Origin of the sequence: Prevotella bivia DSM 20514 (assembly GCF_000262545.1) — a bacterium.
Taxonomy (GTDB): Bacteria; Bacteroidota; Bacteroidia; order Bacteroidales; family Bacteroidaceae; genus Prevotella; species Prevotella bivia.
In genome coordinates, this window is record NZ_JH660658.1 from 1 (window position 1) to 57,671 (window position 57,671).

Sequence of the window (57,671 nt, forward strand, 5' to 3'; positions counted from 1 at the left end):
ATGGTAACAAAAACACCTCTGTAATCACGCTGCAAAGTTCAACATATTTGTTTGAATAGCAATAATTTACGCATACTCCTTATGTACTCTGTATGTACTCTTGGCTACATTTTTATTTTGCCTTGAAAATGTGTAGCCTGATTGTAGCCTTTTTAGAGCATTTTGGGAGTTTCTGCCCCCTCCGTGCATACTCTGAAAATTAGGATGGGTATAAAAGAAAAGTATCATAACTACTTGTAGCTATGATACTTACGTTTTTCTTAGGTTTCTCTCTGATATTCATTTCAGAGTACCTAAAGCGGAGAGAGAGGGATTCGAACCCCCGGCACCTCTCAGTGCGGCAGTTTTCAAGACTGCTGTAATCGACCACTCTACCATCTCTCCAGAAAGCAACTTTGTTAGTCGAATGCTTTGTTCTTTAAAGCGAGTGCAAAGTTAAGATTTTTTTTTGTACTACCAAAACAAAAATACGTTTTTTTTCTTTTAAAGCGTTTTTGGGCGCATACGTAGAGTCAACCAGCAGGTGCAAAATTACAACATATGCTTGAAGAACTCACACTTTGCCCTTTGTGTACAGAATAGAGAAGAATTTTTAATAATGTATTATTGCTGTCCGCTAAAACTTTATATTCCTCATAACTCATGCTTCAGCCCCTTATTTTATGGTGTTGAAGTATGTTTTTTTAATTCCAAGCCCCCATTCCCTGAATAACGGCATCGGTGGTGGATTCGAAACAGCCTCTTTAACACATCTTTCCCAGTCCTTTTGAGGCTGATTAAACAGACTATAGAAGTCTACATGGTACATCAGGGTTATTCTGACCATTGTAGCAAAGACCGAAAAGCTCCACGAACGTTTTAATCCTCTTTGCATCACACTGAGCAGTAAGTTGGCTATCAAGGTAATCCAAATTTGTATCTTGATGGCATTCTCGCTCTCTCCATAGAAGTAGCGAAGCGGGAAATTCTGCTTTAATTGCTTGAAAAGTAACTCTATTTCCCACCTTTTACGATAAATCAAGATAATGTCGTTAGGATCTAACTCCATATTGTTCGTAAGAAGCGATATTTGCTTAGGCTTTTTCTTAGTTGTATCAACGTAAGTAATATCTCACGCAAAGAGTCGAAACGCATGATGACGGCATAGAGCATAACTACAAGGTGAGTCCAGCTGTCAAAACGTTTAATATAGCGTTCGCCACCCATTGAACGACTAAAATGAAGAACATTTGATTTATTGATCAAATTTATTATCTGATTAAAGAGTGGCTGTCCGATAATATTTTGAATTTTGTTTAGAGACTACAAAGTAACTAAAAAGGGCTGATTCCTAATGAAGGAGTCAGCCCTAAATTTATAGGGTATCAAAAAGTTTTATTGGACAGCAATAGTTTTATTAATAATTTGAATACGTCTTTCTTTTGCCAAAAGTTATATAGGATAGATGGCAAACATATATTGAAAATTAGATATATTATTTTTTCTCGTAGGGTATTACAAATTTAAATCCACGCCCGGCAAGTACTACATGGTTCGCCCTGACTTCCTGGACGTATAATTTGTGTTTGCCCTCTTTTAGAGAGCTGAACTCGTCTGGATAGCGAAAACCGAGCTCAACATCAACATAGGTACCTTGCTGGGGATTTATAATAGCAGGCGTGATCTTGATGGTTTTCTTGGAGGCTGTTGGGGTTGCCTCATTAAATATCCATACACCCACACCTTTGCGATGTACCACCAACGTGTTGCGCATCAAAACGCTTAAACTTCTCGACGTGGTGCTATATACTCCCGACTCATCAGCCTCGCCTTTGCATCGCACTTCTACTTTAATCGTTTTGGTTTGATGATCCTGCCCTGTGATGTGGAGATAAGCGTCGCCCTCGCAATAGGTATCTATTTCTATGATGTTGGTCTTGGCGTTCCACTTAACCTTCTTCAGAACACGCATAGGGTCTTCCACACTCATTTGTGCCATGCCGCCTCCACCATTGACACTTACCGATCGGCTCTCATCCCGAGGGAACAACCGTATGACATCCTCGGTAGAGGTAATGTTGGGCACTATAACATTTATATCCAACTTGCGACACTCATCGCCCGACCAAACAGTGGCATACGTTTCACCCTCCAATATACCTGTAACACGTAATGTATCTTCGTTGATGCTGACAGTAGCCAACTTTGAGTTGTTGATATTGCACTTGTATTTACCAGTCTCACCCTTTAAGATTAACATGCGGGTCGCGTGCGTAAACACATCAATAGATGATAAGTCGTTATCCCCTATCAATATTTTAGACGGTTCTAAATCCGACTCAGTGTGGCATGCGGTCAACGACATGCCAAGTATTATCACTGATAGCCAACTATATATATGCTTCATGTTGATTAGCTTATTTCACATTTAAGTTATATTCCAAGGTCCAAGCCTTGCCATCACTCTCAATGATGTCCACAACTAATATATGTTTACCCGTTTTGTTGAAAACCAATTTGTATCCGTCGACAGGGACGAAGGGAATACCGTCAAGCGTATATTTAATTTGAGCGTTGACATCATATAAATCGTTGAAAAACAACTCTATGTTTCGTGGACAATCACCATAGTTCTTAATTTGATAGATGTAGGGAATGCGATTTTCATCCTCCCTACCTGTTATTATTGATTCTGTGGTAATGTTTTTTTTAGCCACTTTCGACTTCTTTCCGTCAGGCATAATCGTCTGCACACCTATTTCGTAGGGAGTGTTAGGCTGCATTTTTTGCAAGATATAGTTGGTTGTGCTTATTGTAGAAACCTGCTTTCCATTAAGCAAAATATTGTATTTGATGCCACTGCCTTGCACAGGATGCCACGACATAAAAATTTCATGTTGTTGTGCAGAAACTTTCACATCATAAGGCATCGGTACATCCTCGGTAATAGTACTATTTTTTATTTTCTTAAAAACCACATCGTCAATCAATAGATAGTTATTGGCATCGGAATTTTCTTCTTTCATTTCAAAACAAAACCCCGCGCAATCCACTCCTTGCGGAGCGACAAAATCTATAGTTTTTTGTTTCCATTCTGTAGGGGATGCATCTGTGACCATATCCTTTGAAGCTTTCTTTGCATCCGTTTTAACTTTGCGCTTTTCTTTGCCCCATATCACGGTGGAAACACAATTGGCACGCTGTAACGTACCTTTATACCAATAGGTAAGGCGATAAGTTGCTCCGCCCTCAATGTTCATATAATAATAGTTGTATGCTCGGTCAATTATAGATAGCGTATGCGAGATTGCTACTAACTTGACAGCGTGGCTGCCACCATGTGCTTGATTTGATTTTTCAATGCTACTCACTGAAAAATACCAACACATAGGTTTCTCATAGATGCCAGCGGCGCGCCACTCTTCAAACCCACCGTTCAATATCAAGTTGGGATGTGTTTGAGCTGTTACGTCTAACGTACACCATAGGAACGCTAACAATAATAGTTTATATAAATTCATAGTTTTACTTTTTTCTTATAAGAGTTATCGCATATATGCTTATCATTTTATGCGCTGCTTGATTTGTGCTACAGTATAGGCAATGGATCCAGGGGTAGTGGAATCGCCTTCCAGACGCTGCTTATCCCACAACCCAGAGCTTTGAGTAAGTGCATCTAAAAGCGTTTGTACCTCATCAAAGGTATATAATGGTTTCCCTTCTGTATTCACGGCAAACTGCAACGAGAACACGGCACCATAGGCACGTGACAGGAATACCAGGGCATTGCTGATATCCTCGTGTAAATTGGCATTTGTCACTTCGCCTGACAACAACTGTATGGCATGCACGGCGACTACCTTAGACAGTTCTTGCCTAATGGTATAAAGACATGTTCTCATCTCGTCAAACCTATACTCGGTCATGGCCAATCGTCCTGCCGCAAAGGCGTTGTAAAGTTTAATACGACTTCCCTTTAGCGCACTGCGTTCATTTTTTTGCACAATGGGCAACCAGTATTGGTAATAACCATAAGCCAAGTCCCAATGATGTTCCAGTTCTGTATAATTATGTCCGTTTACCAGATTTGAAGCTGCCTGATCTTTCAAAAGCTGTTGGTCGTTGTATAACTCTGGGTTAAGATGCACATTCAGGATTTTATCCAAATAAATGCTTCCCCTAATCATCTCATTGTACACTTCCGCCACGGCTACACCTTTGGCATTAACAAACGCTAAGTTTTCATCGCCAATATTATAGCCTATATATCCTCCTTTGCCCATTTGTGCCTTGGTGTTGCGAATATCGGCAGGACGAGGGTAGCCGTAACCACTCAATGCTCTCGACTCATTGAATAATTGTTGAAAGACTGCGAGGATGCGATCCCTGTCAACACGGTGAACTATAGATGTAGCTATCTCATCAAATGGCGCTTTACCATACACTCCTTGCTTGAAATATCCGTTCATCCGCTCCTGCTGTACGACACTTGATATACGAGCTTCTTTCATGAACGAGTGATATACAATATCAGCAGGCTCTTTTAACAGTTCACACTCTAATGTATTAACACTACTTTCATCATTCCTGACAAACTTATATTCTGGGTCTGGCCATGTAGGCATGATGTACGATGACTCTATGGTTTCATCGGACCATGTTGTGCATGATGTTATGGAGGTGCACAGTGCCAACCACAGCATGAATATACAAAAAGGTCTGTTACGTTTATTCTTCATGATTTTATCCCATTATCTTTATGGCAATATGATATATCCACAAAATGGATTTTTAATTAAATTGATACCCTCTTCATTTTGAAATTGCTCTACATGTAAAGGGCGCACAATAGTAAGTCCATCATTGGATACAGCTGAAATGGTGGCGCGCACAGATGAGTTGCTTGGACCTCCGCCCTTTACTTGCAAAAACATAGGGAAGCCAGACATGGCTTGAAAAGTAATTTTTTGCTCCTCTCCATTTTTAAGCAATTTTACATCGCTATCATCAAAATCATCAGCTTCCGTGAAAAAGGTTTTCAGGGTCTTGTCAGCATCAATGTATCTGATAGTATAAGTTGAGGAAAGTTCTTCATCAGGCACCAAGCTGCCTTGCAATTCCTTTTCAAAAAAAGAACAAATCAGGGTTACCGTATAAGTACGCTTCTCACCGTTAATCTCAACTCCTGGGTAGACGTAGCTATTCTCATTCATATCGATGCTTGCTAATTGCAAGGCTTGATCATCGTACGATATCTTTGGTTTTTCTATTCCCTTAAATGGAAATAATTTGTCGTAGTCTTCATCGGCATCGTCGTTTACGGCAGGTGAACATGCTGAGAATAATATCAAGGTAAAGGCTGAGAGTGTTATATATAATTTCTTTTTCATACCGTTCGTTGTTATCTGTTTATATTTTATTCATTGGTAGGAGCGTCTTGAATAACCGCTTTCAAACCAGTTATTTTTCCTTCTGGGTGCAGATGCTTACTTACTAACCTAATGCTTCTCCATTCGGGATGATACACTTCTACCAATTCAGCTTCGAAATGGTTGCCAATACGTTGAAAGTCGGCAAACACCTGTTTGTTGTTCAATCGCAGACCTGCTCTAAAAGTAATACCTTTAGACGTGCCACAATATCCAGAACCCAACACGGAAAATTCTTTAGGTGGATAGTCTGGGATAGGGTTAGGTTTCGTCACCTCCATAAACAGATAATATCTCTGTTTCTCGGTCGTGGCCACGCGTCCACCGTTTCTGCCAAGATAGTAATCGCTCTGAAAGTAAACACGACCGCCTCTGTGTATATATAACTGTGGATTTTTCATTTGCTCAAATACTCGTCTGTTATCGTATGCTTGTTTTACCGCATCGGCAAACTCATGCACATCATGCAAGGGTTTCATCAAAATATATTCGCATGCTGGCTTAAGGTATGAGGCAGTTTTGAATACCAGAAATCCGTCTTCATCACGTCCTTGGTATAACCAGTCGCATGCGCCTCCATAACTATCATTGACCAGCTTGTGTATATAGTTTGTGGTAAGAAAAGTAAGTTGGGTGCAACTATTTGTCCCTATTTTGTATTCGCCCATCATGGAAGTAGCAACACTTTTGGGGTCAAAGTCGGCACGCATCTCTACTTTCCCATGTTGTAAAAAACGCATGGTAAAACAAACACCTCCATAACCATATCTGTCAGTTCCGTATTGGTATTCGGCTTTTATTTTATCACTGATGTTAGAAAACAGCAAGGAATCTGTTTTAGGGAAATACATAACCAACCATCCTGCTTTGTTGTTAACCAGCTCAGTGTTCAACGCCTCAATGGATTGCCTCTTGCGCTGGGTAGATGTGTTCACAAATTCTCGTTCTTCATCATGGCAGCTGTAGAAAATGCAACCAAGTAGAGTGAGGAGTATGTATGAAAGATACTTCATCTTATTTTGTATTTAGATATTTATTCAAGGTTCTGACGCTCTTAAGTTGCAATGTGAGCAATTTAACGTGCCAGTTATTCCAAGCATACTGCTCGACAAACATTTTTTTTGCCATAAAATCATGATAGGCACGATCGGCCTCTTGTTCATAGCGTTTATTCACTTCGGGGTCAGAGTCTTCGTCTGGTGTACGTGCTTCATCTTCTGCTTGTTTAAGTTTTGCTGGTGTAGATGTCAAGATAACGCTTAACATCTCTGCCATGTCGTCCTCAGGATTAAGCATGGAAAGATAGGTGTAAAATCCACGTTTGTTGGCATATCCCACTAACCCAATATCGTTGTTCGCACCATTTATCTCGGAGAGGAGTTGAGTGTCGGTGATATATTTTCCTTCACTGATGGCAGCAAATTTAGCTCTATCGTATGGTATCTGCTCTAACACTCGTTTCATCATTTGGTGATATACGCTGCGAACAAGTCTATTAACTTTATGCTTGTCGTTTGCATCAAAATCATTAACATGATATATACTCATCTCTACTGGCTGTGACGCAATGTTGTACATGCGCTCAACACCATTCTTATCTGGGTTTCCGCCCCCATATAATGTAATGCGTACTGGCAAACAGTAGTTAAGCAGGTTGCCTTTGCCTTCCATTTGAATATCCCTAAAGGTATCAAAGCATAAAGAGCTAATAGCGTTAAGAACTTGTTTTATGTTGGTAGTGTCAGGAGGATACACATAGACTCCTTTCTGACTGTTATTTTTTTGCCACTGATATACCACCTCTGGACCATACACCTTGGTAAAATGCTGTTCTATCCATTGTGCCGTTTGCGTTTGAGTGGCATTGCTGTCCACAACACTGTCATCTGATAGTGTGTCATGTTGGCAAGACGTTGCCAGTAATGCCCATAGGCCTATATATGCTAAGAAATATTTCTGTATATTCATTTTGTTGCGTTATAAATTACCTACTATGTTTATCTAATGAGTTCTTTGCGTTCACGAGGATTAGGAGCCAGTCCTCTGTTTTGTGCTTCTATGGGAATTTGCAATACTTTTCGTGGGTCGTCTTTCTCTAAGGGGAAATAATATTTAGATTTTGTATTACGCTTCACACTCAAATGAAACCTTCTAATGTCTAACCAGCGTAGCCCCTCAGCAAAAAACTCTTTTTGCCTGAAATCGGCAAATAACTTTACCAATGCAAGCTGTTTTAATGTCATGCCATAGAAAGGGGTGTACACATCATAATTATTTTCACTTGTACGCATATAAATATCCCTTTCAACAGTAGGCATAAAGCCAAACTTACCCTGCATATATTGCAGGTAATCATTAATGGCTCTATCATACTGTTTTAGCATGGCATAAGCTTCCATTCTATTAAGCAAAGCTTCATCTGCAGTAAACAATACATTGCTCACGTAAATTCCCCGAGGTCTTAATCCAATGCTTTCAGTGGTAGACAGCTCATCAAACTTGGCGATATACTTACCATTTACTATAGGTGATGGTGAATAAACAAAAGGATATGTACCGTCAAAAGTCATTTTAGAGAAATCGCCTCCCCCTTCGATACCTCTTTTGTTGAATATTTCGTCAACAGTTTGTTTGGTTGATCCGTAACGATCCGTAGGCATTTGTCTCGCCCACCGAGACTCGGTGGTACAAATCAATAAGTTGCCAGGCTCGTCGGGAGATGTGTAGCGTGTAGACAAACGCTGACGTTTAAACTCAAATTGCCGTGAATATCCCACCCAATGCCTTAACATAGTTTTGGGGTCAGCGCCTAACACATAATTAGCATATTCCACTACTTTTTCCCATTCACCTTTCATCAGATAAAAGCGAGAGGCGAACGTGTAAGCCGCTTTTTTGTTGAAGTGATATTTAGGTTGCTTATAATATCTGTCGGTGACTAAGGTGACACCACGCTTCAAGTCGCTTTCAATACTATCATATACTTCGCTGACAGTACCTCTGTTATAATTAGTCAGCGCATGTTTCTCGGGTTTGTTAACATAAGGTATACCAGGAGATTGCTCTGCATTACCATAAGGTTCTGCCCAGATATTGACCAGCATAAAGTGAAGGTAAGCTCTAAGCAAAAATGCCTCGCCATATAAAGCCTTGACACGTTCATTCTTCGGATATTTTTTTAGCAGCTCCAAAGCCTTGTTGGCCTGCGCAATCCCTTTATAACAACTATTCCAATAATTTAAGGGTGTGTCAATGTCTTCTTGGGTGTCATCCTCCCAATAAAACATTTCTTCGTTCAGTTGTGTATGTGTGCCATTTGCTCTGATGTCTACATTATCAGTACGAGGCTCTAAAAAAGGAATATAGCTTGCCTCTGGATAAGCTCCTGCAAGTAATTGGGCAATTCCTTCTTCATTGTCTATGTTTACATCAATGTCCGAATCGGGAATTTTGTCCAAAAAATCGTTACAGCCACATAGAGCTAAAGTGGCAAAGACCAAGACATATTTATATAGATAGTATTTCATTTTAAAAACCAACATTTAAAGTAAAAGTATATTGTCGAGGCGTAGGCAGTGAAACGCCTCCTGTTTGATAATATTCAGGATCTTGCCCATGTAGTTTGGAATCGGCATAAATCAATAGTGGATTTGTAACATTTAAACGAACACTTCCACTTTTTAAGCCTATCGCTTTCATCCAACTTGGTTTTAAATAATAGGATAGCGCAATATTTTTTAGTCTGACAAAGCTACCGTCGGCCACACGCAATTGTGAGTAGTTGTAGGTGTTGTATGCTTTTTCTATATTTTCCATTCCTATCACGTCTATTATCTCCTTCGAAGGCAGTGTGGGTATGTCAGTATGATATTCATCGCCAGGATTGAGCCAACGATTGAGATAATTTTTGGAAAATACATTCAAATCGGCAAACTGTGTGTCAAATGTTGGATTTAGCCTAATCTTGTTGCCTGCTTGCATTGTTATGAAGCAAGAAAATTCCCAGTTGCGCCATTTCACGGTATTTGCCAATCCGCCCATTATATTAGGCTCAATAGGACCGTGATACAATAAATAAGTTTTAGTGTATTGTGTGTCGTTGAAGTCAGCTCCTACAATATCTTTCAACTCGTTTTGTGGTAATGGATATCGTCCAAAATTAAAGTTTGGTAGCCCGTTTTTGTCCAATCGTTGGAAATTAAACGAGAACAGCGAGCCTTTAGGATAACCAACTACGTTGCCACGACCTCTACCTGCCACCATGTCAAATGCGTTTGGTGAATTGAGCATACGGGTTATTTGTTGATGAATGGCATTGAATGTAAGATCTGTTGTCCATTTCCATGCATTGTTATTCACATTGATGGTATGCAATCCGAATTCAATACCACGAGCAACCATATCGCCAAAGTTGGCGTATTTATAGTATTGTCCGCCAACTCCAGATGTGCGTACCAAGTCTATCAAATCGAATGTATTGCGTTGGTATACATCTACTGTAGCCGAAATGCGATCTTTCAGGAATGCCACCTCTGCACCAACATTCAGCTCGTACATTTTTTCCCAAGTAAGATCTCTGTTTTCCAACGAAAGCAAATTTAATTTGTTTTCTCTGTCATTTAGATTTAACCTATGGACTATACCACCTCTATAGATAGCCGATGCATTAGCTGCCGCTTCGTTCATTTTGGCTGTTAATCCATAACTTATACGAAATGCCAATTTTGAAATGACATCATTCCCTTGCATAAAATTCTCCTTATCCACGTTCCATTTGGCTCCAACATTCCATGTTGGCAACCATAAAGCAGTAGATCCCTTTCCTGCGGCATTAGAGCCTTCAATATTCACCACAGTATTAAAAATGTACTTGCCCTGATAGCCATAGGTAATATTGCCAGAAAACGTAATGCCTCTTTCGTTTCTATTACGCAATGCAAAATAAGGGGTGTTTTCTTGAAACATTTTCTCAAAAATACCAGGTGCGCTTTGCACCTCATTACCGCGTTGATAACTAATGCCATATCCCTGAAAAGAATTTGTAGTTTGCTGCAGAGTTCTTATTTCACCAAAAGCAAATCCTTTCAGGTCATGTACTCCTATTTGCTTGTCGTAATCAACAGCTATGCGTGCCAGCATACTTTGCATATTGGCATTGTTTAGGAAAAGTACACCACCTTGTTGTATGCCAGGTTTAGGTAGGAGTTCTGGATGATAGATGTCTTTTACAAGATATATATTTTGTTTTGCCACCCATGGTGTTTCACAAGCACGGTAAGCTCCTATCATGTTGGATCTTTCACCTATTTCATGTCGTCTACTTGTATGTGCTCTTCTGTATGAAAACATTGCTTTAAGGTTAAGAGCATCAGTAAACTTATAGGTCGCTTCGGTTTGCAATTTAAAGTCGACTACCTGTATTTTTAATTGATTGTTGTCATACTCGTTCAATATGTTAAAAGGAGCCCAGTTGTTACGGTAATATTCGCGTTGCCCATACTCATCATAGGGACGAAGCGTTCGGCTTGTTCCTAAAGCGTATGCAAACGGGTTGATGTCAAAATCTCGTTCAAATGTTCCAGATATGGTGTTTTTTTTCTGTGGCAAGGTGCCTGGTGCATTTTGCATACGCATATTGGCCTGTAACGATAATTTGGCAGTAAGGTGATTGGTTATGTAAAATGTGTTCTTAATGTTGGTTGTCAGTCGCTGCACCTGATCGGCAATAGTCCAACCAGCATCGTGATAATAGCCTATCGAGGCATAAGATGCTACATTTTTTCCACCTGCCGACAAACTTACTGTATGGTTTGTCATCAGGTTGTTTGTAAACAAAAGCCTAAACCAATCCGTATTGGCATATTCTCTTTGTCGTAAGAAGTTTTGTCGGGCTTCATAAGTGTTTGGCAACATCCAGTTGTGTGATTCGTCATCATAAGTGGTGAGCTGTTTGTACATTTGATGATAAACCCCGCCTCTACGTCCATATAACGATGTAGCTGGATCAAAATATCCTTTCTCTTGCATTTCCTGATACAGAGCCATCGTCTCTTGAGAGTTTAGCAAATCGAAGTGACTGTAATCTGGACGAGGGCGCCATGTGTTTTCTGTTGTATAATTAATTTGCAATGGCATTTCCCTTTTACCACTTTTTGTCGTAATTACAATAACGCCATTGGCAGCCCGTGCGCCGTATACTGATGTGGCTGAGGCATCTTTTAGTACTTGAATATCTTGTATGTCAGCAGGATTAAGCCCTGCTACTGCCGAACTAATGAGCGTAACGGCATCACCAGACGCCAAGTCTTCGGGAGAAACATGTACCATGTCCTCGTAAACAGCACCATCGATTACCCACAATGGCTGAACATTTCCCATGATGGAAGCACCCCCACGAATATTGATGCGCGGTGCAGCACCAAATGTTCCGGATATGTTTTGAATCGACAGTCCAGGCACGCGACCCTCCAACATGCGCGAGACATCACCAATACCCTCGAGTTTGATGTCGGTCATTTTCACTGCTGTGGCAGCACCAGTGTAAACACGGTTTCTTATGTTTTGGTATCCTGTTACGACAACTTCGTCAATCATTCTGCTATTACTCTTCAACACTATTTTTAAAGATGTTGCCTTAATACTTCCCCTATAGTCATGCATGCCTATAAACGAGACAGTAATGGTTTGCCCCTCGGTGCCCTCTATCTTAAAATTACCATCGATGTCCGTAACCGTCTTTTGCTTGTTTTCTACAATACCAACAACTGCCCCTACTATGGGTTCGCCTTGTGTATCTGTAACAGAGCCTGTTACCCACCCATTGTCTTGTGCCATGAGCCTTGATAAAGTGCATAGCATGATCAATAGGCATAGTGTTCTTTTTATAGTTATAGATTGTATATATAGAGATCTTCTCATTTTCATATTATATTTTTAGCGATATGACATTTTATCAAAGTTTCCACTGTACCCCCCCATAAATACCAAAAGGTAAGCCTGCTCTGACACCAGATGGGTGCCGTGAAACCATATACACTTTGTTGGTAAGGTTGACCATATTCATAGTAAGGTCTACATTTTTAATTATATGCACCTTGGCGGTAACATCTATAATAAAGTTGGCTGGAATTTTTTCGCGTTGAGCTATCTTGCCTTGTCCTGGAACTGTACGCATGTCGCCATTGTATCGCATGTTAAAGTTTATGTCAGCCCATTTGCTTTCCACACCTATCTGACCGTTAAGTGCATGACGAAAGATATAAGGAATTTCATCACCATATAAAACATGTCCCCACGATGCACTTGTAAATGAGTTTTTCATCTTTGTATCTGTAAAGGTATAAGATAGTTGCATGGGGAGTTGGATTTTCCAATGAGTAGGTAATGGCTGGCATTGTAAAAGCAGTTCTACACCTCGTACCAATGCCCGTCCTACGTTAAACTGGTCTAAGGTACCTAATCCGCCTTGTGCGGCAAGGTCGCTACCCAACATATTAGAATAGTTGTTGCTGAAACCTATCAGTTCTCCTTTGAACCATTGATTAGCATAGCGCAAACCAGCCTCTACATTGATACTGCTCTCGGCTTTTTGTCCAAGGGAAGCACTGGGCGGTGCAAAACCTTTATGTATTCCTGAGAATAATGACAGCTGGGGCATTAACTTACAGTTAATCCCTATTCCTGGCATAATAGCTCTTGCACTATTTGGTACTTCTATACGCGCCATGCCCGTACGTCGCCAGTCGGCTTTAGTATAATCGCGATTCAACAGCTTTACATCTTCATAACGAACTCCTGCGGTAAAGGTAAACACACCTTTTGCCCATTTTGCTAAAGTATAAGCCGATAATGCATGCGCTGTAGTAATGCGATTGGTCTGACTGCCTGGGAGTCCTCTTGAAAAAAGCTCCATACGACCATTATTCATAGAGTATCCATCGTCTTGCTGGTAGCGATCCTCGCTGTCAGCATGGTAACGCATGCCAATCTCTGCAGTGAAGTATCCACCGTATAGCATTGTTTTATATTCCCCTTTTATCTGAATACCACGCGAATGGTACTTACGGTGGTTAGCACGCAGCATTAGTGCCTCTCCTATATAGTTAGCCTTACCTGCAACAATATCGAAGTACGATTGGTTGGTAATAGGGTCGGCAAGTACATCGCCTATCGAGCGGCGTTCAGCCTTGGTGTAGCCAGTACGCACCTCGTTAAGCTTGTACCAATTCCTGAAAAAATAATTGTAATAGGCCTGCGTGGTTATATCCCATGAACGAGCACCTTTTATAATGTATGTCGCAGAAAACTGGGAGTGGCGTGTCACCAAATTATCTTTTTGCGCTCCTGCATATCTAAAATATGGTTTAACGTTAAAGTCCTGATCAGTAAGCCCAAGATATGTTTCATCGGAAGTTTCGTTAGCAAATCCATACTTTAGTTCTAATCTGTGATTTATGCCATCTTCTTTGTTTGTGCGTACCATCCACTTAGCTATTACGTCATTGCGCTTAAATCCTGTACGCTCGTCGGGGTCATCATGTCTGAAACCGCGAGACTGATAGCGCAAATATTCTATGAGAAAGCCTGTATGCTTAAAGCTTTTACCTATAGCCGTTTGTAGTTTTAGACTACCAAAACTACCTGCCGACATACTGCACTTTATTAATCGGTCCTGCGGGATGGGGGTGGACACTAGGTTAATGGCACCTCCTGTTGTAAATGGTCCATATTGTACCTGACTGCTACCTTTTAATACTTCTATCGCATACATACGTGCCGCATTAGGAAAGTAATAGGCTGCGGGGGCTGCGTATGGTGCAGGAGCAGCCAATATACCATCTTCCATTAGCGTGATACGTTCACTACGCTCAGCTTGTGTTCCGCGTAAACTGATATTGGGGCGCAATCCAAAACCATCTTCTTCATAAATATTTACTCCAGGTACGCTTTTCAGCATACGATTTATATCGGTATAGTCAAACTTGCCCAATTCTTTGGGTGAAAGGTAATAAGCCGAACCAGTACGGTTACGTGCTTCAAACTGACTGCCTAACATCTGGTTGGCTCTTACTACTACTTCGTTGATCTGATGTAAAGAGTCGGTCATGGCATTAGACGTTTTAGGTGTGCCTACGTTTTTTTGGGCATACCCAATGCATGGAGTCAGTGTGACAAACAGAGACAGCATTTTTATTTTAATATACATAATGGGGATAAATCTATTCTTTTATTGTACTAAATTTTCCTCTTCAAACACCTGTGTATAAATGATATGTGAGATTTATTTCTTAATAATGGATATTTTCTGATGCAAAATTACAATATCCCAAAACATCACGCAATACCTATTATTGGGTATTTTATGTATATAAAGTTGCTATCATCCTCTCTTTGGAAGATCTTGGTTTTCAAATACCTATTATTGGGTATTTTATGTATATAAAGTTGCTATCATCCTCTCTTAGAAAGATCTTGGTTTTCAAATAGTATTCTTGCACATGATTTTAGAGTTTTCGGTAATAATCTTGTCACATCTAACTTATTCGTTTTCCTTGATATGTAGAAAAACTCAAATTTTTACGAAAGAATCAACTATCAAATCTAAATCTGCAATTTTAGGAAATTTATAAATAAGCAAGTGTATTATATATTCACTTGCGAAACTTCAGTTTTTATTTTATCCTCAAATCCGCAACTAAGCCCTTCAACGTCCTTCTTGCGTGTACATGTCCGCTCATTACCGAATTATCAGATAAATTGAGGCTGAAATACCCACTTCTGCCTACAATATCCCCTTACCCCACAATGTGACTTGAGGCAATACACAATATCATTCCCATAAGTTGTAGGCATTATCCAAAATCAGTCTGGAAAGCATCTGCGTAAGCATTATTACAGGTATAGATATTCAGCACATACCGCCTTGATGTCCTGATCCACTTGGCTGGTACTGAGATAAACCTGAATACAAAGGCTTTTATGCGACTTGTTGCATTGAGTCCGAACTTCTTGTATGTAGGCTTTGTATCATACTTCTCTGTTTCTATGAACTGATGGTCGAAATCAGCATCATACATCTCACCCTCTTTCAGTTGGTTAGATGCAAATATACAATTGAGCAATAAAGTATTGAGCGTGTCAGCCGTATTGAAATCGTAGGTCTTGCCCATATCTGATGTGTATGAAATGTTTTCTTTCGTCAACTCCTTTATCGCTCTGAGGATAGTATCAGAGCTACAAGTGCAGAGTGTCGGATGAAGCGAGAGGTGGTTCATCAAATGAGTAGTGACATCCTTGGGTACATGAACCACCACAGAAGTAGATACTTATGAGAGAACGGATGATTTCGCTGTACTGATAACCGAAGGTTTTCGTTAAGCCAGATGAGCAGACCCTAAGTAATAAAAATATTTATTAGTGATTATACATACGTTATAATGTATCTTTGCAACCGAGTTGCAAAAGTTATTTCGTATTTTTGCAGCTAAATATGAAATTGATAGCATACATCCTGAGCATTTACGTCTTTTTGTTGGCAGTGATTCCCTGTCAATGCAAGGAAGTTGTGTATGCACAAATTCAACATACAGAATCTGTGGCAGAATTCCATTCTGTCAACAATTACGAGGGTGGCATGCAGAAGTTTAAAGCTGGTATGTGCTCACCTTTCTGTGCAGATGCCAGAGTGCATGCTTTCGCCTTATACGTAACTAACGATTCTTTCCAACTATCCAATTTTGCGGCTATTGTAACAAATCCGCAAATAGTTCATTATGAGGCTGTTCTTCTGCAGGCGTATACTGCGGGTGTATGGCGTCCACCTATAGCTTTGATGTTTTATCCTTGTTCTTTTTTGATAAAACATTAATAGCTAATCCATCATGTTTGAAAAAATCATCAATTTTTCCATACGGAACAAATTGGTGATTGGTATCATGACATTGCTTCTTATAGTATGGGGAGTCGTGTCACTGAGCCAATTGCCATTTGATTCCACACCTGATATTACCAATAATCAGGTACAAGTCATCACTCAAGCTCCCACGCTTGGCGCAGAGGAGGTTGAGCAGTACGTAACCACGCCACTTGAAATGGCTTTTGCCAACATTCCCGATATTGTGGAGCGTAGAAGTATCAGTCGTAGCGGATTGAGCGTTGTGACGCTCGTATTTCGCGACAATGTAGACATTTACTGGGCGCGTCAGCAGGTGAGCCAACAGCTGAAGGAGGCAGAGGAGGAGATTCCACGCGGAGCAGGTAAGGTGAGCTTGGCTCCTATCTCCACGGGACTCGGCGAGATTTACCAATACACCATTCATCCAGAGAAAGGATATGAGAACAAATTCTCTCTATCAGACATCCGCACCGTACAAGACTGGATTGTACGAAAGCAGTTTGCAGGTACCGAAGGTGTGGCCGAGGTGAACGGATGGGGCGGCTATGTAAAGCAATACGAAGTAGCCATTAATCCCGACCGTCTTGCCTCGTTCGGTCTCACGGTGGTCGATCTTTATAAAGCCATAGAAGGTAATAATGAGAATACGGGTGGCAGTTATATAGAACAAGGCAACAGTCAGTATTTTATCCGTGGTATCGGACTGGCGCGCACGTTGGATGATATTCGGCAAATTCCCGTAAAGACTGTCAATAGTGTTCCTGTGCTTGTGAGTGATGTAGCAGAAGTGCGATATGGTTCGGCTATGCGTTATGGAGCTGTAACACGCAATGGTGAAGGCGAAGTGGTGAGTGGTATCACATTGATGCTCAAGGGAGAGAACTTCCGACAAGTCATCAAAAACGTAAAGGAACGCATGGATCAAGTGCAGAAGAGCTTGCCCAAAGGCTTGGTCATTGACCCGTTCATAGACCGCACGCAGTTGGTAGACCGCGTGACGTTCACTATCACCGAGAACTTGGTACTGGGTTTACTCATCGTGATGTTTGTACTCATGCTATTTTTGGGCAATATTCGAGCAGGATTAGTGGCAGCATCGGTCATTCCGCTTGCCATGCTCTTTGCTTTCGGTATGATGAAGGCTTTCGGTGTGGGAGGCAACTTGATGAGTCTTGGTGCGCTCGACTTTGGAATTATTGTCGATGGTGCAGTCATTATCGTGGAGTGTATCACCACCTATATAGTCTCTCATGGCAAGAGTATCAATAAAAGTGTACTTTCGCAGGACGATATGGATTATGTGGTAAGTATGGGTGCCAACAAGATACGTAAGAGTGCTGCATTTGGCGAAATTATCATCATGACAGTCTACGTACCCCTCTTCACATTGGTAGGCATCGAAGGAAAAATGTTCAGACCGATGGCAATGACAGTATTCTTTGCCGTTCTCGGAGCGTTTATTCTCTCGCTCACGTATGTTCCTGCTGCCAGTGCATTGTTTCTATCACGAAAAACGGAGCATGGAAAGAATTTCTCTGACCGTATGATGCATCGTATCAGTGAGGTTTATTTGCCATTACTACGCGTCAGTCTTAAGCACAGCAAAGTCATCGTGGCAACAGGTATTGCCCTACTCGCCGTAGCCTTATTTATCTTCTCGCGCATGGGCGGCGAGTTTATTCCCAATTTAGAAGAAGGCGACCTCTGCGCCGAAGTAAGCATGAAGCAGGGCACGAGTCTGTCGAGGATGATAGCCAAAACCACAGAGGCAGAGAAAATACTGAAGAAGCGTTTCCCTGAGGTGAAACAGGTGGTGACGCGCATCGGTAGTTCGGAAATTCCCACCGACCCCATGCCTATGGAGCGTGGCGACATGATGATACAACTCAAGCCCAAGAGTGAATGGACGAGTGCTAAAACGCAGGCAGAACTTTCTGAAAAGATGGAGGAGGCAATGAGTGAGGTAGGGGGATTGCGTATGGAAATGTCGCAACCCATACAGATGCGTACCAACGAACTCATTACGGGTGTAAAGCAAGATGTTGCCATCAATATCTATGGCAACAACATCGACTCGCTGGCAAACATTGCTAAGCGTGTGGCAGAGAAAATAGAAAATGTGGAGGGTGTCGGGACGCCTATCGTGGAGCGTGTGTCGGGACTGCCACAGTTGCAAGTCATCTACGATCGTAGTCGCCTATCGGCTTACGGAATATCCATCAAGGAAGCGAATAGCACGCTGGAATCAGCTTTCGCTGGAACAACGGCAGGCAGTATTTTCGAGGAAGACAAGAAATTTGACATCGTGTTGCGCTTGGACGAGAAGATGCGCAATAAGATTGAAACCTTACAGAACCTACTGCTCACCGTGCCAAGCGGGGGAACCGTACCTTTGTCGCAAGTGGCAGAGATAAAATATGTAAGTACACCATCGCAGATTACCCACGATGAGGGGCAGCGACGCATCTACGTGGGGTTCAACGTGCGAGGCAGGGATGTGGAGACAACCATTGCCGATATAGAGAAAAAGTTGGACACTGAATTGCAGTTGCCAACAGGCTATCATTACACCTACGGCGGACAGTTTAAGAATCTCAAGGAGGCAAAGGCACGTCTTTTGGTTGCTGTACCAGCTGCATTAATCATCATTCTCTTCCTCCTTTTCTTCACACTGCGCAGCATGCGTGAGATATTGATTGTGTTCACCGAAATTCCGCTTGCAGCCATCGGTGGTATCCTCGCCCTATGGTTGCGCGGCATACCTTTCAGCATTTCTGCCGGTGTTGGCTTTATTGCCCTGTTCGGCGTTGTGGTGCTTAACGGTATTGTGCTCATCAACCAGTTCGACGAGCTCAAGCGTAAGGGTATCACCGACATCAACCGCTGTATCATCAACGGCTGTATGGAACGCCTGCGCCCCGTGCTGATGACAGCACTCGTGGCTTCGCTCGGCTTCCTGCCCATGGCTATCTCGACAGGCGACGGTGCTGAGGTGCAGCGACCTCTTGCTACGGTGGTCATCGGTGGTCTGCTCATTGCCACCATTCTCACGCTTGTGGTGTTGCCCTCTATGTACAAAATCTTTTCAAAGACAACAAAGACAAAATAGACATGAAGAAACAATATATCATTTTCAGCCTATTCCTCTTTCTTCCCATCTTAGTATCGGCACAAAGCCGACAGATGACGTTGCAAGAGGTGTTGGCAATGGCTGCCGAGCGTAGCCTAACATTGCAGCGCTCACGTATGGAGGTGGATAAGACCCGTATCCTTCAAGGTACTGCTTTTCATCTGGATGCCACATCCGTGTCGCTCTCTCAGGATCCCACCAGTGGCGGAAGTCCCGACAATGCCATTACGGTGAGTCAGTCGTTTGCTCTACCTAGTGTTTATTCTGCCAGACGCTCATTGCTCAAGTCCGAAACCAGCGCTGCCCAAAGTCGATTGGCGGTGAGCGAGAATGAGCTGCGACGAGAGGTGAGCTTGGCTTTCTACGACTTGCTCTACGCACAGGACGTGTTACACATTTATGCCCGTCAAGACAGTATCTATAAAAATTTCAACCGTGTGGCAGAGGCTAAACTCGGATCAGGAGAGACTGGACGATTAGAACAGATGAATGCAATCCGACTGAAACAGGAGAACGACATCAAAAGTGACATTGCGCAGCGCGACTTTCTCACTGCCCAATTACAGTTGATGAAGTGGCTCAATACCGATACGCTGGTGATACCTCTTGCCACAGCGACTAATGAACTCATATTTGCCGATCATTCCATTGCAGACGTTCCCCTCCTCGCCTTAGCGAAGAGTCAAGAAGAAGTTGCCAACCGACAACTGAAATTGGAGAAACGCAACGGCCTGCCCACATTCTCTGTGGGAGCTAGCGTGCAGACCGTCATCAAGGGATTCAATCCCTACAACATTGACCGCAGCGCGTATGGCGGTGGCAACTTTATGGGCTTCTCCGTGGGAGTGAACATCCCCTTAGCATTCGGTGCACAAAAGGCGCAGGTGAAGGCGGCTCGCAAGGAAGTGGAGATGGCACAACTCAACGTGCGCAATCAGGAGTACGTGCTCCGCAAAACCTACGATGCAGCCTATAACAACTATGTGTCGGCACACAAAGCCTACAACTATTATCAAAAAATAGGAGTGCCCCAAGCTCGCGAGATGGAACGAATCTCTAAGGTGAGTTATGAATATGGACAGATCGGTTATGTGGAGTTAATGCAAAACCTACAGAGTGCATTGGAGGTTTGGAAAGACTTTGCTGATGCTACTCGCCAATATAATAAAGCTATTGTTGAACTGAATTATCTTCAAGGAAAATGAGAAAAATAGGATTTTATCTACTGATACTGCTTGCCATGGTTATGGTGATGAGCTGTGGTAACGATAAGAAAAGTAACAAGGAAGAGAATGCTGCTTCCGAGAAAGTGGAAACAGAGGAAGGTGAAGAGGAAGCTGATGCTGATCCAGCACCCGACTTGAGTAAAACTGTTAATGTTGTGCGTGTGACAGGAACATTGGCACTCGATCCACAAAACAAAGCAGAGGTTTCTCCCATTGCAAGTGGGGTGGTGCGGCGCATCACAACTAGAGAAGGTATTAGAGTGCGCCGCGGTCAAGTGGTGGCTTATATAGAAAATACACAGATAGTCGAACTGCAACGACAGTATCTCACGGCTGTAAATGAGCTTTCTGCAGCCAAAACAGAACTTGCCCGACAGCACACACTGATGAAACAAGATGCAGGTGTGCTGAAAACTTTGCAGCAGGCTGAGTCGACCTATGCTATTGCTAATGCGCAAGTAGTAGGTATTGGACGTCAGTTGAGTCAGCTCGGCATGAATCCATCGTCAATATCAGCAGGCAAGCTCACCACTCTCATTCCTGTCACATCGCCCATCAGTGGTATTGTTGGGAAGGTAAAAATCTGTATGGGCAGCTTCGTGGACATCTCCACTTCGCTCATGACGGTGGTCAACAACGTAAACCTGCATTGCGACCTGAAAGTGTTTGAGAAAGATTTGCCCAAGGTGCGCATCGGGCAGATGGTGAAGCTGACGCTCACCAATGCCCCCGAGGTGACCTTCCGTGCTAAGGTCTACGACATCAACTCCGCCTTCGACAACGATTCCAAGTCGGTCACGGTGCATGCCCGTATCATTAACCACCCCGCTACCAAGCTATTGCCCGATATGTTTATCAATGGTGTGATAGAATGAAATAGGTTATTATGATGTTTCTTCTCATGGTCAGTACCTCTTGTCAGTAGAGACGCAGACCATGAGCATAGATTCTTTGTCAGAAGTCAAGCAGAATCATAACCCCACTCACCCTGCGAATGGATTATAAGGGTAAGCAATGGAAGATAAACGGCGGTGTCGATGTAGAATGGCAACGGAGGAACATCAGTCGGCAACACAATTCGGAAACAGTGGACTATACTGTCAAGGCTACGGAATACAATCCCAAGTTCGGCGCAAAGTGGAACAACGGAAAGATGGACATAGACGACATTCTGAATAGGCGAAGGAACCTCAACCGTTCCGTTTCAGGTTACGGGTATCACGAGAGTTTCCGGCCACAGATACATAGTTATGCCCTCGTATCGCTGTGATACAGTTTTAGCCTTACCAAAAGTAAAACAGATAAAAATTCTCACAAACAGCAAAATCCTAATAAATGAGGATTGCAAAAACAAAAATAAAATCATAAAAAATAGGTATTGTGAAATCCAAACAAGACTCCTACCTTTGCAACTCAAAACAATTAATTTATTATCGAAAATGAAAATAGTAAAAAAATTAACATTACCAGTATTGGTATTCCTTGTGATGGGACTTGCCTCATGTAGCAGTGATGATAATACAGTTCATTACAGCACAAACTCCCTTAAAAATACAGAATTGATGACTGTGTTGAAATCGAAAGGTTACCAGTTCGACAAAGACGGTAAGTTGGAACTCAACGAATTAGCAAACAACACCACATCGCTTGACCTTAGCGGTACAAACCTGAAGAATCTCAGCGGTCTTGACATTCTTCCAAACCTAAAAGATGTGAAACTCTCCAATAACGGGTATGGACCTGTTTTCGACTTCGCCCAGCTGCCAGCACAAATTACTGGTGTGGATTTGACGGGCAACAACATTTATGACTTTGAAGGACTGGTGAATGTAAAGACGGAAGAGAATGGTGATGAAACCGTAACACAACTGCACAAAATCACGAAAATGTACTTGCCACAGACGGCAAAGTTCAATATCAAAGACCTTGTGCGTTTCTATCGAGAGAAGAAGGCAGAGATTGAGTCTGGCAGTATAGACGTGAAGATGGAAACAGCAAAAGGCGACTTGCAGAAATACAATACCATTCGCGAAATACCTGATGAGAATATAAGGGCTAATTTCAAAAAATACTTTTCCAGCATCTTTGATGAAGACGGTATTCATATTGACATCAGCAAGCGGTTAAGCAACAAAGATAGGTCGAATGCCTGTGTATTTAATAAGTCGTATGGAGTTGCCACTGCTGCGACATTGGAAGGGGTACAATATATTGTGAACAATCCTTATTGGGACGGCAAACTTCTTACTGTAAACCTGACAAACAAAGCGAAACTCCCGTACCTGAGACCCTGTAGCGGTCTCATGACCTTGTCATTGACAGACGTGGATGCCTCTGAAGGCATCAATCTTGAGGATGCTACAAACATGACAGGTTTCCTATGGGTAAAGGTTAGCGGTATTAGCGAAATAGATTTAAGACATAGTACCCTGTTTGGTCAGAGAGCGATTGAGCAGGAACAGAATGGTCCCGGTGGTTCCTCACTTGTTTTTGTAGAATGCCCGGATTTGAAAAAGATAGCTTTACCAGAAAAAAGCGGGTTGCGATCTTATATGATAACATTTGCGAATATGAAGAGTATAGAGCAGGTAGATTTGTCCAAATTTAAGATGATATCCAATTTGGAACTTGGCGGTTTATCTGCGAATTGTCGTGTTACCTATCCAGAATTGACGGAATTTCATACCTACGATAAAAAAACCTCTTTTGCGTGTATGCAAGACGTGTTTGACAGACAGGAAACAAAAGACTTTATCAAGAAGTATCTCAAGGTCTTGTCCAATGATGGTATGTACATAGATGGAGTTGAATGGTCATCACTAATTAGTGATTAACAAAACATAAAAAAGATGAAACGTTTTTTTATTTCTACCATATTGATAGTAATCAGCATTTTAGGATTTGCAGTAAATTCTAATGCGCAGACAGGTACTTACAATGGTACGTTGAGTAACATTACTATGAATGGGAAATCATACAATGATGCTACAAATCAGAGCTTTACATTGACAAGCACCGGTGGTAATCTGTATGATTTGGCAGGTACAGTGGGACCTATTGGCAAGATGCCGGGAACAATCAAAGTAGAACTTAAAGTTTCTATCAACAACGGAGTTGTTACAGCAACGACCCCCATAGGTGGTTATGCCGGTAAATTGATGTTGTTGGATGGTGGATTACCCATTAAAATTAAATTATCCAGTTTTACAGGCTCTCTTGTAAATAATGAACTCCATTTCGTTCTTGACACATACGCAGGTTGGCAATCTGTTCCTGTCTTCCCTGCATCTGTAACTTTTGATGGGAATTTTTAGCTATAATGATGAAAAAGTTTGTTACGAATATAAGTTTATTTTGCCTTATTGCAGTTCTTTTTGCGGGATTCTCTTCTTGTAGTAGTGATGAGAATTTAGAACAGAAAGATCCGATAGAGGAATATTTCAATGAGGCAAAAAACATCTTGAATGGTGAGATTATCTTGTCTACCAAAGCTACCATGAGTGGGGTTGACAAAACATTATTGCCAAATGGATGTCCTACAAAATTTAGTTTTGATTGGGTGAACGATAAGACAATGAAACTTTCACTCGAGGGCTTTACCGTAGGCAAGATGCCATTGATTGTGTATTTCTCATGCCAATGTAAATTTATGCAACTCAATTCTTGGGAGAAAGATGAGTATAAAGGCGATGGTTGGATAAAGTTTAAGGGTAAGGACGGTAGCGTTACGGGAAATCCTAAAGATGATTCCGGAGTACAGCAAGGAAGTGGCGCAGGTGTAGAAGGTTATCTGAATGTGAAAACGAACCAGATTACATTCATAGTCGATTACAATATGATGAACGTGCGTTCCGAGTGTTTCTTGCAGACCATCGACAAGAACCGTATCAACAATTACGAAGCCGAGTTTGCCCAATACGAGAAGGACTTGGCAGCCTATAAGGAAGAACACGGATTGTAATACGTTACAAATATGACAATAAAGGAAGTGAGGGGCTGTGAGTGCTTTCACTTCCTTTTTCAAAAATAAAAAGAAACGATGCAGAAGAAAGGATTCTTATTCTTACTCCTTTGCCTGCTTTTGGCGATAAGCGCACAGGCACAGCGCAGGGTAAGGATAACCATACTTGAGAAAGATACGCAGCAACCTTTGGTAGGAGCTACTGTGCAATATGCCACGAGCAAAGAGATGTTGGATGTTAAGAATACCATTACCGACATTGATGGCAAGGTGATATTAAGTATAGAAAAGGGAAAGGAACTATACTATAATGTCCATGCAACGGGCTTCGTCCCCGTAAAAGGAAGTGTGCCGCCACAGGAAAACAACATAAAGATTGTTATGCGCGAAGACGTGCTGCACCTGAACGATGTCGTTGTAACAGGTTCACGAACAGAGCGTCCCGTAAAACTGTCGCCCATCACCACACAGGTATTGGGCGGAAAGGCACTCGTTGATGCAGGGTACAGCGACCTACAACATGCCCTGCAACAAGAAACACCAGGACTCAACATTCAGAAAGTGGGTTTTGGCAACGAAATCTCAATGCAGGGACTGGATGCCCGCCACGTTCTCTTTCTGCAAGACGGTGAACGAATGACGGGCGATATGGCAGGCAACCTCGACTACGAACGCTTTAACCTGCACGCCATCGACCGTGTGGAGATTGTAAAGGGTGCCAGCAGTACTCTGTATGGCAGTCGTGCTTCGGGAGCAGTCATCAATCTTATATCGAAGAAAACCAATAAGCCATTGGACATACAAGCAGGATTGCGTTGGGCGCAGATGAATGAACGCAATTATACAAATCCAAGTCCAAAGGATTTTCTATATATGTTTGAGAAGAACAGCGACCGCCCCAACCTGCAAGCATGGCTTTCGGCAGGAATGAAGCACAAGGCTTTCACCTCACAAACCGACGTATGGTATAGCGAGAGCGATGCCTTTTATATGTATCAGGCGGAGAACGATAGCAAGACCTACACAAAGGAGGCTAACCCATTCCTCCCTCACGACATCACGCTAAACGGCATTGCCGTCCGTTCGCCAATGGGTATTGAGGGAACGGAGCATATCTCGGCAGCGCAGAAGTTCTATTACGAGCCCAACAGAAACCTGTCGGTACAGGTGTATGGCTCGATGTTCTTCATGAACTCATACGACCTGATACAAGATATGACCTTCTCGCAGAGTCGCGACTTCATGGCAGGCGTTAAGGCGAAATATAATGTAAAAGACTGGTTTACCGTAAACCTTAGCATACACAACGATTTCTACGACCGTTTCAAACGGCACGAGCGTATCGATGAACGCAAAAAGGTGTACAAGAGCAAAATATTCGAGCCACGTCTCACACTGACAAGTACCTACTTTAGCGGACACAGCATCATACTTGGAGTGGAACATACTTCGGATGAACTCACCAGCGACCGATTTGTAAACCGTAAGATGACCACTCGGGCACTGCACGAGACGGAATACTTCCTGCAAGATGAATGGACGGCAAACAAGCATTGGATGCTGTCGGCAGGCGTGCGCACTAACTTCTCGAAGGCATTCGGATTTATGTATATGCCAAAGATTGCAGTTAAATATTCGCCTGATGAGCATTGGGCAATACGTGCCAACTACTCCATAGGCTATCGTGCACCCAGCATCAAGGAACTGTTCTTCAATTGGGATCATCTCGGAATGTTCCAGATAAGGGGTAGCGAAGACCTGAAGCCAGAGAAGAACCATTATTTCTCTTTGGGAGCAGAATACACCCATAATGGTTTCTTCATGAATGTAAATGCTTACATTAATAAGTTTCGTAACAAGATAGAGGGCGTATGGCATATTTACGATATGCAGTACAACTTCGAATACACCAATCTCAGCAGTCAGCGTCTGTACGGAATCGAGGCTATCCTGAAGTGGCATTTCCTCGACCACTTTACCCTGAACGGAACTTACAGCTATGTAAACGTGAGCAAGCAGGCTGGCATACAAGTGAATACCACGTCGCCACATGCTGCCACGGCAAGCATCGACTATGTATATAACAAGCCTAACTACCGCTTGAAAACCATCTTTAGTGCTTCGCTTATGGGCGAGAAAAACTTTGATGTGCAAGATCGTGTGTGGGTGGAAGAACATCATAAGAGCTACGATGCCTATTTCCGCTGCACGCTGCCTACCTATGTACTCTGTAACTTGGCAGTGGTGCAGACATTCTACAACAAAGTGAAAGTTACGCTTGGAGTAGATAACATCTTCAACTATTTACCCCACACCTTGGGATCGGGCATCACTATGTTCAATGTTCCTGCCACCAGCGGTGCAAAGGGATATGTACAAGTGGAGTTTCTTGTTGATGACATCGTAAAATCATTAAAAAGAAAGAAATGAGAAAATACATATTCATACTTTTCGTTTTAACGACAGCATTGTCCTCGTGCGTGAGTTACGATGCGGAGGAGTTTACGGGCAAAACGCTGCCAAGAGTTACGGGATACACCACTGGCGTTACCAACGATTGGCTGTACATCAATTTGCGCACAGGAAAAATATTCAACCTTGACAAGCCCAATGGCGACATTAAAGAGGGCGAACAGCGGGAGCGTACCGACTGGGACATTGCCTTTTGCGGCTACCGTATGCGAACGAATAGCGGAACATCGGGCAATGGAAAAGGCGGAGCTGCCGACTTAGGATACGGCAGTTACGACACTTGGAAAACGGTGGCGCAATTGCCAACCAATTTGCAATGGGTGGTGGATGACCATTCGGTATATATCACCATGTCGCAAAACGATTGGAACAAGTATCTCATCGCCAATAAACTCGACTTTAAACAGAATCCTTGGTTCGACCCCAATCGCGGTCCCGCATCGACACAGACAGATGCTAACCCCACATTGGCAAAAGCGATGACTTTTACAGGTCCACCGCCTGTATATGCACCCTCGTTTCACACCTACGTGGTACGCACTGCCGATGGACAGCGATATTTCAAACTACAGATTATCAGTTGGTACAAAGCCGATGTCGAAATAGGCGACACAGGCGGACAGATGAGTTATTATTGTGATGAGCTGAAATAGAGTTTACATTGGCTCTTTATATTATAAATGTGAAAATACAATTTTTATGAATAAGAAAATATACGAAATGCAGCGACACTTGCCTAAGATAGAGATGGAACGACTGCAATGTTTGGCTGACATCAAAAAGCAATACGCTTTTGGAACTATTTCGCTTGAGGAAGCCAAACGACAACTGAAAGAGAAAGTGGGCAAGCTGCAACCCTACCATTATGCCTTGATGGAGCAGACAATGACGGAAGAAGACTCTGAGGAGTGTTTCAAGGAAAATCTTTCCGAGCTCAACAAGCTATTGGAGGAGATGATGGATTACAGCATTCCAACCTTGCCTGATGATCACCCCATTCGTCACTACTATCGCGAGAATGAGGAGATGCGTCGCATACTGAATGCCGCCGAAGACTTGGTACAGTATCCTGTGATTAAGAATCAGTGGTTGGAACTGTTGGACAAAGCCTCTGCCTATCTCATACACTATACCCGAAAACAAAACCAGCTCTATCCGATACTTGAGAAGAAAGGATTTGACCGTCCCACCGTCACCATGTGGACCTTTGACGACATGATTTCCAACAGCGTGAAGAAGTTGAGTCCATTGCTTGAAGCTAACGATGAAGATACTTTTGTCGCACAAGTGAAAGAGCTGATACCCTATCTCCGCGACTTGATGGATAAAGAAGAGGCCATCCTCTATCCAACCTCGCTCGCCTTAATCAAAGAAGAGGAATTTGAGGAAATGAAGAGTGGAGACCAAGAGATAGGTTTTGCCTTTATCAACGTGGCAAAGACAGAGAAGAAAGATAACATCCGCCCTGCCGACGGCTTTGCCCAAGAACTGCAATCGCTGCTGGCGAAGTATGGCTACACCGTGAAACACGACCAACCGTTAGACGTGACAACAGGCAAGCTCACGCTCGAGCAAATCAATCTCATCTACCAGCATTTGCCTTTCGACATCTCGTTTGTCAACGAAGATGAACTGGTGCAATTCTACTCTGACACCGACCATCGCATATTTCCTCGCTCTAAAAATGTGATAGGGCGAAAAGTAGAAAACTGCCATCCACGCAAGAGCGTGCACATCGTTCGTGAAATAGTGGAAAAGATGCGAAGCGGCGAACAGGACAAGGCGGAATTTTGGATTAACAAGCCTAATCTGTTTATCTATATCACTTATTATGCTGTGAGAAACAAGCAGGGCGATTTCAGAGGCATCCTTGAAGTGATGCAAGACTGTACTCGCATTCGTACTCTCACTGGATCGCAGACGCTTCTCACATGGGCAGACGAAAAAGAGAAGTATGCCACACCGCCCACCTCTACAATGACCGACTCTATGGAAGCAGAGAAAGATGACGACAAACAGATAGCAGAGATTACCGAAGACACTATGCTCAAAGATCTTTTCTCTCAATATCCTGGTCTAAAGGACGCCTTGGCTCAGCAATACGCACCTTTTAAAATGTTGCAAACAGCATTGGGAAAATTGATTCTGAAAAAGGCTACCATCAAGATGGCAGGAGAACGGTCTGGATTAGGAACACAAAAGCTCATCACGATGATACGGCAGACCATACATCGCATCAGGCAATCATAACATATCTCAATAATATGGATAAGAAAGTAAGAGAATACTACTGGTGGCGCACCATCGCCTCTTTTTTATTGGTGCTTTTTGCCATGCCCTTAGGTCATGCGCTAATGATATTGATGGAGAAGTTTATGAACGAGGGAGCCATGCACATCGCTGGTTTTATGATGGGCTTTGTAGGTTTAATCCTTGTCATTATCGGCGTGTTCGTAAAGGGAAGTACTCAGCAGACATTGTGGGGATTTTTGGGCGGACTGCTCTTCTGGACAGGCTGGGTGGAATTTCTCTTCCTCTATTACGCCCGTCGTTACGGTGTGCAGCCCGAGATTGAGAATGGGGTGGTGGTAACCAAACCAGAGTATCTCATCATGCCTGCCTCGTTCGGTCTGTGGATGATGGTGATGACAATGTATGTGTTTAGCACTCGTAATGGCTGCGACCTGATAACGTGGATTCAGAAAGTGTGCTTCCGCAATCAGCGTAAAATCATTGCAGCGCAGCCCATGACACGCCACACGAGTATCGTAACCTTTATGGAACTGAACATGATGCTATGGGGATTGTACCTTTTATTGATGTTCTGCTACGACAAGCATTTCCTTGGCGATCATCATCCCGTAACATTCCTTGTGGGTATAGGTTGTCTCGTGGGTTCGTTCTTCATGCTGCGCCGCCAGCTACGTCTTGCATCATGGGGAGCAAATATTCGCATGGCGATTGCCACGGTCATCGTGTTCTGGACGCCTGTGGAGATACTCGGACGTATTAACTTCTTCAAGGAGTTTTGGGTGGAACCCGAGAAATATGTATGGCAGATGGTGGTTATCCTTATAGTGTTTCTTTCGTTGGGTGTTTACCTATGGCTGAAGGGCAAACAACGCAGGAGAACCCAAGGTGAATGAGTTACAGAACTAACCACACGATCTTTATCAATAGTATTTTAACAATGAAGAAACAGATTTTTACTTTCTTTTTGTCGCTTATTCCTTTCATCGGTTGGGCGCAGGAGCAGACGGCTTCGCCTTTCCATAAGGGCGACCACGAGGGCGGACTGTTCGTAGGCGGTGCCGTTACTTATTGGAACAACACGAAGACCAAAGCCACCACTTTGCAGCTTTATCCCGAAGTGGGCTGGCATTTTAACGAAACGTGGGCGGCGGGTATGATGCTGGGCTATGCCTTCGGCTCGGAGCGTGGCGAGGACGGGCGAGAGAACACTCACACCCTTAAACTCTCGCCTTTCGTGCGCTACTACTATCTGCACAAGGGACCATTCAACCTTTATTTAGACGGAGGCTTCGGCTACAACTACATCACGTCCGTAGGAACGGACGGCATTAACAAGCACCACGGCTTCGAGATTGGACTGCGCCCTGGCATATGCGTGGATCTCACCAAGGGGCTATGCCTCTGTATGCGCATAGGCTTTGCAGGCTACCGCAAGAATTATTTCGCCGGTGAGGAACAAGAGATAGGCAACGATGGCTTCGGGCTTCGCTTTGCTCCCGAGGAGGGTGATGATAGGGTTGGAGCTGGAGTTTTGATATAAACGAAGGCGATTTCTCTCACTAAACATAATGCTATGCAGACATTGAAGACAGACATCAGGCAACGCATCCTTTCCGCGGCACACAGGGAATTTATCAGGAACGGCGTGAGGCAGACCTCCATTCGCGCACTGGCAATCCAGGCAGGAGTGGCGGTGGGCAACGTCTATCACTACTTCCGCAGCAAGGACGAACTTTTCTGCGAGGTGATGCGCCCGTTGCTCCGTGCCCTCGACCGCTATATCCTCTCGCATAATGATGAGGAATTTCTCTCGCTCGACGTGTTCGATTTGCGGCAACAGCAAATCAATCACATCATGGCGATGCTCACTCTTGTCAAGCAGTTCCGCCCCGAGCTGCGGCTGTTGCTCTTCAATGCCGAGGGTACGTCGCTGGCAAACTACAAGGACAAAATCATCGACCACCAGATGCAGGTGGGTGTGGAATATCTCCGACTGATGAAGGAACGCTATCCGCACCTCGACATCAATATGTCGCCGTTCTTCCTGCACCTGACCTGCTCTGCGTGGCTGACTCTGTTTTGCGAACTCGTGGAGCATGAGGAATATAGCGAGGAGGAAATCAGACTAGCACTTCAACAGTACGTAACATACGGCATGGCAGGGTGTGGAAAAGCCACACTAATTTGACCCACGCTGGCAAAGTATTTTAGACCCAGTAAAACGATTTATTATTGACCCACTAAATGCCCTGGTCGGGTGGGTCATTTTATTTCGCTATTACCTACCAATATTCTTTGCTTTTATCTTTCTAAGACTCTCTCCAGTTAGTTCTATTTGATATGAGCTATGCACGATTCTATCTAGTACAGCATCTGCCACGGTAGGGTCGCCTATTGCATCGTACCAGTTGTCCACAGGAAGTTGAGAAGATATGATAATCGACTTCCTTTCATGCCTATCTTCTATAATATCAAGTAATATAGGACGCTCTTTTGCATCTACAGGTACAAGGAAGGCATCGTCGAGGATTAACAAGCGACATCGCTCTATCTTCTTTAGCTCTGTTTCTAACGTTCCTTTATTCTTGGCGACTTTAAGTATCCCTAGTAATTTTGACATATTAGCATACATCGTTCTAATACCATTTTTACAAGCATGATAGCCTATAGCTGTAGCGATAAAACTTTTACCAGTTCCTGATGAACCAGTAATAAATATATTGCGTCCTTGCTTGATAAAATCAAGTGAGAGTATTCTCTCCATTTTGTTTTGGCTAAGGTTGCGATTGATATTATAATCTATTTGCTCAGGATAGGCTTTATATCTAAACCCTGCTGATTTTATGAGTCTTTCAATAGCAGCTGCGGAACGATAGTCCCATTCTCGAGATAAGAGCCATGATAAAAAGGCATCTGGTGTCATCGTATCTGCAATTGTAGTTGTTAGACTTTCTTCAAAGGCAGTTGCCATACCCGTAAGCCTCATTCTATGCATTAAATCAAGAGATAACTGATTCTTATCCATTTCTTGCACAATAGGTGCTGTCTTATTATTATTTAGTTCCATAGTTGTTTACTTTAATTGTTTGCTATTATTGTTATTATTGGATAATTGCTTTGAGAAATAATCCTTGCCTCGTATGTTCTTATGCGTTTTTGATTTATATTCAGGAGATAGCTCCATATTATCTTCATCCATAGATATATAGGAAGCATCATCACCCTTCTGTAGTATATCCTTTATCTCATTATAGCCATAGCGTCGTCCTTCCGAAGCACAGTTACAAGCTGCTACTAGACGAGCCATGCCATACTTCTTCTCCAGCGACATGATACCACGGCAAGAGCGGAAGGCTTTTGGTGGATATTTCATCTGCGTAGCGACTTCCTTGAGATAAAGCAGAAGGATGTTGTCTATTTGCCCTGCCCGTTGATATATTTCCTCCAAATCCTTTTCAAAGCTACCATGATGACCAGGAAGATTATGTGCATCTTTCTGTGAGTAGGTATAGGGAGTATCATCTCGCTGATGGATGGTAACTAACTTTAACCCATAGTAGATTTGAACATTGTCATTATCGTAAATAAGCTCCATACGTTTGCCGATATACTCTGTTGGAACACTATAACTATGCTTTCTTAGCATAACGAAGCTATTAGCCATGACAGTAGCAGACTTTCTAGACTTCATCTGATAGCGAGCGGTAGGAAGAGGACGAAGAAAATCTTTTTCCATTTCCTCAAATAGTTCTTGGCGGGATTCCTTACGTCCACTCAATCTACGGCTATTAAATGCTTCTAAAGATGTGCGTATAGCAATATTAAGTGATTCTAGATTATGGAAAATTTGCCCTTCAATATCTACATATACCGACCGATACATTAGCTTTACAGCATTCTCAACCAGTGCCTTGTCCTTGGGACGGCGCACCCTAGCTGGATAAACAGCCATGTCATAAAATTCAGCCATAGCAGCGAAGTCGTCATTGATAACAGGCTCATTACGATCACTGCGGATAACGGCTGATTTTAAGTTGTCAGGCACAACAGCCTTGGGTACACCACCAAAGAAATGAAGAGCATTCTCGCAAGCAACGATAAGGTCTTCCTTCTTCTGCGACCACACTGCCTCGCAATAGGTGTAATGACTGCATGGAAGGGTAGCCACAAAAACCTCTACCTTCCGCACCTCACCCGTCTGTTCTTCGACTATCTCTAGTTTATCACCCGCATAATCAATATACATCTGATCGCCAGCAAGGTGCTCTACATGTCCTACGGCTCGTGTTTGACATCTGTAGGCATGGATTGCGTGTTTGAAAGTAGAATACTGGTAACCATTAGGATGAGTTTTGAGATACTCCGTGTGAAGAGATAAGATAGAAACACCCTTCTTGCTAAGCCGTTTCACATAATCAGGAACAAGTGCCTCTAACTCCAACTTACGAGCAGAAGGCGGACGGTTACGAGAATGCCCATCTGAAAACAAGTCCGCTAGCTTATCATCTGAAAGCGACAGAATTTGCTCCATAGACAAGCCACTTTCTTGGAATTTACGGACATACTTGCGGAGGGTGTTACGAGATATATGGAAAGTACTAGAAATACTTCTTATTCCCATACCAGATGCGTAACAGCGCAATAAATTCTTTAATTTTGTCATATAAATAATAGTTTTATGTTTTTAATGCCGACCAGGACAGTAACACAAAACTACAAAATGACCCTAAAAAACTAGCGTTTCAAAGGGTCATTCTTATTTTGGCAAGGTGGGGCTGGTTATTTTAACCTTACTGGGTCTAAAATACTTGCCAGCGTGGGTCAAATTAGTGTGGCTTTTCCAGGGTGGAAGGAGTTGATGAAACCATAAAATACCTATTTTGCAGCGTAAAAATACCTATTTTTCGGTATTGCCATTCTATCCCTCTCTTCGTATCTTTGCATCGTAAATATTGATAAGTATGTATAAATTGAAATGTCATCAAGGGCAAATGCCCTACACTGCGATACACGAGGCGCACCGTTCTTTACTTGGACGGTGCGCTTTTTTTTTGAACAAATTGAAACATCATTCATTATTGTACCCCCGAACCGTACTCAATACTGCTTTTTTCGTAGGAACATCATGAAACAGTAATATCATAATATTCAAACATAACAAATATGATCAAGACTCTCAAACGTTTAGGAGCTTACATGGGAGGGCGCAAATACTTGCTGCCATGCTCCGTCGGGCTGTCGGCAGTCAACGGACTGCTGTCGCTTGTCCCATTCATACTTTTGTGGCTCGTGGTACGCACACTACTAATCGCCAAAGGCAACCTCTCAAGCACCCCTCTTATAGATTATGCCCTATGGGCTTTTGTCATATCGGTGGCAAACGTGTTGCTTTACTTTTTGGCACTGATGCTCTCTCATCTTGCAGCATTCCGTATAGAAACCAACATGAGGCGCAAAGCGATGCAACGGCTGATGCGTGCGCCATTGGGCTATTTTGATAGACAAAACACGGGACGTATGCGCAAAATCATAGATGAGGATTCGGGACAGACACATACTTTTGTGGCACACCTGCTACCCGACGTGGCGAGCTGTGTCGTTGCGCCGATAGGTGTTATCGTACTGTTATTCGCTGTGGATTGGCAGTTGGGTACGGCTGCAATGATACCTCTCGTTGGTGCGATAGGCATTATGGGATATACGATGAACCCGAAGAACAACCAATTTCAAAGGCTCTACCTTGATGCGCAGGAGAAGATGGGGGCAGAGGCGGTGGAATACGTCAGAGGTATTCCCGTGGTCAAGGTGTTCCAACAGACGGTCTTCTCGTTCAAACGCTTCTACGATAGCATTATCAGCTACCGCGACCTTGTCATCAAGTGTACGCTTGTGTGGCGCACGCCAATGTCATTTTATATACTGGCTATCAATGCCTTTGCCTTCATCCTCGTTCCTACTGCTATCATCCTGATAGGACTCGGTGGAGATACAAGCACAATTATTGCCAACGTGATACTTTATGTGGTGATTGCACCGCTCATCGCTTCCAACGTGATGAAAGCCATGTATCTCAGTCAGGATCTATTCATGGCAAACGAGGCTGTGGAACGATTAGAGCAGCTCACTCATATTGCACCGCTCTCGCAGCACGACGAGCCAAAACGGGCAGAAGCGTATGACATTCGTTTCGACGACGTTTCGTTCCGATATGAGGGAGCGGAGAAAGATGCAGTGAGTCATATCAACCTGACCATTCCCGAAGGAAAGACGGTTGCACTTGTAGGAGCGTCGGGCAGCGGAAAAACCACGATAGCAAGATTGATACCCCGCTTTTGGGACGTACGCCATGGCAGTGTTACCATTGGAGGTGTAGACGTGAGGGATATGCGCAAGGACGAACTGATGCGCAACGTGTCGTTCGTCTTCCAGAACACCCATCTGTTCAAAACTTCGCTCATCGAAAACCTACGTTACGGTAATCCTGATGCAACGACTGAACAGATCAACCGTGCTATCGACCTCTCACAAAGCCGCGAGATTATCGACCGGCTACCACAGGGATTGGATACCGTTATCGGTGTCGAAGGTACTTATCTTTCGGGAGGTGAGCAACAGCGAATTGTTCTTGCCCGTGCCATTCTGAAAGATGCCCCTATCGTAGTACTCGACGAGGCAACCGCCTTCGCCGACCCCGAAAACGAACAGCTTATCCGTAAGGCACTGGCACATCTCACCCAAGGAAAGACCGTGCTGATGATAGCCCACCGGCTTACCACCGTGCAGGATGCCGACAACATCGCAGTCGTGGACAACGGTGAGATTGTCGAACAGGGAACGCACGAGGAACTATTGAGCAGGAAAAAGCAATACCATCGCATGTGGAACGAGTATCAACAGTCTGTTTCGTGGAAACTATAACCCATCAAAAGCCATAAAGTCATGATTAAATATTTTCAAAACCGTTTCGCCCTTACGGAAAAAGGGGCAAAAGACTTGTGCCGAGGCATTGCCTTCTCGACACTGCTCAACCTTGCGCTGATGCTGCCACCCACTTATTTGTTTTTCTTCCTGATGGAGTATCTCGATAACATGCCAATGAATGCCCCACATACGTTGTGGTTTTATCTCCTCGTGGCAGCAGGGCTGATGGTCGTGATGCTCTTCATGAGCCGTTGGCAGTACGACAGCACCTATACCACCGTATATAATGAGAGTGCGCAACGCCGCATCTCCTTAGCCGAGAAACTGCGCCGTTTGCCTCTCGCTTTCTTCGGTGAGCGCAATCTCTCCGACCTCACTGCCACCATGATGGAAGACTGCACACTATTGGAAACAACGTTCTCGCACGCCATTCCCCAACTATTTGCTTCCGTGGCGAGCATTGTCATTATCGCAGCGGGAATGTTCTGTTACGACTGGCGATTAGCTATCGCTGTGTTTTGGGTAGTACCTTTTGCCTTGGTAGTGCTGTTGGTTTCACGAAATCGAATGGACAAGGCTTTTACACATGTCTACCACATCAAACGAGGAGTGAGCGAACAGATACAGGAAGGACTGGAGTGTGTGCAGGAAATCAAATCGTACAATGGCGAGGACGAATACAATCAGCGATTCGACCAGCGATTAAAAACATTGGAAAAAGGACTTGTTGCCGGTGAACTCTTGACAGGTGCGTTTGTCAATATCTCTGCCGTACTGCTTAAATTGGGCATGCCTACCGTCATCGTTGTAGGCGCATGGATGCTTCAGCGTGGCGACGTGTCGATGTTCGTCTATCTGGCGTTCCTCCTTGTCTCGGCAATGGTTTATAATCCTATTCTTGAAGTATGCAATCACCTCGCCATTCTTACTTTTCTCGATGTGCGTATCAAGCGAATGAAAGAGATGGAGGCAATGCCCATACAGACGGGCGACACAGAGGTGGAAGTTTCAAATTATGACATTGAGTTCCACAACGTCAGCTTTTCCTACGAAACAGACAAGCAGGTGCTTCACGATGTCACGTTCACTGCCCGACAAGGCGAGATAACCGCACTCGTTGGATCATCTGGAGGAGGAAAAAGCACCGCTGCCAAGCTCGCTGCACGTTTTTGGGACATCAATAGCGGTAAGATAACGCTGGGCGGACACGACATCTCTGACATAGAGCCAGAGACGTTGCTCAAAAATTACGCCGTAGTATTCCAAGACGTGATGCTCTTCAATGCCTCTGTTGCCGATAATATACGCATAGGAAAGCGCGACGCCACCGATGAGGAGGTGCGCCGTGTGGCACGATTGGCACAGTGCGATGACTTCATCAGTCGTATGCCAAAAGGCTACGATACAGTGATAGGCGAAAATGGAGAAACCCTTTCAGGTGGCGAGCGTCAGCGCATCTCCATTGCCCGCGCCCTTCTAAAGAATGCACCGATTATATTATTGGACGAGGCGACTGCCAGCCTTGATGCCGAGAACGAGACCAAGATTCAGGCTGGTATCTCCGAACTGGTGCAGGGAAAGACCGTCATCATCATCGCCCACCGCATGCGCACCGTGCTGGGTGCCGACCACATCGTGGTACTTGACGGCGGGACGGTCAGCGAACAGGGTATGCCCAAAGAGCTTATAGCAAAAGGTGGCAAGTTTGCCCAGATGGTGAGATTACAACAGGAAAATAAATCATAAAATAAAAACAGCAATGAAAATCGAAAAAATCAACCGTAAGTTCAGGCAGACGGCGGAGTGGATACTGCGCCACCGGCTGCTTGTGACGGGGCTGTTCGCCTTGCTTGTCGCATTCTCGTTCGTGGGGACGAAGCGCATCGTGATGAAGACCTCGTTTGACGACTACTTCGTGAGCGACGACCCGATGCTCTTGAAAACAGATGAGTTCAAGTCCATCTTCGGCAACGACTACTATGTGGCGGTATTGGTGAAGAACAAGGACGTGTTCTCCAAGCGAAGCCTCACGCTCATCCGCGAGCTGAGCAACGAACTGAAGGACAGCCTCTCGTATGCCGACAAGGTAACGTCGCTCACCGACCTTGAGTTTGCTGTGGGTACGGAGGAGGGCATGACCATCGAGCAGATTGTTCCCGAGCAAATCCCATCGGATGCCGCCTCACTGAAAGAAATCAGACGCAAGGCATACAGCAAGCCCTACCTCTCGAAGAAACTCGTGTCGAAGGACGGCACGATGACGTGGATTATGGTGAAGCTGCGCCCATTCCCCGCTGACAGCGTGTGGAAGAAGACGAGCGACATCGCTCCCGATATGGTCACGGGGAAGGAGGCAGGACGCATCATCACGAAGGCAAAGTATGCCGAGCTATCGCCCAATGCCGCAGGAATGCCCTATATGAGCTACGAGAAGTTCGTTTATCTGAAGGGTGAGATGGGACGGTTGTTCGCTATCGCCTTCCTCGTTTCCATCGTGGTGATGCTCATCGTCACCCGTTCGCTGCGCGGTGTCATCGCACCATTGGTAACCTCGGTATGTGCATTGGTTATCGGCTTCGGGATCATAGGCTGGACGGGGCTTTACATCGACATGAGCACGGCGATGATAGCCGTCATACTCACTTTTGCCTGTTCCATTGCCTACAACATTCACCTATATAACTTCTTCAAGACACGATTTGTAGAAACGGGCAGGCGCAAGGCTTCCATTACCGATGCCGTGGGCGAGACAGGCTGGGGCGTATTGCTCTCGGGGCTGACCACCATTGCAGCAATGATGACCTTCCTCGCTATGAGCATCGTGCCGATGAAAGCCATTGGGCTGAACACCTCGCTCTGCCTGCTGTCAGTGCTGCTCACGTGCCTCGTGGTTACGCCAGTGCTGCTGTCGCTGGGCAGGGACAGGAAGCCGCACGCGAATATGTCGCACAGCTTCGAGGGCTATGTGGGCGACCACTTCGAGCGTTTCGGTGGGTTCGTCATACGCAACCATCGGCGTATCGTCGTCGTGTCGTTGGTACTCACGCTGTTCTGCGGCATCGGTCTGTTTTCCATCGAGCCAGCGTTCGATGTGGAAAAAACAATGGGGCGCAAGGTGGAGTATGTGAAGAAGTTCCTCGACCTGTGCGACACGGAATTGGGGTCGATGTATTCCTACGACCTGATGATTACACTGCCGCACGCAGACGACGCAAAGAAGCCCGAGAACCTAAAACGGCTCGATAAGTTGGCTACCATCACAGAAGGCTATCTGCTCACCAAGCGGCACAACTCCGTGACGGACATCATCAAGGACATGAACTGCACGCTTAACGGTGGCAAGCAACAATTCTATTGTATTCCCGACGATGCAGACATGGTGGCACAGCTCCTCCTGCTCTACGAGAACGCCGGCGGCACGGAGTCGGAGTATTGGATGGACTATGACTACCGGCGACTACGCCTTCAAGTGGAAATCAAGAACTACAACTCCAACGAGGCGGAGAAGGAAATGGACGCATTGCAGGCAGAGGCACGGCGGCTCTTCCCTCAAGCGCACATCTCGATGGTGGGCAACATACCGCAGTTCACCGTGATGCAGCAATACGTGGAGCGTGGGCAGATGTGGTCGATGCTGCTCTCGGTGCTGGTCATCGGCGTGATCCTCGTGCTCGTATTCAGCAGTTGGAAGGTTGGTTTGGTGGGCATGATCCCCAACCTCGCTCCCGCAGTCATAGTGGGCGGCATGATGGGCTGGCTCGACTATCCGCTCGACATGATGACCGCCTCTCTCATACCGATGATACTCGGTATCGCCGTCGATGACACCATCCACTTCATCAATCACAGCCACGTGGCATACGACCGATGTGGCGACTACGGCAACGCCATCAGGAGCACGTTCCGCACCGAGGGACTTGCTATCGTGATGTCCACCGTGGTCGTGTCGGCGACGTTCGCAGGATTCATGTCGTCAAACGCCACGCAGATGGTCAACTGGGGCATCCTTGCCGTGGCGGGCATGGTGTCGGCATTGCTGGCAGACCTGTTCCTCACACCGATTCTCTTTAAGTATCTCAGGGTGTTTGGCAAAGAAAAAAAGACAAATTCACAATAAAAAACAGTATCAAATGAAAGCAAAAGAATTAGTATTGACACTCATCGCCTTGTTTGCGATTTGCAGTGCAAACGCCGCAGGTCTCACAGGAAGAGATATCATGCAGAAAGTAAGGAACCGCGCCGATGGCGACACACGCTATGCCACCATCGAAATGACGCTCGTACAGAGAAGCGGGCACAAACGGGTGCGCAAACTCGAATCGTGGGCAATGGACGTGGGCAGGGACACGAAGAAAATCATGTTCTTCACCTATCCTGGCGATGTGAAAGGCACAGGATTTCTCACCTGGGACTACGACAATCCACGCAAGGTGGACGATAAGTGGCTCTATCTGCCTGCCATGAAAAAGACGAGACGCATCAGCGGCAAGTCGTCGAAGACCGACTACTTCATGGGCAGCGACTTCACCTACAACGACATGAACACGCGCAGCGTGGACGAAGAAACGCACAAACTGCTACGCGAGGAGGTCGTGGGCGGAAAGAAATGCTGGGTGGTGCAGTCCACGCCCAAGGACAGGGACGAGATATATGCCTACCGCATCACGTGGATAAGGCAGGACTGCCTGATGGCTGTCAAGTCCGATTTTTACGACAAACTGAAGAAGCTGCACCGCCGGCTCACCATCTCCAACATCGACAAGGTGCAGGGTTTCTGGACGATGCACCTCATGCAGATGGAAAACGTGCAGACGGGGCATAAGACCATCATCCGTATGAACAACCAGCGATTCAACGTGAAGGTTGCACCTAATCTCTTCACCGTCTCCAAATTAGAAAAAGGGCTCTGATCATGAGAATGCTGCGATTATGGACGATGCTCTTGCTTGTGTCGATGCTCTCGGCACAGGCATTTGCCCAGATTGACACCTCGGCGGTGGAGATCGATTCCGTTGATGCGGAATATGTGCAAGAGGAAGAAACGGAGGACAACGCCCTGCGCATTCAGGTAAAGGGCTTTCTCGATACTTACCATGCCGCACGCACCGAGGGAAAAGCCGACTGGATGGCTTCGAGAACCCGTGCGCGCGGCGAGGTGAAACTCGAAAAAGGGGCGGCTTCGCTCTTTGTGTCGCTGAACGCTATCTACAACGGAATACTCAAAGACCGCACGGGAATGGAGTTGCGTGAGGCATATCTCGCATACGCCAAGGGAAACCTTGACCTTCGCGTGGGGCGTCAGATTGTAGTGTGGGGAGTGGCAGATGCCCTCCGACTGACCGACTGCGTGTCGCCATTCGACTATACAGAGTTCCTTGCGCAGGACTATGACGATATCCGTATGCCCGTCAATGCCCTGCGTGCCAAATACACATGGCGCACAGTGACATTCGAGGCGATAGGCATTCCCGTGGCCGACTTCTTCATCTTGCCCACCGACCAGCGCAACCCGTGGGCATTGAGCCTGCCGTCAGCCTCTCTTCCCTATGCCATAGACTTGGAAAGCGGCAAGCCAGAAAAAAGGCTTCGGAATATGGAGTACGGCGGGCGGATAACGGTCAGCCTCAGCGGGATTGATTTCTCCCTGAGCGCACTGCGCACATGGAACAAGATGCCCGCCCTCTCGCTTGCCTTGTCCAAGGACGGAAAGTCGCTTTTAGTCAATGGGGAATACCGACGCATGACGATGCTCGGCGCCGACTGCTCGCTGCCCATCGGGCAGTTTGTCCTTCGCACAGAGGCTGCGTGCTATTTCGGCGAGGCGCAAAGCGGAAGTGTTGGAAAGGACGTGGTATGCCGAGATACATACAACGCCCTTGTCGGCGTCGACTGGTATCCAGGCAACGACTGGAACTTCAGCGCGCAGTACTGCCACAAATACACGGCGGGCAGCATTGACGGTTTTTCTGTCTATCGCCATGCTGGGCTTGCTACAGCTCGCCTCTCCAAGGAACTGCTGCGCAACACGCTGAAACTTTCATCCTTTGCCTATATCGACGTAGCCAATGGTGGCGTTTTCAACCGCATCTCTGCTTCCTACGCCTTGAACGACCAAATCGAACTTACCACTGGATACGACTTCTTCCATGCCGACAAAGGAAAGTTTGCAATGTATAAACAGAATTCCGAGGTATGGCTGAAAGCGAAATATAGCTTTTGAATGACATAAAGATATTACATTTCATTCTTTTATAAGATGACAAAGAGAAGGATCTTCTTTTATCCTTTTTATCTCTTTTTCTATCAAAACGATTATTTCCTGTTTCACACATTTTGTCGTCAGTGTTGCCAGGTGTGAGCATCCACTGTATAATCTCTCCTTTGTCATTGATGATAAGATGTAGCTTGAATCCATAGAACCAACCCATAGTACACTTGCCATTGGCAGCCCAGCCTTTCATAGTCTTATGCTTGTACATACGCTTGATGTGGCAGCTGCGCAGGGGAATAGAGTCTATGATTGAAATGCCAGTGCATTTGCCTAGGGCACATGTCTGTAGAAATATCAATAAGAGCATATTTACCTTTTGCTGACGCTCGACAAATCGGTTATAGGATAGTGTATGGGGAAATTCGGAACGATGATGTTCACAAATCTCATGACGATAGAACGTTTTGAGATCTATGTAATGAGACTGATGATACATGATGAGGATAGTCATTATTTCACTATCGCTCATTACACACGGACGGTTTCGGCGATGCTTACTAGACTCGTCTAACAGACGTTTTTGAGTTGAGGAGCAAAAAACTTGCAGAATTCATCAAGAATACAGAATATTTCTATTAAATTTGTACTATTTATAGGAGTGGATATTTTTTCGTTAATACTTTGATTATCAACTATAAAGAAACGAAAAACATTCCACTCCTACAACTTTTTTGAAGATTTTCTTATACCGAACTCAGGTATATAGAACTAATACTTGAAATTATTTTACTGCTAATAGCTAGGTACTGTTTTTGTTTCCAAAACATCATCTTTTACTCGTCAAAAGGTGATCTTTTATGGTGCAAAAGGCTATCTTTTACAGCGTAAAAGGTTATCTTTTCTTTTACCTTTTTAAGTATTTGATTATCAGTGTATTTTACTTCTATTTTTTGGGGTATCTGTAGGAGTTTGTTTAAGAATTTATTTATACAATTTGCAATATGGCTTCCTGCTCTTTTTAGTATATTATCATTACTTAGTGCTAGCTTTTGTGGTAATCATATTCTATATATATTATAATGTGTATTTCCTCTTTTCTTCTATTTTGAGGTAGAAAACCAACTTTTTTCTCACTTTTTTCTTATTAAAGTTTGGTGTTTTGTTCTAAACTCTATACCTTTGCACTCGCTTTTACGAAATGAGTCATTCACAATTCGTTTAGGCACAACAAGAAAGAGTTCTTTGAAAAGATTTACATAACAGACAAAGTAGTACAAGAAGCAATAGTGCATATTTTTATGCACATTGGTAAAAAACAAACCGTTGATTTATTTAACAAGGGTGCTTTTAAACTTGATACTTTAGAATTTAGGATACATTCGAGCTATAGATACAAACGTTATCACTATTTTTTAGTGATATACATTATAATGATATTTTACAATGGAGAGTTTGATCCTGGCTCAGGATGAACGCTAGCTATAGGCTTAACACATGCAAGTCGAGGGGCAGCGAATAGATAGCTTGCTATTTATGTCGGCGACCGGCGCACGGGTGAGTAACGCGTATCCAACCTACCCATAACTAAGGGATAACCCAGCGAAAGTTGGACTAATACCTTATGTATTCGTTTGATCTCATGAGATTACGAATAAAGATTTATCGGTTATGGATGGGGATGCGTCTGATTAGCTTGTTGGCGGGGTAACGGCCCACCAAGGCAACGATCAGTAGGGGTTCTGAGAGGAAGGTCCCCCACATTGGAACTGAGACACGGTCCAAACTCCTACGGGAGGCAGCAGTGAGGAATATTGGTCAATGGACGCAAGTCTGAACCAGCCAAGTAGCGTGCAGGATGACGGCCCTATGGGTTGTAAACTGCTTTTATATGGGGATAAAGTGGGGAACGTGTTCCCTTTTGCAGGTACCATATGAATAAGGACCGGCTAATTCCGTGCCAGCAGCCGCGGTAATACGGAAGGTTCGGGCGTTATCCGGATTTATTGGGTTTAAAGGGAGCGTAGGCCGTTTGGTAAGCGTGTTGTGAAATGTAGTAGCTCAACTTCTAGATTGCAGCGCGAACTGTCAGACTTGAGTGCGCACAACGTAGGCGGAATTCATGGTGTAGCGGTGAAATGCTTAGATATCATGAAGAACTCCGATTGCGAAGGCAGCTTACGGGAGCGCAACTGACGCTGAAGCTCGAAGGTGCGGGTATCGAACAGGATTAGATACCCTGGTAGTCCGCACAGTAAACGATGGATGCCCGCTGTTAGCACCTAGTGTTAGCGGCTAAGCGAAAGCATTAAGCATCCCACCTGGGGAGTACGCCGGCAACGGTGAAACTCAAAGGAATTGACGGGGGCCCGCACAAGCGGAGGAACATGTGGTTTAATTCGATGATACGCGAGGAACCTTACCCGGGCTTGAATTGCAGATGAACGATTTAGAGATAATGAGGTCCTTCGGGACATCTGTGAAGGTGCTGCATGGTTGTCGTCAGCTCGTGCCGTGAGGTGTCGGCTTAAGTGCCATAACGAGCGCAACCCCTTTCTTTAGTTGCCATCAGGTTCTGCTGGGCACTCTGGAGATACTGCCACCGTAAGGTGTGAGGAAGGTGGGGATGACGTCAAATCAGCACGGCCCTTACGTCCGGGGCTACACACGTGTTACAATGGGTGGTACAGATAGTTGGTCGTGTGCAAATACGATCTAATCCTTAAAACCATTCTCAGTTCGGACTGGGGTCTGCAACCCGACCCCACGAAGCTGGATTCGCTAGTAATCGCGCATCAGCCATGGCGCGGTGAATACGTTCCCGGGCCTTGTACACACCGCCCGTCAAGCCATGAAAGCCGGGGGTGCCTGAAGTTCGTGACCGTAAGGATCGACCTAGGGCAAAACTGGTAATTGGGGCTAAGTCGTAACAAGGTAGCCGTACCGGAAGGTGCGGCTGGAACACCTCCTTTCTGGAGCAGGATGTAAAACCTTGCTAAAGTAGCCAAACATTTGGCAACAAGATTAAAGTAACCGATATATTTTTATCAATATATTATTGTTATCAATATAAATTGGTTTGTTTTCTTCTTGTACTGCGAGTAATCTGTATTATATACTTTATTTCAGCGTATAAGGAAGCTAGGCAAGAGCCGCATGGCTTTTCCAACTCAGTCCTATAGCTCAGTTGGTTAGAGCGCCACACTGATAATGTGGAGGTCGGCAGTTCAAGTCTGCCTGGGACTACTTCTTAACTCGTAGAAGTGTGTGTGTTGTTCTCATTCTAGTATTGAGGATTTAATATCACCTTAAACGAACAAATAACGATACTCTGTATAAAGTAAATATAAAACCCCTTGGGGGATTAGCTCAGCTGGCTAGAGCACCTGCCTTGCACGCAGGGGGTCAACGGTTCGAATCCGTTATTCTCCACATTAGACTATAAAATCTCTATTTTTTATAGAGTAGTCTTTACGATCTTTGACATATTGCAACAATGAATAAACTGTAAGTATGAACTGTTTTTTATAATATTATTATAATAAATAGTTTCTAAGAAAAGAATTCCATTTCTTTTAATAGAAATCACACAACAGCTGAAAGTATGAGCTACATACTCTTTTTGCGGTATTAGTTTACTAGCAATTAGAGTCGAGCGAAGAAAGTAAGAAAGGGCGCATGGCGGATGCCTTGGCTCATGGAGGCGATGAAGGACGTGATAAGCTGCGATAAGCTTCGGGTAGATGCAAATAATCTTTGATCCGAAGATTTCCGAATGGGACAACCTAGCGTGTTGAAGACACGTTACTCTTGCAATGTAAGAGAGCTAACGCAGGGAACTGAAACATCTTAGTACCTGTAGGAAGAGAAAATAATTTAATGATTTCCCTAGTAGTGGCGAGCGAACGGGAAGTAGCCCAAACCTATGACGTAGCAATGCGCCATAGGGGTTGTAGGACCACGACATTGTATTAAGTCAATCGAGAAGAATATTCTGGAAAGAATAACCATAGAGGGTGATAGTCCTGTACTCGAAGTGCGACTTAGCATAGTGGTATCCTGAGTACCGCGGAACACGTGTAATTCTGCGCGAATCAGCCGGGCCCATCCGGTAAGGCTAAATACTCCCATGAGACCGATAGTGAACGAGTACTGTGAAGGAAAGGTGAAAAGCACTCCGCGAGGAGAGTGAAATAGTTCCTGAAACCATGCGCCTACAAGCGGTCGGAGCAAAGTAATTTGTGACGGCGTGCCTTTTGCATAATGAACCTACGAGTTACCATGTCTGGCAAGGATAAGTGATTCAGTCACGCATCCATAGTGAAAGCGAGCCTGAACAGGGCGTTATAGTCAGATGGGGTAGACGCGAAACCAAGTGATCTACACTTACCCAGGTTGAAGTTCGGGTAACACCGAATGGAGGACCGCACCAATAAGCGTTGAAAAGCTTCTGGATGAGGTGAGTGTAGGAGTGAAAGGCCAATCAAACTTGGAGATAGCTCGTACTCCCCGAAAGGCATTTAGGTGCCGCGTGCTACGATCAGCATAAGAGGTAGAGCGACCGATAGGTCAAGAGGGCTTCACCGCCTATTGCGACCTGACGAACTCCGAATGCTTATGTTTTGCAGTAGTGCAGTAAGGGGGCGGGTGCTAAGGTCCGTCCCCGAGAGGAGAAGAATCCAGACCGTCATCTAAGGTCCCGAAATTCTGTCTAAGTTAGTCTAACGAAGTGTGGTCCCCGTGACAGCTAGGATGTTGGCTTGGAAGCAGCCATTCATTCAAAGAGTGCGTAACAGCTCACTAGTCGAGGGTCCGTGCATGGATAATAATCGGGTATTAAGTCAGATACCGAAGGTGCGGGATAGTATTGTATATAAAAAGTATCGGTAGGGGAGCATTCCATCGGCGCAGAATATAGACCGTAAGGTTTGTTGGAGCTTATGGAAAAGCAAATGTAGGTATAAGTAACGATAAAAAGGGTTAGATTCCCTTTCGCCGAAAGACCGAGGTTTCCCGGGCGATGCCAATCAGCCCGGGGTTAGTCGAGTCCTAAGTCTCATCCGAACGGAGCAGGCGATGGCAGATGAGGTTAATATTCCTCAACTTGCTTATATAGTGAAGTGGAGACGGAGCAGTGACACTGTCGCGTCCTGACGGACATGGACGTTTAATATTTTAGGCATTGATAGGTGCAGGCAAATCCACACCTTGAGCTGAGAATAGAAAGTACAACTTTCTCTTCGGAGAAAGTTGATAGTACAGGTAATCATACTCCCGAGAAAATCCGCTAGCGTTAATATTTAAGCAACTCGTACCGCAAACGGACACACGTGGTCGGGTAGAATATACTAAGGCGTTGAGAGATTCATGGTTAAGGAACTAGGCAAATTGACCCTGTAACTTCGGGATAAAGGGTCCTCGTATTTAGCTATACGAGGCGCAGAGAATAGGTCCAGGCAACTGTTTAACAAAAACACAGGGCTGTGCTAACTCGAAAGATGATGTATACAGCCTGACACCTGCCCGGTGCTGGAAGGTTAAGAGGAGAGCTTAGATGTAAATCGACGGTTTGAATTGAAGCCCCAGTAAACGGCGGCCGTAACTATAACGGTCCTAAGGTAGCGAAATTCCTTGTCGGGTAAGTTCCGACCTGCACGAATGGTGTAATGATCTGGACGCTGTCTCAACCATGATCTCAGTGAAATTGTAGTATCGGTGAAGATGCCGATTACCCGCGATGGGACGAAAAGACCCCGTGAACCTTTACTACAGCTTAGCATTGACCTTGGTCATCCGATGTGTAGGATAGGCCGGAGGCTTTGAAGCGGGCGCGCCAGCGTTTGTGGAGCCATCCTTGAAATACGGCCCTTTGGCTGTCTGAGGTCTAACGCGCTTTATGTGCGGACATTGTTTGGTGGGTAGTTTGACTGGGGTGGTCGCCTCCAAAAGCGTAACGGAGGCTTCCAAAGGTACCCTCAGGTCGATTGGTAACCGACCTCATGGAGTGTAATGGCATAAGGGTGCTTGACTGGGAGGCAGACATGCCGAGCAGGTAGGAAACTAGGGCATAGTGATCCGGCGGATGTGTATGGAAACTCCGTCGCTCAAAGGATAAAAGGTACTCCGGGGATAACAGGCTGATCCCCCCCAAGAGCTCATATCGACGGGGTGGTTTGGCACCTCGATGTCGGCTCGTCACATCCTGGGGCTGGAGAAGGTCCCAAGGGTTGGGCTGTTCGCCCATTAAAGTGGCACGCGAGCTGGGTTCAGAACGTCGTGAGACAGTTCGGTCTCTATCTATCGTGGGCGTTGGAGTTTTGAGTGGTGCTGACACTAGTACGAGAGGACCGTGTTGGACAGACCTCCGGTTTACCAGTTGTGCCGCCAGGTGCACTGCTGGGTATCTGAGTCTGGTATGGATAAGCGCTGAAAGCATCTAAGTGCGAAGCCTTCCGCGAGATGAGAACTCCTCATAAGGGTCGTCATAGACGATGACGTTGATAGGGTGTAGGTGTACAGACGGTGACGTCAAAGCCGAGCACTACTAATTGCCCGAAACTTTCTTCGGTGCTTTCTAGGGTAATATTCCCTATTGGCACAGTGGTTCATTCTTTGAGCTGTTGATTTCTAGGACAGTAGATAGTATTCTACTCTTATAGTTTATTAGTTACAATATGTCACCGTTATTTAGGTGGTTATTGCGACGGGGTTCCACCTCTTCCCATTCCGAACAGAGAAGTTAAGCCCGTTTGCGCCGATGGTACTGCAATGCAATGTGGGAGAGTAGGAGGCTGCCTTTTTTTATAGCAAGTAGAAGTCCTGATTACTGAAAAGTAGTCAGGACTTTTTTTTTGTGTGTTCAGGACTTTTTTTTGTGTGTTGCCTGCTTATACTTTTATGATTTAATTTTATTGCTGTCCGATAAAACTTTATATTCCTTATAACTTATGCTTCAGCCCCTTATTTTATGGTGTTGAAGCATGATTTTTTAATTCCAAGCCCCATTCCCTGAATAACGGCATCGGTGATGGATCCGAAGCAGCCTCTTCAACACATCACAGAGCAGTAAGTTGGCTATCAAGGTAATCCAAATTTGTATCTTGATGGCATCCTCGCTCTCTCCATAGAAGTAGCGAAGCGGGAAATTCTGCTTTTAATGCGGCTGATTTCATACGGCAAAGGTATGAACTTTATGTTCACTACTTTGCTTTACCAACTGGAAAAATCCGCTGACCCAGAACAATGGAAGTTTTTGAAAAAATATGAAAATAGCCTCTTCCTTTTGTAGAAAGAGGCTATTTGTGTTTATATGTGAGAATACTTATTTAGATCTCCACAAGCCGTGTAGGTTGCAATATTCGCGAGCGTAAACGTTTTTAGCATCGGTCTTGAATTCTGCTACAGGCTTCTCAGAAGGAGAAAGATATTTGCGTAGAACTTCGTTGTTGTCTGTGATTAGCTCAATCCATTGGATAGAATGCTCTTCTGTCATAGGATGTTCTACAGAACCAACTGTTACACGGTATCCGCCTTCGATCTTCTCCACTACAGGAACATGCTTTTCTGTTGCTGCGTCTGTAGTGTTTTCTACAACTCGCTGGTGGCTGCATAGATCTTTTTCAGAGTCGATTAATACTTCAACAAGATTGTTGCATCCCTTACACTTATATACTTCTAATTTCTTTGCCATAATGTTTCTGTTTTAATTTGTACTAATGCAAAGATAAATATTAATATCGTAAGCGCCAAATATTTTTGGATTTATTATAATTTTAGCAAACAATTATTTTGTATTAATGTATCTCTTTGCGCTGAGTATCATTTCCTTTAAGAAGTTATCTTTCACCACTTGGCACAGACGATCCAACTCTTTTGTTACCATCCTTTTTTCGTGGACATCTAGTTTTGGAGCCTTTTTACACGCTTTATAAAGCGAATTAACGTAGTAAGGAGTAGCCGACGAATTGGGACTTCTGCCAATCAGTCGTCGATAGTTGATGAATGTTGCGAGAAAGTTTTCAGAAGGTCCTGTTGTTATAACATTCGTTTTACTCCAATCAATATTATTCAGTTTGTCCCAATCTGCATTATTTAATATCGAGTCGGCTTCATCAAACTTTATAATGTACGAACGCTTTTGATTTTTCTGTCCAGGCTTTTTTGATAATACCGCAATAAGTCTACCCTCAACAGCGCCACTTCTTTTCTCCGTCCATTCCATAGCATAGGCATATCTACGTGTAGGATCTTTAGTGTCCATATAATACTGCTGAATATTATTATCGTAAAGCGACGATCCTACTTCAATGTTTTGATTATTTATTCCAGCGATTGATCTAAGGGTTCTCTTGCTGTTCTTGTTGTTTTGAATTTGCAAATAAGCCCCTTTTCTATCGCTCAAGAAAGCCTTCTTAAGACGCTCTAGCTGTTTGCCCGAATGTTTGTCTAAACAGAATTTGTATTCTTTCATAAAGTCGCGCGAGTCGTTACCATCGTTATGCTCAATGACATACGACGACACTTTATTACTGCTAACAAACTGATCAATAGCTTTTTGTATTTGCTCTTGCGCTTGCATCACTGACGGCATCATAGAAACGACGACCCCCAGCATAAAAATTCTAGTCTTTTTCATAATTCAATAACATTTATTGATTCTACATTTTCTTTTTTATATTCGATAGATCCATCTTCGTTTGTAATAGGGACATAGCCCATTGCTCCTGCACGTGCAATGCAAAGTTCGGTTTTTGCATGCTCTGCTTCTTGCTGAATTTCAGCAATATTTTGAGCTATGATACGTTTTGTTTCCTCGCTCAGTTCATAGTTTGAGAGAAATTCTTCATCTACTTCAACTGATTTCACATTTTTGAGCGTAGGCTTACAATCCTTTTCCTTTATTTTTTGTTCCTTTACTTTTTGGGCTACTTTTGCCGTCTTTTTTATGTTTTCAGTAGCTTTTGGCTGTACATCAATTATAAGAGGTTTATCCACTTTTATCTCCTGCTTTACCTGTTTTCTAATGCTCTCCGTTATCGCTACCGTTTCTTTTTCTCTTTCTATGCCTCTATTATATATAATAAAAGTTGTAGCAACCGAAACCACCAGTACCACAGTAGCTGCTATTTTCATCCATAGCCTGTCTTTCTTTTGCTTAGGTACGATTATTTCTTCGCTTACCCTATTTGGCATTCCATCATCGAAATAGCCAAACATTTTCTTATACGCTTCCCATTCTTGAGGAATATTCTCTTCCGAGCGGAAGTAAGCCCCTAAAGCTTCCTCTTCCTCTATCGAGGTAAGTCCCTCCATGAACTTATGAAGCAGTGCCTCTATTTTATTCTTATTGTATATGATACTCATTGTTTATTCCTCCTTTTAATATCGTTTAATAGTGTGTGTCTAGCTTTTGAAAGCAGTGTGCTAACCGAAGTTTCTTTCAGATCAAGCAGCGTTGCTATCTCCTTTATTGATTTCCTTTCTACCTGTCGCATCTTTAATATGGTGTATTCCGTTGTAGGTAATTTTCCCAATCTTTGTTCTAACCATTGCCAGTTCTCGTTTTCCTCCACCGCAACATCAGGTAAGTTATTACAAGCTATTTGCTGCTGTCGCTCCTCTAATGGTACGCTCCTTCGCTGTCGTTTTTGGTTGAGTGTCTCATTATGTGCAATGCGCGAAGCCATAGCCGTTACCGATCGAAACTCGTCAAGATGATCTCGCATTTGCCAAAAACGTATTAGCACTTCTTGTGCTACATCCTCGGCGTCCGACTCTGTTGCTCCAGCAGCTATGCTAGCCGCAAAAGCTGCTTGGCGAATAGTAGGTGCTATATTGGCAAAGTCTTTTTCTTCTATCATCTTTTTTATGCTTCTTACATTTATGACACATTCTATACCGCAATCTCAATTTATTTTAACTTTTTTTCAGTAGGTTAGCAAGGTGATAATTTGAGAAAAGTATTGAAATATATCTTTTTTGATGTACTTTTGCAGCAAAGATAATAAGATATTAGTTTTTAAAGTAAAAAGATTATGAAGAAAATTAGAGCAGCAGTTGTAGGCTATGGTAATATTGGTCAGTTTACCGTAGAGGCATTAGAAGCAAGTAACGATTTTGAGATAGCAGGCATTGTACGCCGTCAAGGAGATAAAGACAAACCTTTAGAGCTTACTCCATACGCAGTTGTTGATGATATTACAAAGTTAAAGGATGTTGATGTAGCTATCCTAGCAGCTCCAACTCGTAGTTGTCCAGAGTATGCAGAGAAGATAGTTGCATTAGGTATTCATACCGTCGACTCGTATGATATTCACACAGGTATCCTGGAATATCGCACCGCACAGATGGAAAACTGTAAGAAAGCTGGTAAGGTAAGCGTTATTGCTGCAGGTTGGGATCCAGGGTCTGACTCTGTAGTGCGTGTGCTTCTCGAAGGTCTTGCTCCAAAGGGATTGTCATATACCAACTTCGGTCCTGGTATGTCAATGGGACACTCTGTTTGTGTACGTGGCAAGGAAGGTGTTAAGGAAGCTCTTTCAGTAACTATCCCATTAGGCGAAGGCATTCACCGTCGTATGGTATATGTAGAACTTGAAGAAGGTGCTAAACTTGAAGAGGTAACTAAGCTCATCAAGGCCGATCCATATTTTGCAAGTGATGAAACTCACGTTTTCGCTGTAGCTAACGTTGATGATGTTAAGGACATGGGACACGGTGTGCACATGGTACGCAAGGGCGTGAGTGGAAAAACTCAGAACCAGCGTTTCGAGTTCAATATGAGCATCAATAACCCAGCACTTACAGCACAGGTTCTTGTAAACTGTGCTCGTGCCGCTATGCGTCTAGCTCCAGGATGCTATACCATGCCTGAAATCCCTGTAATCGACTACCTTTCACAGAGTCGTGAAGAGGTGATTAATACTTTGGTATAAAAATAAGAAATATTAAACGAGTTACAGCTCGCAGACACGTTAGAAGTTAAGCCACTTAAAACCAAATGCGAGATCTACTCTATAACAAATATCCCTATTTTTCTTTGTGAGAAATAGGGATTATTTTATGTTTGCGATTGTAAAAGGTAATCTTTTACTTTTGTTGTTTTAACTACTAGATATATAGCTTCTCATTTTTCTTTGCTGATAAGCAATTTTGAAAAATACATACAACATATTTATAGTTACAGCTTCTGTACAAATAACTTATTTTTCAAAATAGAATAGGGGTATATATAAGGTGAAAGAGTTGAATATAAATCTTCGCTTTAGGTAATTTAGTTAAAATTAGATGAATATATCAAGTATTTTGTCTTATTTATGAGTAAAAATATTATATTTGCAACATAATGAACAATATTTAAAGTAATGGTCGCACAATTATTACTAACTTACAACTATTTATTATATGAATACCTTGGACAAATCAAAGCAATCCTCATCGGTAATTTCTACAACCGTACAATTTGAAGGTAATGATAAAATTTTAGTCGGCATGATCTGCGGACTTTTGGGCTTTTGGCTTTTTGCGCAAAGCATGCTAAACGTTAATCTCGTAATGGGCAAAAGCCTACACTTGGATAGTTCTACGCTCAATTTTGCAGTTTCAATTATGGCGATGGTCTGTGGTATGTTTATTGTTGTCATTGGACGTTTGGGCGATATACTTGGACATACTCGTGTGTTGCGTATTGGTTATTATCTCAGCATTGTTGGATCAATCATTATTGCTGTTGTCCCTCTCTCGGGTATAGCAGGACCACTGCTTATCTTAGGGCGTATCCTTATGGGAGTCTCTGGTGCTGCTATCATGCCTACTAGCTTGGCTTTGATTAAGCGATATTGGCAAGGGCACAGACAGCAACGTGCCATTAGTCTTTGGTCAATGGGTACATGGGGTGGGGGTGCCTTTGCCTCCTTCGTTGGCGGACTAATTTCTAAATATCTTAATAGTGGACTTTTTGAAGGTTGGCGTTGGATCTTCATTTTTTGCGCATTGACAGCTACCTTGGGTGTTTTCCTTTTACGTGATCTTCCTCAAGATCCAAAGCCAGCCAGTAACACGCCTTCAAAGTTTGATTATCTAGGATCCTTTATCTTAGTATTGATGCTCGTTTCGCTGATGATTATCATAACCAACGGGGGTGCATGGGGTTGGCTAAGCCTTACTACTATCTTACTAGCTGTTATCTTCTTGGTATGCATATCTCTATTCTATCGTATAGAGAATAAACGTGGCAAGGAAGCCCTTATTGACCTCCAACTGTTTAAGAGTAAGAAATTCAGTGGTGCAACCATTGTGAACTTCTGTATGAATAGTATGGCAGGTTTACTCATCATTGCTATGATGCTGATACAACAAGGGGCACAAGTTGACGAGAGTTCCGCAGGTATGCTTACACTAGGCTATGGCATTGCACTCGTCAGCTTTATTCGCGTAGGTGAAGTCATTATGCGGAAGTGTGGTAAACGTTTTCCTATTCTGTTGGGACTATCACTTGTTATGATAGCTACTCTTTTGCTTTTACCTACCCACATTATGGCTCATCAATACAAAGTACTCGTTATCATATCCATGACTTTCTTTGGATTGGGTCTCGCACTCTTTGCGACCCCTATTACTGATGTGGCATTAAGTGATTTAGACAATAGCGATGCTGGTGTAGGTTCTGGTATCTTCAAGATGGCATCGTCGCTTGGAGCTGCGATTGGAGTGGCTATTTCAACAGGTCTCTTTATGGGAATTAGCATGTCTAGTAATAAAATCAACTTTCTTGATACTTTTCTAGTATGGATGGGTCGTCAAGAAAATGTGATGATAAGAGGGGGTGCTATGATCGCTATTTTCTTCAACCTACTAATAGTAGTTGTAGCTATCTTTATAACTATGCGTACTATACCTGGGAATAAAGAGAGTAGGAAATAATAATGGTAAGTAGTTTAAGTTGCTTCATAGGGAGAAAAATGATTTTATTATATATCACCAATCGTAAAAAAAATATGAGTGAAAGAACACAAATGTACTGATCATATAGTCAGATGAATATATCAAATCGTTATATCTAAATCTATTTTTTTTTATTAACAGATTTCCTCTTCCTCCTCTTATTATATTTTTAGTATCTTTGCACAAACAAAAATCATTATACTAGATAATATGAAGACAACTAAAATTCTATCATTGCTTGTGATGCTGTTTGTCTCTGTTCTCGGTTTTGCTCAAGGGCAACCAGTACATTTTAGTGTTCAGCAAAAGCAGGTGTCTCCTACTGAGGTGGATGTTATTTTTTCAGCAACTATAGATAAAGGTTGGCATGTTTACTCTACAGGTTTACCTGCTGATGGTCCTATTTCCGCTACAGTTACTACCGAAAAAGCGGTTGGTGCCGAACCTATAGGCAAGCTTATTGCTAGTGGGCAAGAGAAAAATGTGTTCGATCCAGTATTCAGTATGAAGTTACGTTATTTTGAAAACAAAGTAACTTTCATTCAAAAATATAAAATTACGGGTAAAACTTATCATATCAAGGGGTTCCTAGAGTATGGCTCTTGCGATGATGAGCAATGTATGCCTCCTACTGATGTTGAGTTTGATTATAAAGGTAATGGTCCAGCTACAGCTCCTACCGCAAAGGAAACAGTAGCGGAAACAACTGCTGGTGAGGGCAAAACAGTCGAAAGCGCATTAGATGCTTTGCCTGCAGTTGCTGCTACAGATACTATGGCAAAAGCGGTGGTAGCAGGCGACTCTGTAGTTGCTCCTATTGCTGCCCCTGCGTTATCGAAGGATGTGGAAGCACAGTGGTGGACTCCAATTATAAAAGAGCTTAAAGCTTTTAATGAAACGACTGGCAGTCAAGGTCAGTCGCTTTGGTATATTTTCTTGATGGGTATTGTGGGTGGATTAGTAGCATTGCTTACTCCATGTGTATGGCCTATCATTCCAATGACCGTTAGCTTCTTCTTGAAGCGTGCGAAAGACGATCGTAAGAAAGGTATTCGCGATGCTATTACTTATGGTATTTCGATTATTGTTATCTATATGGGTTTAGCTTTGCTTATTACAGCTATCTTTGGCCCTCAACGTTTGAATGCCTTGGCTACCAATGCACCTTTCAACATCTTCTTCTTCTTGATGTTGCTTGTGTTTGCCTTTAGCTTCTTTGGTTGGTTCGAATTGGCTTTGCCTTCTAAGTGGGGTAATGCTGTTGATAATAAGGCCTCAGCAACGACGGGCTTGTTGTCTATTTTCTTGATGGCATTTACCTTATCACTTGTTAGTTTCTCTTGTACAGCTCCTGTAGTAGGCTTATTGTTGGTGCAAGCTGTTACGAGTGGCGACTATATTGCTCCTGCTGTAGGTATGTTTGGTTTTGCACTAGCTTTAGCCTTACCTTTCACGCTCTTTGCATTGTTCCCAACATGGCTCAAGCAAGCACCAAAATCGGGTTCTTGGATGAATATGATCAAGGTAGTGCTTGGCTTTATTGAATTGGCATTTGCCCTCAAGTTCTTCTCCGTAGCCGATCTTGCTTATGGTTGGCATTTACTCGATCGTGAGGTATTCCTATCACTTTGGATTGCTATCTTCGGTTTACTTGGTTTGTATCTCATCGGTATATTCAAGTTTCCACACGATGATGTTGATGGTAAGCCAATGCCAGTGCCTGCTATTATGCTTGGTTTGGTATCCCTAGCATTTACTATTTATATGATTCCAGGTCTTTGGGGTGCTCCATGTAAGGCTGTTAGTGCTTTCGCACCTCCTATGAATACACAAGACTTTAACCTAGCTCCAACAACAGTACATGCAGCTTATACCGATTATGAAGAGGGTATGCGTGCTGCGGCTGCTACAGGTAAGCCTGTTTTGATCGACTTTACTGGCTTTGGCTGTGTAAACTGTCGTAAGATGGAAGCTTCTGTATGGAGTGATAAACGGGTAGCCGATAAGCTTATGAAGGATTACATCTTGATTTCTCTGTATGTAGATGATAAAACTCCATTAAAGGAGCCTATTAAGGTGAAACGTACAGATGGTACCGAACGCACCTTGCGTACTATTGGCGATAAGTGGAGCCATTTAGAGGAATCTAAGTTTGGTTATCTTGCTCAACCTTTCTATGTTCCATTGGATAATATGGGTAAACCTTTGAATGGCAGCTATTCTTATAAGGAAGATATACCTGCTTATCTCGACTTC

The 57,671-nt window shown here is 43.8% G+C and carries 39 protein-coding genes, 3 tRNA genes, 3 rRNA genes and 3 pseudogenes (1 of these 48 running past the window's edge); 27 read left to right on the forward strand and 21 right to left on the reverse strand.

Going from position 1 to position 57,671, the window contains the following annotated elements; all coding sequences use genetic code 11:
• Positions 1 to 299 precede the first annotated feature (299 nt).
• The 13 genes and pseudogenes from PREBIDRAFT_RS00005 to PREBIDRAFT_RS10845 all read right to left on the reverse strand — a co-directional run.
• Positions 300 to 384 (reverse strand) — tRNA-Ser (locus tag PREBIDRAFT_RS00005).
• Positions 385 to 655: 271 nt separating this feature from the next.
• Positions 656 to 1,108 (reverse strand): annotated as a pseudogene (locus PREBIDRAFT_RS11635) (transposase); the annotation flags it as partial.
• Positions 1,039 to 1,245 carry a DUF4372 domain-containing protein gene (locus PREBIDRAFT_RS11640; protein WP_231093094.1) on the reverse strand — a complete coding sequence of 69 codons (207 nt, stop codon included), beginning with the start codon at positions 1,243 to 1,245 and terminating at the stop codon, positions 1,039 to 1,041. The gene PREBIDRAFT_RS11640 and the pseudogene PREBIDRAFT_RS11635, both read right to left, overlap by 70 nt.
• A gap of 229 nt (positions 1,246 to 1,474) precedes the next feature.
• Positions 1,475 to 2,386, reverse strand: coding sequence for a hypothetical protein (locus PREBIDRAFT_RS00015; protein WP_004337904.1), 912 nt, complete (start codon positions 2,384 to 2,386; stop codon positions 1,475 to 1,477).
• A 10-nt stretch (positions 2,387 to 2,396) separates the two neighbouring features.
• Positions 2,397 to 3,500 (reverse strand): fibronectin type III domain-containing protein, encoded by a 1,104-nt coding sequence (locus PREBIDRAFT_RS00020; protein ID WP_004338862.1) that lies wholly within the window; start codon positions 3,498 to 3,500, stop codon positions 2,397 to 2,399.
• Positions 3,501 to 3,542: 42 nt separating this feature from the next.
• A complete protein-coding gene (locus PREBIDRAFT_RS00025) occupies positions 3,543 to 4,718 on the reverse strand; it encodes a DUF4856 domain-containing protein (protein WP_004338863.1) in 1,176 nt (391 codons plus the stop codon).
• Between the two features lie 18 nt (positions 4,719 to 4,736).
• A complete protein-coding gene (locus tag PREBIDRAFT_RS00030; RefSeq protein WP_004337907.1) occupies positions 4,737 to 5,369 on the reverse strand; it encodes a hypothetical protein in 633 nt (210 codons plus the stop codon).
• A gap of 26 nt (positions 5,370 to 5,395) precedes the next feature.
• Positions 5,396 to 6,421, reverse strand: coding sequence for a DUF4302 domain-containing protein (locus PREBIDRAFT_RS00035; RefSeq protein WP_004338864.1), 1,026 nt, complete (start codon positions 6,419 to 6,421; stop codon positions 5,396 to 5,398).
• Position 6,422: 1 nt separating this feature from the next.
• Positions 6,423 to 7,376 carry a putative zinc-binding metallopeptidase gene (locus tag PREBIDRAFT_RS00040; RefSeq protein ID WP_004337909.1) on the reverse strand — a complete coding sequence of 318 codons (954 nt, stop codon included), beginning with the start codon at positions 7,374 to 7,376 and terminating at the stop codon, positions 6,423 to 6,425.
• Positions 7,377 to 7,405: 29 nt separating this feature from the next.
• Positions 7,406 to 8,935: a RagB/SusD family nutrient uptake outer membrane protein gene (locus PREBIDRAFT_RS00045; protein ID WP_004337910.1), complete on the reverse strand. Its 1,530-nt coding sequence runs from the start codon at positions 8,933 to 8,935 to the stop codon at positions 7,406 to 7,408.
• Between the two features lies 1 nt (position 8,936).
• Positions 8,937 to 12,326, reverse strand: coding sequence for a SusC/RagA family TonB-linked outer membrane protein (locus PREBIDRAFT_RS00050; protein WP_004338865.1), 3,390 nt, complete (start codon positions 12,324 to 12,326; stop codon positions 8,937 to 8,939).
• 34 nt (positions 12,327 to 12,360) lie between these two features.
• On the reverse strand, positions 12,361 to 14,613 hold the full coding sequence (locus PREBIDRAFT_RS00055) for a TonB-dependent receptor family protein (RefSeq protein WP_174299178.1): 2,253 nt from the start codon (positions 14,611 to 14,613) through the stop codon (positions 12,361 to 12,363).
• A gap of 796 nt (positions 14,614 to 15,409) precedes the next feature.
• Positions 15,410 to 15,779 (reverse strand): annotated as a pseudogene (locus tag PREBIDRAFT_RS10845) (IS1380 family transposase); the annotation flags it as partial.
• 193 nt (positions 15,780 to 15,972) lie between these two features.
• On the opposite strand from PREBIDRAFT_RS10845, the gene PREBIDRAFT_RS00065 reads away from it, so the two are divergent.
• From PREBIDRAFT_RS00065 to PREBIDRAFT_RS00130, 14 genes are all read left to right on the forward strand, one after another.
• On the forward strand, positions 15,973 to 16,275 hold the full coding sequence (locus PREBIDRAFT_RS00065) for a hypothetical protein (RefSeq protein WP_004337914.1): 303 nt from the start codon (positions 15,973 to 15,975) through the stop codon (positions 16,273 to 16,275).
• 13 nt (positions 16,276 to 16,288) lie between these two features.
• A complete protein-coding gene (locus PREBIDRAFT_RS00070; RefSeq protein WP_004337915.1) occupies positions 16,289 to 19,411 on the forward strand; it encodes an efflux RND transporter permease subunit in 3,123 nt (1,040 codons plus the stop codon).
• A 2-nt stretch (positions 19,412 to 19,413) separates the two neighbouring features.
• On the forward strand, positions 19,414 to 20,637 hold the full coding sequence (locus PREBIDRAFT_RS00075) for a TolC family protein (protein ID WP_004337916.1): 1,224 nt from the start codon (positions 19,414 to 19,416) through the stop codon (positions 20,635 to 20,637).
• Positions 20,634 to 21,533 (forward strand): efflux RND transporter periplasmic adaptor subunit, encoded by a 900-nt coding sequence (locus PREBIDRAFT_RS00080; RefSeq protein ID WP_004337917.1) that lies wholly within the window; start codon positions 20,634 to 20,636, stop codon positions 21,531 to 21,533. Before PREBIDRAFT_RS00075 ends, PREBIDRAFT_RS00080 begins: the two co-directional genes overlap by 4 nt.
• A 119-nt stretch (positions 21,534 to 21,652) precedes the next feature.
• Positions 21,653 to 21,928, forward strand: a complete 276-nt coding sequence (locus PREBIDRAFT_RS00085) for a hypothetical protein (protein WP_036863870.1) — start codon at positions 21,653 to 21,655, stop codon at positions 21,926 to 21,928.
• Between the two features lie 169 nt (positions 21,929 to 22,097).
• On the forward strand, positions 22,098 to 23,492 hold the full coding sequence (locus PREBIDRAFT_RS00090; RefSeq protein WP_004337918.1) for a leucine-rich repeat domain-containing protein: 1,395 nt from the start codon (positions 22,098 to 22,100) through the stop codon (positions 23,490 to 23,492).
• Positions 23,493 to 23,507: 15 nt separating this feature from the next.
• Positions 23,508 to 23,972, forward strand: a complete 465-nt coding sequence (locus PREBIDRAFT_RS00095) for a hypothetical protein (RefSeq protein ID WP_004337919.1) — start codon at positions 23,508 to 23,510, stop codon at positions 23,970 to 23,972.
• Positions 23,973 to 23,977: 5 nt separating this feature from the next.
• Positions 23,978 to 24,619, forward strand: a complete 642-nt coding sequence (locus tag PREBIDRAFT_RS00100) for a DUF4903 domain-containing protein (protein ID WP_004337920.1) — start codon at positions 23,978 to 23,980, stop codon at positions 24,617 to 24,619.
• 78 nt (positions 24,620 to 24,697) lie between these two features.
• The gene (locus PREBIDRAFT_RS00105; RefSeq protein WP_004338869.1) at positions 24,698 to 27,049 is read left to right on the forward strand and encodes a TonB-dependent receptor; all 2,352 of its coding nucleotides are present in this window, start codon (positions 24,698 to 24,700) and stop codon (positions 27,047 to 27,049) included.
• Entirely contained in the window at positions 27,046 to 27,744 is a 699-nt protein-coding gene (locus PREBIDRAFT_RS00110; protein ID WP_004337923.1) for an HmuY family protein, read from the forward strand. The genes PREBIDRAFT_RS00105 and PREBIDRAFT_RS00110 overlap by 4 nt, the downstream gene beginning before the upstream one ends.
• A gap of 46 nt (positions 27,745 to 27,790) precedes the next feature.
• Complete coding sequence (locus PREBIDRAFT_RS00115) at positions 27,791 to 29,341, forward strand: DUF438 domain-containing protein (RefSeq protein WP_004337924.1); 1,551 nt, start codon at positions 27,791 to 27,793, stop codon at positions 29,339 to 29,341.
• Between the two features lie 14 nt (positions 29,342 to 29,355).
• Positions 29,356 to 30,237, forward strand: coding sequence for a hypothetical protein (locus tag PREBIDRAFT_RS00120; RefSeq protein ID WP_004337925.1), 882 nt, complete (start codon positions 29,356 to 29,358; stop codon positions 30,235 to 30,237).
• The gene (locus tag PREBIDRAFT_RS00125) at positions 30,234 to 30,884 is read left to right on the forward strand and encodes a transporter (RefSeq protein ID WP_004338870.1); all 651 of its coding nucleotides are present in this window, start codon (positions 30,234 to 30,236) and stop codon (positions 30,882 to 30,884) included. The genes PREBIDRAFT_RS00120 and PREBIDRAFT_RS00125 overlap by 4 nt, the downstream gene beginning before the upstream one ends.
• Positions 30,885 to 30,917: 33 nt before the next feature.
• Positions 30,918 to 31,532 (forward strand): TetR/AcrR family transcriptional regulator, encoded by a 615-nt coding sequence (locus PREBIDRAFT_RS00130; protein WP_004338871.1) that lies wholly within the window; start codon positions 30,918 to 30,920, stop codon positions 31,530 to 31,532.
• A gap of 90 nt (positions 31,533 to 31,622) precedes the next feature.
• On the opposite strand, the gene istB is transcribed toward PREBIDRAFT_RS00130, so the two are convergent.
• Both istB and istA read right to left on the reverse strand, forming a co-directional pair.
• On the reverse strand, positions 31,623 to 32,411 hold the full coding sequence (gene istB, locus PREBIDRAFT_RS00135; RefSeq protein ID WP_004337048.1) for an IS21-like element helper ATPase IstB: 789 nt from the start codon (positions 32,409 to 32,411) through the stop codon (positions 31,623 to 31,625).
• A 6-nt stretch (positions 32,412 to 32,417) separates the two neighbouring features.
• Entirely contained in the window at positions 32,418 to 34,007 is a 1,590-nt protein-coding gene (gene istA / locus PREBIDRAFT_RS00140) for an IS21 family transposase (RefSeq protein ID WP_004337046.1), read from the reverse strand.
• A gap of 500 nt (positions 34,008 to 34,507) precedes the next feature.
• Between istA and PREBIDRAFT_RS00145 the strand changes: the two genes are divergently transcribed.
• On the forward strand, positions 34,508 to 36,262 hold the full coding sequence (locus tag PREBIDRAFT_RS00145; RefSeq protein WP_004338380.1) for an ABC transporter ATP-binding protein: 1,755 nt from the start codon (positions 34,508 to 34,510) through the stop codon (positions 36,260 to 36,262).
• Here PREBIDRAFT_RS00145 and PREBIDRAFT_RS11845 read toward each other — a convergent pair.
• The gene (locus PREBIDRAFT_RS11845; RefSeq protein ID WP_231093069.1) at positions 36,257 to 36,565 is read right to left on the reverse strand and encodes a hypothetical protein; all 309 of its coding nucleotides are present in this window, start codon (positions 36,563 to 36,565) and stop codon (positions 36,257 to 36,259) included. The two genes, PREBIDRAFT_RS00145 and PREBIDRAFT_RS11845, sit on opposite strands and share 6 nt — an antisense overlap.
• On the opposite strand from PREBIDRAFT_RS11845, the gene PREBIDRAFT_RS00150 reads away from it, so the two are divergent.
• From PREBIDRAFT_RS00150 to PREBIDRAFT_RS00165, 4 genes are read left to right on the forward strand one after another with little or no spacing between them, the layout of a single operon-like run.
• Complete coding sequence (locus PREBIDRAFT_RS00150) at positions 36,458 to 38,011, forward strand: ABC transporter ATP-binding protein (protein WP_394330214.1); 1,554 nt, start codon at positions 36,458 to 36,460, stop codon at positions 38,009 to 38,011. The two genes, PREBIDRAFT_RS11845 and PREBIDRAFT_RS00150, sit on opposite strands and share 108 nt — an antisense overlap.
• Positions 38,012 to 38,024: 13 nt before the next feature.
• The gene (locus tag PREBIDRAFT_RS00155) at positions 38,025 to 40,382 is read left to right on the forward strand and encodes an efflux RND transporter permease subunit (protein WP_004338378.1); all 2,358 of its coding nucleotides are present in this window, start codon (positions 38,025 to 38,027) and stop codon (positions 40,380 to 40,382) included.
• Positions 40,383 to 40,395: 13 nt separating this feature from the next.
• Positions 40,396 to 41,175 carry an outer membrane lipoprotein-sorting protein gene (locus PREBIDRAFT_RS00160; protein WP_004338377.1) on the forward strand — a complete coding sequence of 260 codons (780 nt, stop codon included), beginning with the start codon at positions 40,396 to 40,398 and terminating at the stop codon, positions 41,173 to 41,175.
• Between the two features lie 2 nt (positions 41,176 to 41,177).
• Positions 41,178 to 42,485, forward strand: a complete 1,308-nt coding sequence (locus tag PREBIDRAFT_RS00165; RefSeq protein ID WP_004338376.1) for a DUF1302 family protein — start codon at positions 41,178 to 41,180, stop codon at positions 42,483 to 42,485.
• A 112-nt stretch (positions 42,486 to 42,597) separates the two neighbouring features.
• On the opposite strand, the pseudogene PREBIDRAFT_RS10770 reads toward PREBIDRAFT_RS00165, so the two are convergent.
• Positions 42,598 to 43,130 (reverse strand): annotated as a pseudogene (locus PREBIDRAFT_RS10770) (IS982 family transposase); the annotation flags it as partial.
• A gap of 786 nt (positions 43,131 to 43,916) precedes the next feature.
• Between PREBIDRAFT_RS10770 and PREBIDRAFT_RS00170 the strand changes: the two are divergent.
• The 5 genes from PREBIDRAFT_RS00170 to rrf all read left to right on the forward strand — a co-directional run bounded on the left by PREBIDRAFT_RS00170 (position 43,917) and on the right by rrf (position 49,273).
• Positions 43,917 to 45,445 (forward strand): 16S ribosomal RNA (locus tag PREBIDRAFT_RS00170).
• A 200-nt stretch (positions 45,446 to 45,645) separates the two neighbouring features.
• Positions 45,646 to 45,719: transfer RNA gene (locus PREBIDRAFT_RS00175), tRNA-Ile, on the forward strand.
• Positions 45,720 to 45,831: 112 nt separating this feature from the next.
• Positions 45,832 to 45,905, forward strand: a tRNA-Ala gene (locus PREBIDRAFT_RS00180).
• A gap of 226 nt (positions 45,906 to 46,131) precedes the next feature.
• Positions 46,132 to 49,040: ribosomal RNA gene (locus PREBIDRAFT_RS00185) — 23S ribosomal RNA — on the forward strand.
• Between the two features lie 120 nt (positions 49,041 to 49,160).
• Positions 49,161 to 49,273: ribosomal RNA gene (rrf, locus tag PREBIDRAFT_RS00190) — 5S ribosomal RNA — on the forward strand.
• Together the 16S, 23S and 5S rRNA genes with 2 tRNA genes alongside form the textbook arrangement of a ribosomal RNA operon.
• A gap of 521 nt (positions 49,274 to 49,794) precedes the next feature.
• Here the strand turns inward: rrf and PREBIDRAFT_RS00195 are convergent.
• From PREBIDRAFT_RS00195 to PREBIDRAFT_RS00210, 4 genes are all read right to left on the reverse strand, one after another.
• On the reverse strand, positions 49,795 to 50,163 hold the full coding sequence (locus tag PREBIDRAFT_RS00195) for a desulfoferrodoxin family protein (protein ID WP_004336751.1): 369 nt from the start codon (positions 50,161 to 50,163) through the stop codon (positions 49,795 to 49,797).
• Positions 50,164 to 50,256: 93 nt separating this feature from the next.
• Positions 50,257 to 51,108, reverse strand: a complete 852-nt coding sequence (locus PREBIDRAFT_RS00200; RefSeq protein WP_004338873.1) for a hypothetical protein — start codon at positions 51,106 to 51,108, stop codon at positions 50,257 to 50,259.
• Entirely contained in the window at positions 51,105 to 51,836 is a 732-nt protein-coding gene (locus PREBIDRAFT_RS00205) for a hypothetical protein (protein WP_004336753.1), read from the reverse strand. The genes PREBIDRAFT_RS00200 and PREBIDRAFT_RS00205 overlap by 4 nt, the downstream gene beginning before the upstream one ends.
• The gene (locus PREBIDRAFT_RS00210) at positions 51,833 to 52,333 is read right to left on the reverse strand and encodes an RNA polymerase sigma factor (RefSeq protein WP_004336754.1); all 501 of its coding nucleotides are present in this window, start codon (positions 52,331 to 52,333) and stop codon (positions 51,833 to 51,835) included. Before PREBIDRAFT_RS00210 ends, PREBIDRAFT_RS00205 begins: the two co-directional genes overlap by 4 nt.
• 174 nt (positions 52,334 to 52,507) lie before the next feature.
• Here PREBIDRAFT_RS00210 and PREBIDRAFT_RS00215 point away from each other — a divergent pair, with 174 nt between their 5' ends.
• The 3 genes from PREBIDRAFT_RS00215 to PREBIDRAFT_RS00225 form a co-directional block, all read left to right on the forward strand.
• A complete protein-coding gene (locus tag PREBIDRAFT_RS00215; protein WP_004336755.1) occupies positions 52,508 to 53,407 on the forward strand; it encodes a diaminopimelate dehydrogenase in 900 nt (299 codons plus the stop codon).
• Between the two features lie 469 nt (positions 53,408 to 53,876).
• A complete protein-coding gene (locus PREBIDRAFT_RS00220) occupies positions 53,877 to 55,394 on the forward strand; it encodes an MFS transporter (RefSeq protein WP_004336756.1) in 1,518 nt (505 codons plus the stop codon).
• 231 nt (positions 55,395 to 55,625) lie between these two features.
• On the forward strand, positions 55,626 to 57,671 hold the 5' portion of the coding sequence (locus tag PREBIDRAFT_RS00225) for a protein-disulfide reductase DsbD family protein (protein WP_004336757.1). It continues 33 nt past the right edge of the window; 2,046 of the gene's 2,079 nt are visible here — the first part of the coding sequence; its start codon is at positions 55,626 to 55,628; its stop codon lies off the right edge, out of view.

Excerpts from the sequence above, each read along its gene's own strand:
- PREBIDRAFT_RS00030 (WP_004337907.1), bottom strand. The coding sequence starts at position 5,369 with ATGAAAAAGAAATTATATATAACACTCTCAGCCTTTACCTTGATATTA.
- PREBIDRAFT_RS00115 (WP_004337924.1), top strand. The coding sequence starts at position 27,791 with ATGAATAAGAAAATATACGAAATGCAGCGACACTTGCCTAAGATAGAG.
- PREBIDRAFT_RS00040 (WP_004337909.1), bottom strand. The coding sequence starts at position 7,376 with ATGAATATACAGAAATATTTCTTAGCATATATAGGCCTATGGGCATTA.
- PREBIDRAFT_RS00200 (WP_004338873.1), bottom strand. The coding sequence starts at position 51,108 with ATGAAAAAGACTAGAATTTTTATGCTGGGGGTCGTCGTTTCTATGATG.
- PREBIDRAFT_RS00025 (WP_004338863.1), bottom strand. The coding sequence starts at position 4,718 with ATGAAGAATAAACGTAACAGACCTTTTTGTATATTCATGCTGTGGTTG.
- PREBIDRAFT_RS00050 (WP_004338865.1), bottom strand. The coding sequence starts at position 12,326 with ATGAGAAGATCTCTATATATACAATCTATAACTATAAAAAGAACACTA.
- PREBIDRAFT_RS00155 (WP_004338378.1), top strand. The coding sequence starts at position 38,025 with ATGAAAATCGAAAAAATCAACCGTAAGTTCAGGCAGACGGCGGAGTGG.
- PREBIDRAFT_RS00210 (WP_004336754.1), bottom strand. The coding sequence starts at position 52,333 with ATGATAGAAGAAAAAGACTTTGCCAATATAGCACCTACTATTCGCCAA.
- PREBIDRAFT_RS00205 (WP_004336753.1), bottom strand. The coding sequence starts at position 51,836 with ATGAGTATCATATACAATAAGAATAAAATAGAGGCACTGCTTCATAAG.
- PREBIDRAFT_RS00020 (WP_004338862.1), bottom strand. The coding sequence starts at position 3,500 with ATGAATTTATATAAACTATTATTGTTAGCGTTCCTATGGTGTACGTTA.
- PREBIDRAFT_RS00105 (WP_004338869.1), top strand. The coding sequence starts at position 24,698 with ATGCAGAAGAAAGGATTCTTATTCTTACTCCTTTGCCTGCTTTTGGCG.
- PREBIDRAFT_RS00035 (WP_004338864.1), bottom strand. The coding sequence starts at position 6,421 with ATGAAGTATCTTTCATACATACTCCTCACTCTACTTGGTTGCATTTTC.
- PREBIDRAFT_RS00095 (WP_004337919.1), top strand. The coding sequence starts at position 23,508 with ATGAAACGTTTTTTTATTTCTACCATATTGATAGTAATCAGCATTTTA.
- PREBIDRAFT_RS00045 (WP_004337910.1), bottom strand. The coding sequence starts at position 8,935 with ATGAAATACTATCTATATAAATATGTCTTGGTCTTTGCCACTTTAGCT.
- PREBIDRAFT_RS00125 (WP_004338870.1), top strand. The coding sequence starts at position 30,234 with ATGAGTTACAGAACTAACCACACGATCTTTATCAATAGTATTTTAACA.
- PREBIDRAFT_RS00110 (WP_004337923.1), top strand. The coding sequence starts at position 27,046 with ATGAGAAAATACATATTCATACTTTTCGTTTTAACGACAGCATTGTCC.
- PREBIDRAFT_RS00075 (WP_004337916.1), top strand. The coding sequence starts at position 19,414 with ATGAAGAAACAATATATCATTTTCAGCCTATTCCTCTTTCTTCCCATC.
- PREBIDRAFT_RS00215 (WP_004336755.1), top strand. The coding sequence starts at position 52,508 with ATGAAGAAAATTAGAGCAGCAGTTGTAGGCTATGGTAATATTGGTCAG.
- PREBIDRAFT_RS00085 (WP_036863870.1), top strand. The coding sequence starts at position 21,653 with ATGGATTATAAGGGTAAGCAATGGAAGATAAACGGCGGTGTCGATGTA.
- PREBIDRAFT_RS00055 (WP_174299178.1), bottom strand. The coding sequence starts at position 14,613 with ATGTATATTAAAATAAAAATGCTGTCTCTGTTTGTCACACTGACTCCA.
- PREBIDRAFT_RS00145 (WP_004338380.1), top strand. The coding sequence starts at position 34,508 with ATGATCAAGACTCTCAAACGTTTAGGAGCTTACATGGGAGGGCGCAAA.
- PREBIDRAFT_RS00080 (WP_004337917.1), top strand. The coding sequence starts at position 20,634 with ATGAGAAAAATAGGATTTTATCTACTGATACTGCTTGCCATGGTTATG.
- PREBIDRAFT_RS00130 (WP_004338871.1), top strand. The coding sequence starts at position 30,918 with ATGCAGACATTGAAGACAGACATCAGGCAACGCATCCTTTCCGCGGCA.
- PREBIDRAFT_RS00220 (WP_004336756.1), top strand. The coding sequence starts at position 53,877 with ATGAATACCTTGGACAAATCAAAGCAATCCTCATCGGTAATTTCTACA.
- PREBIDRAFT_RS00120 (WP_004337925.1), top strand. The coding sequence starts at position 29,356 with ATGGATAAGAAAGTAAGAGAATACTACTGGTGGCGCACCATCGCCTCT.
- PREBIDRAFT_RS00090 (WP_004337918.1), top strand. The coding sequence starts at position 22,098 with ATGAAAATAGTAAAAAAATTAACATTACCAGTATTGGTATTCCTTGTG.
- PREBIDRAFT_RS00195 (WP_004336751.1), bottom strand. The coding sequence starts at position 50,163 with ATGGCAAAGAAATTAGAAGTATATAAGTGTAAGGGATGCAACAATCTT.
- PREBIDRAFT_RS00165 (WP_004338376.1), top strand. The coding sequence starts at position 41,178 with ATGAGAATGCTGCGATTATGGACGATGCTCTTGCTTGTGTCGATGCTC.
- PREBIDRAFT_RS00100 (WP_004337920.1), top strand. The coding sequence starts at position 23,978 with ATGATGAAAAAGTTTGTTACGAATATAAGTTTATTTTGCCTTATTGCA.
- PREBIDRAFT_RS00070 (WP_004337915.1), top strand. The coding sequence starts at position 16,289 with ATGTTTGAAAAAATCATCAATTTTTCCATACGGAACAAATTGGTGATT.
- istA (WP_004337046.1), bottom strand. The coding sequence starts at position 34,007 with ATGACAAAATTAAAGAATTTATTGCGCTGTTACGCATCTGGTATGGGA.
- PREBIDRAFT_RS00015 (WP_004337904.1), bottom strand. The coding sequence starts at position 2,386 with ATGAAGCATATATATAGTTGGCTATCAGTGATAATACTTGGCATGTCG.
- PREBIDRAFT_RS00160 (WP_004338377.1), top strand. The coding sequence starts at position 40,396 with ATGAAAGCAAAAGAATTAGTATTGACACTCATCGCCTTGTTTGCGATT.
- istB (WP_004337048.1), bottom strand. The coding sequence starts at position 32,411 with ATGGAACTAAATAATAATAAGACAGCACCTATTGTGCAAGAAATGGAT.